Origin of the sequence: Gordonia sp. McavH-238-E (assembly GCF_022348225.1) — a bacterium.
GTDB classification, from domain to species: Bacteria; Actinomycetota; Actinomycetes; order Mycobacteriales; family Mycobacteriaceae; genus Gordonia; species Gordonia terrae.
This window is the reverse complement of the sequence record NZ_JAKRFE010000004.1, coordinates 228,752-285,420: the sequence shown is the minus strand read 5'-3', so window position 1 is coordinate 285,420 and position 56,669 is coordinate 228,752. Positions and strand designations below refer to the sequence as shown.

General features: G+C 68.1%; 54 protein-coding genes and 1 tRNA gene (2 of these 55 running past the window's edge). 24 read left to right on the top strand and 31 right to left on the bottom strand.

Annotated features, from left to right (window positions below):
* Positions 1-145 carry the end of a hypothetical protein gene (locus MHN80_RS07660; protein ID WP_239400669.1) on the top strand. The gene continues 752 nt to the left of window position 1, outside the view, so 145 of the gene's 897 nt are visible here — the last part of the coding sequence; the start codon falls outside the window, past its left edge; its stop codon occupies positions 143-145.
* Between the two features lie 162 nt (positions 146-307).
* Positions 308-1,153: a hypothetical protein gene (locus MHN80_RS07655; protein WP_239400807.1), complete on the top strand. Its 846-nt coding sequence runs from the start codon at positions 308-310 to the stop codon at positions 1,151-1,153.
* Between the two features lie 6 nt (positions 1,154-1,159).
* Here MHN80_RS07655 and MHN80_RS07650 read toward each other — a convergent pair whose 3' ends face one another.
* The 5 genes from MHN80_RS07650 to MHN80_RS07630 form a co-directional block, all read right to left on the bottom strand.
* Entirely contained in the window at positions 1,160-2,494 is a 1,335-nt protein-coding gene (locus MHN80_RS07650; protein ID WP_239400667.1) for a YibE/F family protein, read from the bottom strand.
* A gap of 83 nt (positions 2,495-2,577) precedes the next feature.
* Entirely contained in the window at positions 2,578-3,507 is a 930-nt protein-coding gene (locus tag MHN80_RS07645; protein WP_239400665.1) for a MetQ/NlpA family ABC transporter substrate-binding protein, read from the bottom strand.
* Between the two features lie 99 nt (positions 3,508-3,606).
* Positions 3,607-4,314, bottom strand: a complete 708-nt coding sequence (locus tag MHN80_RS07640; RefSeq protein ID WP_239400663.1) for a methionine ABC transporter permease — start codon at positions 4,312-4,314, stop codon at positions 3,607-3,609.
* A complete protein-coding gene (locus MHN80_RS07635) occupies positions 4,311-5,369 on the bottom strand; it encodes a methionine ABC transporter ATP-binding protein (RefSeq protein ID WP_239400661.1) in 1,059 nt (352 codons plus the stop codon). The genes MHN80_RS07640 and MHN80_RS07635 overlap by 4 nt, the downstream gene beginning before the upstream one ends.
* Positions 5,366-6,820: an LLM class flavin-dependent oxidoreductase gene (locus MHN80_RS07630; protein WP_308219764.1), complete on the bottom strand. Its 1,455-nt coding sequence runs from the start codon at positions 6,818-6,820 to the stop codon at positions 5,366-5,368. Before MHN80_RS07630 ends, MHN80_RS07635 begins: the two co-directional genes overlap by 4 nt.
* Positions 6,821-6,889: 69 nt before the next feature.
* Here MHN80_RS07630 and MHN80_RS07625 point away from each other — a divergent pair, with 69 nt between their 5' ends.
* The gene (locus MHN80_RS07625; RefSeq protein WP_239400659.1) at positions 6,890-7,393 is read left to right on the top strand and encodes a DinB family protein; all 504 of its coding nucleotides are present in this window, start codon (positions 6,890-6,892) and stop codon (positions 7,391-7,393) included.
* 86 nt (positions 7,394-7,479) lie between these two features.
* Here the strand turns inward: MHN80_RS07625 and MHN80_RS07620 are convergent, their stop codons facing one another.
* On the bottom strand, positions 7,480-7,893 hold the full coding sequence (locus tag MHN80_RS07620; RefSeq protein ID WP_004020276.1) for a DUF6764 family protein: 414 nt from the start codon (positions 7,891-7,893) through the stop codon (positions 7,480-7,482).
* Positions 7,894-8,020: 127 nt separating this feature from the next.
* On the opposite strand from MHN80_RS07620, the gene MHN80_RS07615 reads away from it, so the two are divergent.
* The 3 genes from MHN80_RS07615 (at position 8,021) to MHN80_RS07605 (ending at position 10,286) form a co-directional block, all read left to right on the top strand.
* A complete protein-coding gene (locus tag MHN80_RS07615; RefSeq protein ID WP_101819183.1) occupies positions 8,021-8,950 on the top strand; it encodes an LLM class F420-dependent oxidoreductase in 930 nt (309 codons plus the stop codon).
* Between the two features lie 88 nt (positions 8,951-9,038).
* Positions 9,039-9,428 carry a hypothetical protein gene (locus MHN80_RS07610; protein ID WP_033203633.1) on the top strand — a complete coding sequence of 130 codons (390 nt, stop codon included), beginning with the start codon at positions 9,039-9,041 and terminating at the stop codon, positions 9,426-9,428.
* 21 nt (positions 9,429-9,449) lie between these two features.
* A complete protein-coding gene (locus MHN80_RS07605) occupies positions 9,450-10,286 on the top strand; it encodes an alpha/beta hydrolase (RefSeq protein ID WP_239400657.1) in 837 nt (278 codons plus the stop codon).
* Between the two features lie 16 nt (positions 10,287-10,302).
* On the opposite strand, the gene MHN80_RS07600 is transcribed toward MHN80_RS07605, so the two are convergent.
* The 4 genes from MHN80_RS07600 to MHN80_RS07585 form a co-directional block, all read right to left on the bottom strand.
* A complete protein-coding gene (locus tag MHN80_RS07600; protein WP_101819181.1) occupies positions 10,303-10,749 on the bottom strand; it encodes a hypothetical protein in 447 nt (148 codons plus the stop codon).
* 110 nt (positions 10,750-10,859) lie between these two features.
* Positions 10,860-12,347, bottom strand: coding sequence for an alpha/beta hydrolase family protein (locus tag MHN80_RS07595; protein ID WP_239400655.1), 1,488 nt, complete (start codon positions 12,345-12,347; stop codon positions 10,860-10,862).
* A 75-nt stretch (positions 12,348-12,422) separates the two neighbouring features.
* Positions 12,423-13,223: an alpha/beta fold hydrolase gene (locus MHN80_RS07590; RefSeq protein WP_004020285.1), complete on the bottom strand. Its 801-nt coding sequence runs from the start codon at positions 13,221-13,223 to the stop codon at positions 12,423-12,425.
* An 89-nt stretch (positions 13,224-13,312) separates the two neighbouring features.
* Positions 13,313-14,737, bottom strand: a complete 1,425-nt coding sequence (locus MHN80_RS07585; RefSeq protein ID WP_239400653.1) for an aldehyde dehydrogenase family protein — start codon at positions 14,735-14,737, stop codon at positions 13,313-13,315.
* 184 nt (positions 14,738-14,921) lie between these two features.
* On the opposite strand from MHN80_RS07585, the gene MHN80_RS07580 reads away from it, so the two are divergent.
* The gene (locus MHN80_RS07580; protein WP_239400651.1) at positions 14,922-15,242 is read left to right on the top strand and encodes a putative quinol monooxygenase; all 321 of its coding nucleotides are present in this window, start codon (positions 14,922-14,924) and stop codon (positions 15,240-15,242) included.
* 6 nt (positions 15,243-15,248) lie between these two features.
* Here the strand turns inward: MHN80_RS07580 and MHN80_RS07575 are convergent, their stop codons facing one another.
* The 3 genes from MHN80_RS07575 to MHN80_RS07565 all read right to left on the bottom strand — a co-directional run bounded on the left by MHN80_RS07575 (position 15,249) and on the right by MHN80_RS07565 (position 19,390).
* On the bottom strand, positions 15,249-17,606 hold the full coding sequence (locus MHN80_RS07575) for an MMPL family transporter (protein WP_239400649.1): 2,358 nt from the start codon (positions 17,604-17,606) through the stop codon (positions 15,249-15,251).
* Position 17,607: 1 nt separating this feature from the next.
* Complete coding sequence (locus MHN80_RS07570) at positions 17,608-18,276, bottom strand: TetR/AcrR family transcriptional regulator (protein WP_239400647.1); 669 nt, start codon at positions 18,274-18,276, stop codon at positions 17,608-17,610.
* A 100-nt stretch (positions 18,277-18,376) separates the two neighbouring features.
* A complete protein-coding gene (locus MHN80_RS07565) occupies positions 18,377-19,390 on the bottom strand; it encodes a LacI family DNA-binding transcriptional regulator (RefSeq protein ID WP_239400645.1) in 1,014 nt (337 codons plus the stop codon).
* 119 nt (positions 19,391-19,509) lie between these two features.
* On the opposite strand from MHN80_RS07565, the gene MHN80_RS07560 reads away from it, so the two are divergent.
* Positions 19,510-20,982, top strand: a complete 1,473-nt coding sequence (locus tag MHN80_RS07560) for an MFS transporter (RefSeq protein WP_239400643.1) — start codon at positions 19,510-19,512, stop codon at positions 20,980-20,982.
* Between the two features lie 56 nt (positions 20,983-21,038).
* On the opposite strand, the gene MHN80_RS07555 is transcribed toward MHN80_RS07560, so the two are convergent.
* The 6 genes from MHN80_RS07555 to MHN80_RS07530 form a co-directional block, all read right to left on the bottom strand.
* Positions 21,039-22,274 (bottom strand): alpha-hydroxy acid oxidase, encoded by a 1,236-nt coding sequence (locus MHN80_RS07555; protein ID WP_275447509.1) that lies wholly within the window; start codon positions 22,272-22,274, stop codon positions 21,039-21,041.
* A 20-nt stretch (positions 22,275-22,294) separates the two neighbouring features.
* Complete coding sequence (locus MHN80_RS07550) at positions 22,295-23,782, bottom strand: rhamnulokinase family protein (protein ID WP_239400641.1); 1,488 nt, start codon at positions 23,780-23,782, stop codon at positions 22,295-22,297.
* On the bottom strand, positions 23,779-25,815 hold the full coding sequence (locus MHN80_RS07545) for a bifunctional aldolase/short-chain dehydrogenase (RefSeq protein ID WP_239400639.1): 2,037 nt from the start codon (positions 25,813-25,815) through the stop codon (positions 23,779-23,781). Before MHN80_RS07545 ends, MHN80_RS07550 begins: the two co-directional genes overlap by 4 nt.
* A gap of 69 nt (positions 25,816-25,884) precedes the next feature.
* Positions 25,885-27,045: an L-rhamnose isomerase gene (gene rhaI / locus MHN80_RS07540; protein ID WP_239400637.1), complete on the bottom strand. Its 1,161-nt coding sequence runs from the start codon at positions 27,043-27,045 to the stop codon at positions 25,885-25,887.
* Positions 27,046-27,157: 112 nt separating this feature from the next.
* Positions 27,158-28,531: an MFS transporter gene (locus MHN80_RS07535; RefSeq protein ID WP_101819172.1), complete on the bottom strand. Its 1,374-nt coding sequence runs from the start codon at positions 28,529-28,531 to the stop codon at positions 27,158-27,160.
* Positions 28,532-28,645: 114 nt separating this feature from the next.
* Positions 28,646-29,008, bottom strand: a complete 363-nt coding sequence (locus tag MHN80_RS07530) for an L-rhamnose mutarotase (protein ID WP_239400635.1) — start codon at positions 29,006-29,008, stop codon at positions 28,646-28,648.
* A 246-nt stretch (positions 29,009-29,254) separates the two neighbouring features.
* On the opposite strand from MHN80_RS07530, the gene MHN80_RS07525 reads away from it, so the two are divergent.
* Positions 29,255-30,112, top strand: a complete 858-nt coding sequence (locus tag MHN80_RS07525; protein ID WP_239400633.1) for an SDR family oxidoreductase — start codon at positions 29,255-29,257, stop codon at positions 30,110-30,112.
* Here MHN80_RS07525 and MHN80_RS07520 read toward each other — a convergent pair.
* The 4 genes from MHN80_RS07520 to MHN80_RS07505 all read right to left on the bottom strand — a co-directional run bounded on the left by MHN80_RS07520 (position 30,109) and on the right by MHN80_RS07505 (position 32,201).
* Positions 30,109-30,327, bottom strand: coding sequence for a hypothetical protein (locus MHN80_RS07520; protein ID WP_064569269.1), 219 nt, complete (start codon positions 30,325-30,327; stop codon positions 30,109-30,111). The genes MHN80_RS07525 and MHN80_RS07520 overlap by 4 nt on opposite strands.
* Before the next feature lie 107 nt (positions 30,328-30,434).
* Positions 30,435-30,998, bottom strand: coding sequence for an SMI1/KNR4 family protein (locus MHN80_RS07515; RefSeq protein ID WP_239400631.1), 564 nt, complete (start codon positions 30,996-30,998; stop codon positions 30,435-30,437).
* A 5-nt stretch (positions 30,999-31,003) separates the two neighbouring features.
* Positions 31,004-31,897 carry a DNA/RNA non-specific endonuclease gene (locus MHN80_RS07510; RefSeq protein ID WP_239400630.1) on the bottom strand — a complete coding sequence of 298 codons (894 nt, stop codon included), beginning with the start codon at positions 31,895-31,897 and terminating at the stop codon, positions 31,004-31,006.
* A gap of 230 nt (positions 31,898-32,127) precedes the next feature.
* Positions 32,128-32,201 (bottom strand) — tRNA-Leu (locus MHN80_RS07505).
* 193 nt (positions 32,202-32,394) lie between these two features.
* On the opposite strand from MHN80_RS07505, the gene MHN80_RS07500 reads away from it, so the two are divergent.
* From MHN80_RS07500 to MHN80_RS07480, 5 genes are all read left to right on the top strand, one after another.
* Complete coding sequence (locus tag MHN80_RS07500) at positions 32,395-33,633, top strand: oxygenase MpaB family protein (RefSeq protein ID WP_239400629.1); 1,239 nt, start codon at positions 32,395-32,397, stop codon at positions 33,631-33,633.
* 53 nt (positions 33,634-33,686) lie between these two features.
* On the top strand, positions 33,687-35,960 hold the full coding sequence (locus MHN80_RS07495; protein ID WP_239400627.1) for an MMPL family transporter: 2,274 nt from the start codon (positions 33,687-33,689) through the stop codon (positions 35,958-35,960).
* 55 nt (positions 35,961-36,015) lie between these two features.
* The gene (locus MHN80_RS07490) at positions 36,016-36,702 is read left to right on the top strand and encodes a TetR/AcrR family transcriptional regulator (RefSeq protein ID WP_239400625.1); all 687 of its coding nucleotides are present in this window, start codon (positions 36,016-36,018) and stop codon (positions 36,700-36,702) included.
* 144 nt (positions 36,703-36,846) lie between these two features.
* Positions 36,847-37,713 (top strand): Bax inhibitor-1/YccA family protein, encoded by an 867-nt coding sequence (locus tag MHN80_RS07485; RefSeq protein ID WP_004020932.1) that lies wholly within the window; start codon positions 36,847-36,849, stop codon positions 37,711-37,713.
* A 132-nt stretch (positions 37,714-37,845) separates the two neighbouring features.
* Complete coding sequence (locus tag MHN80_RS07480; RefSeq protein ID WP_033203765.1) at positions 37,846-38,406, top strand: DUF6790 family protein; 561 nt, start codon at positions 37,846-37,848, stop codon at positions 38,404-38,406.
* Positions 38,407-38,446: 40 nt separating this feature from the next.
* Here the strand turns inward: MHN80_RS07480 and MHN80_RS07475 are convergent, their stop codons facing one another.
* Positions 38,447-39,670, bottom strand: coding sequence for an acetyl-CoA C-acetyltransferase (locus MHN80_RS07475; protein ID WP_064569274.1), 1,224 nt, complete (start codon positions 39,668-39,670; stop codon positions 38,447-38,449).
* A gap of 65 nt (positions 39,671-39,735) precedes the next feature.
* Complete coding sequence (locus MHN80_RS07470) at positions 39,736-40,647, bottom strand: SGNH/GDSL hydrolase family protein (RefSeq protein WP_004020935.1); 912 nt, start codon at positions 40,645-40,647, stop codon at positions 39,736-39,738.
* A 122-nt stretch (positions 40,648-40,769) separates the two neighbouring features.
* On the opposite strand from MHN80_RS07470, the gene MHN80_RS07465 reads away from it, so the two are divergent.
* The 4 genes from MHN80_RS07465 to MHN80_RS07450 are packed head-to-tail and all read left to right on the top strand — an operon-like array spanning position 40,770 to position 47,822.
* A complete protein-coding gene (locus tag MHN80_RS07465; RefSeq protein WP_004020936.1) occupies positions 40,770-42,164 on the top strand; it encodes a cystathionine beta-synthase in 1,395 nt (464 codons plus the stop codon).
* Positions 42,165-42,174: 10 nt separating this feature from the next.
* Entirely contained in the window at positions 42,175-43,347 is a 1,173-nt protein-coding gene (locus MHN80_RS07460; RefSeq protein ID WP_239400623.1) for a cystathionine gamma-synthase, read from the top strand.
* Positions 43,348-43,369: 22 nt separating this feature from the next.
* Complete coding sequence (gene ilvA, locus MHN80_RS07455; protein ID WP_101819165.1) at positions 43,370-44,569, top strand: threonine ammonia-lyase; 1,200 nt, start codon at positions 43,370-43,372, stop codon at positions 44,567-44,569.
* Between the two features lie 28 nt (positions 44,570-44,597).
* A complete protein-coding gene (locus MHN80_RS07450) occupies positions 44,598-47,822 on the top strand; it encodes a BTAD domain-containing putative transcriptional regulator (RefSeq protein WP_239400621.1) in 3,225 nt (1,074 codons plus the stop codon).
* Here MHN80_RS07450 and MHN80_RS07445 read toward each other — a convergent pair.
* Together MHN80_RS07445 and MHN80_RS07440 are read right to left on the bottom strand one after the other, a co-directional pair.
* On the bottom strand, positions 47,804-48,637 hold the full coding sequence (locus tag MHN80_RS07445; protein WP_239400619.1) for an ABC transporter permease: 834 nt from the start codon (positions 48,635-48,637) through the stop codon (positions 47,804-47,806). The two genes, MHN80_RS07450 and MHN80_RS07445, sit on opposite strands and share 19 nt — an antisense overlap.
* Positions 48,634-49,704, bottom strand: coding sequence for an ATP-binding cassette domain-containing protein (locus MHN80_RS07440; RefSeq protein ID WP_239400617.1), 1,071 nt, complete (start codon positions 49,702-49,704; stop codon positions 48,634-48,636). Before MHN80_RS07440 ends, MHN80_RS07445 begins: the two co-directional genes overlap by 4 nt.
* Positions 49,705-49,934: 230 nt before the next feature.
* Between MHN80_RS07440 and MHN80_RS07435 the strand changes: the two genes are divergently transcribed.
* The gene (locus MHN80_RS07435) at positions 49,935-50,759 is read left to right on the top strand and encodes a hypothetical protein (protein WP_239400615.1); all 825 of its coding nucleotides are present in this window, start codon (positions 49,935-49,937) and stop codon (positions 50,757-50,759) included.
* 16 nt (positions 50,760-50,775) lie between these two features.
* On the opposite strand, the gene MHN80_RS07430 is transcribed toward MHN80_RS07435, so the two are convergent.
* Positions 50,776-51,294 (bottom strand): SRPBCC family protein, encoded by a 519-nt coding sequence (locus MHN80_RS07430; RefSeq protein WP_239400613.1) that lies wholly within the window; start codon positions 51,292-51,294, stop codon positions 50,776-50,778.
* Positions 51,295-51,498: 204 nt separating this feature from the next.
* Between MHN80_RS07430 and MHN80_RS07425 the strand changes: the two genes are divergently transcribed.
* Entirely contained in the window at positions 51,499-52,269 is a 771-nt protein-coding gene (locus MHN80_RS07425) for a DUF4352 domain-containing protein (protein ID WP_239400611.1), read from the top strand.
* 153 nt (positions 52,270-52,422) lie between these two features.
* Positions 52,423-52,968 (top strand): Ltp family lipoprotein, encoded by a 546-nt coding sequence (locus tag MHN80_RS07420; protein WP_239400609.1) that lies wholly within the window; start codon positions 52,423-52,425, stop codon positions 52,966-52,968.
* Between the two features lie 116 nt (positions 52,969-53,084).
* On the opposite strand, the gene greA is transcribed toward MHN80_RS07420, so the two are convergent.
* From greA to MHN80_RS07405, 3 genes are all read right to left on the bottom strand, one after another.
* Positions 53,085-53,576, bottom strand: coding sequence for a transcription elongation factor GreA (gene greA / locus MHN80_RS07415; protein WP_004020945.1), 492 nt, complete (start codon positions 53,574-53,576; stop codon positions 53,085-53,087).
* A 129-nt stretch (positions 53,577-53,705) separates the two neighbouring features.
* Complete coding sequence (locus MHN80_RS07410) at positions 53,706-54,482, bottom strand: queuosine precursor transporter (protein ID WP_004020946.1); 777 nt, start codon at positions 54,480-54,482, stop codon at positions 53,706-53,708.
* Complete coding sequence (locus MHN80_RS07405; RefSeq protein ID WP_239400607.1) at positions 54,479-54,976, bottom strand: DUF4307 domain-containing protein; 498 nt, start codon at positions 54,974-54,976, stop codon at positions 54,479-54,481. Before MHN80_RS07405 ends, MHN80_RS07410 begins: the two co-directional genes overlap by 4 nt.
* 48 nt (positions 54,977-55,024) lie before the next feature.
* On the opposite strand from MHN80_RS07405, the gene mca reads away from it, so the two are divergent.
* The 3 genes in view from mca to MHN80_RS07390 are tightly spaced (at most 22 nt apart) and all read left to right on the top strand, a layout consistent with a single transcriptional unit that may run on beyond the window.
* Complete coding sequence (mca, locus tag MHN80_RS07400; protein WP_004019380.1) at positions 55,025-55,921, top strand: mycothiol conjugate amidase Mca; 897 nt, start codon at positions 55,025-55,027, stop codon at positions 55,919-55,921.
* Positions 55,921-56,247: a hypothetical protein gene (locus MHN80_RS07395; protein ID WP_004019379.1), complete on the top strand. Its 327-nt coding sequence runs from the start codon at positions 55,921-55,923 to the stop codon at positions 56,245-56,247. The genes mca and MHN80_RS07395 overlap by 1 nt, the downstream gene beginning before the upstream one ends.
* A 22-nt stretch (positions 56,248-56,269) precedes the next feature.
* Positions 56,270-56,669 carry the 5' portion of a TspO/MBR family protein gene (locus tag MHN80_RS07390; protein WP_239400605.1) on the top strand. 104 nt of this gene lie beyond the right edge of the window, so 400 of the gene's 504 nt are visible here — the first part of the coding sequence; the start codon lies at positions 56,270-56,272; its stop codon lies off the right edge, out of view.

The window sequence follows — 56,669 nt, the reverse complement described above, 5'->3', positions numbered from 1 at the left end:
CACCTTCCGCGACGGTCAACGGGCTGCGGTGGCGATGAGCGCGGTCGGGGGCTCGATGTCGGGTGGTGTCGCGGCATTGAACTCGGTGGCGAACTGGCTCAACAGCAACCTGGCCCGTCTACCGCGTGGTCGCTGTTCCGCCTGATCACTTCTCGGGCAGGTGTGACACCGGTCCCAGCTAGGTCCCGATTGGGTATACAGCCTGGTTCGAGAACTCGAACCGCCATAGTCTCATGTGTCTGGAGTGACTCAGGAGACAATTGTGAAAGTTGTGACAAGGATCGGCGTGGTGTTCTGCGCGGTCGTGATGTCGGTGGTGATCGGCGCGGGCTCGGCGACGGCGATACCGCTCCCCGTGCTGCCGCCGCTGCCGGAGCCCTTCGCGACGTGGTTCAAACCACCCGAGCAGCTCGACAAGAAACTGGCGAAAAGCTATGCCGCACTGACGAAGTCGATGCGGAAGTCGTTGCCCGGCCAGCTCGGGATCGCGATCGTGCCGGTCGGCGGAGACGAGGTCATCTCACTCGGATCGCTCAAGTCCGGGCGTGCGTGGTCGACGATGAAGGTCCCGGTGTCACTTGCCGCGCAACGCGAGCGTGGGCCGGCGGTCGCCGCGATGGAGGACAAGGCGATCACGTTCTCCGACAACGACGCGGCCGGTGAACTGTGGGGAGTCCTCGGCGGTGGGCACGCCTCCGTCGATGCCGTCAGCGCGGTCTTGCGTGAGGGGCACGATGTCCGGACGCACGTGTCCTCCGAGGTCGACAACCCGCCGTCGTACCCCGGGTACACCGCGTGGGCGTTGCGCGATCAGGCGATCTTCGGCGCCCATCTGCCGTGTCTCCCCGACAGCGAGCACATCGTCCGGCTGATGAGTGCCGTTGCCCCGAACCAGCAGTGGGGAATCGCGAAGGTGGGGCGCAGTCAGGGTGCGGTGACCGCGGTCAAGGGCGGTTGGGGGCCGGCGACGTCGAAATCCTCGGCGCATCTCGTCCGGCAACTGGGCATCATCAGCACCACCGGTGGTCAGGTCGCGGTGTCGATGGCCGCCATACCGCGTAGCGGATCGTTCACCGACGGCACCAAGATGTTGACGCGACTGGGCAACTGGCTCGGCAAGAACCTGGCCGACCTGCCGAAGGGACGGTGCTGAGCGCCGTCAGGCCGCGGCGTGCGCGGCGACCGTCTTTCCGGCGCCGGCCGGGGTGGTGAGCGCGGCGGCTATCGCTGTCGTGAGCGGAACCGACAGCGCGATCGCGATACCGCCGACGAACGAGCGGGCCAGCTCAACCGCCACGACATCGGTCGTGAGCAGTCCGCCCAGCGGTTGCTGGGCCACCGAGAAAAGCAGCATCAGCGGCAGAGCGCTGCCCGCGTAGGCGAAGACGAGTGTGTAGACGGTGCTCGCGATGTGGTCGCGGCCGACACGCATCGCGGCGCGGAACGTGGCCAGCCGTGAGGGTTCGCCGGCCGCGGCCAGTTCGAAGGCCGCCGAGGCCTGGGTGATCGTGACGTCGTTGAGAACGCCGAGGGTGCCGATGATGAAGCCGGCGAGCAGAAGTCCGCTGACCGAGATGTTGCCTTGATACACCTGCAGATTGGTGGTCTGATCACCCGACAACCCGGTGAGGTTCATGGTTCGGATGGCCAGCCAACTCAGGAAACCCGCCATGAGTAGCGAGGTCAGCGTACCGAGCAGAGCCGAACTGGTCCGCAGACTGACCCCGTGCGCGAGGTAGAGGACGACGAACAGGATCGCCGCCGACGAGACCACCGCCACCGCGACCGGGGACGCGCCGTCGAGGATGGCGGGCAGGGTGAACACGGTGAGAATCCCGAAGGCGATCGCCAGCCCGATGATCGAGCGGAAGCCGCGCCAGGCGGCGACCAGCACGATCGCGGCGATGAACAGCACCGCCCAGAAGATGATCGCCGGCCCACGCTGGAAGTCGAAGAAGGTGTAGCGGTTGCCGTCGGGGCCGGGCACGGTCGAGAGGCGGATGCCGTCCCCGACGTTCAACGTCGGCTGGCCTGCCTGCGGGTCGTCGAGGGTGCCGGCCGCCGGCGCCACGGTGTCGGGCCCCGACCCGGCCTGCGCCCGGTTGGTGGGGATCTCCAGAACGGTGTACTGGCCGGCCACGTCGCCGGAGGAGAACCGGACCGCGTTGAGGATGCACGGTCCGCCGGGGATCGGGTTCACCGGGATGTCCGCGGTCTCGAGCACCGATCCCGCCACCGAGTTGAGGCAGTTCGCATGGAACTGGTCCACGATCTCGCCGTCGACCGTGGTGATCGGCCCGCCGTCGGCGGAACGGAACTGGGTGGGGATCGGGTGCTCGGAATCCGACGGCCACAGGACGACCATCCCGACGGCGACCGCGACCGCGGTGACGGCGAGCGTGCCGATGACGAACCACCGGGCGAACGGCGAGAGCGTGTGGCTGATGTCGGACAGCGAGTGCGCGTGACCGTGCCCGTGATGTGTGCGGCTCACGCGGTGAGCCTATGCGCACCGCACCCGGGACGCGATGGGCGACCCGGGTGCGTTGACGAGGCGTGCGCCGGCGCTCCCGCTGCTCACAGCGGCAGCAGGATGCCCTTCACCCGCGGATCGGTACGCAGGAACTCCTGCACCGCGGGGTCCTTGAACGCGGCAACCAGGTTCGTGATGTTCTCGGTGTCCTTCCACTGCGTCCCGATGGTCAGCTGCCCGGCGAATTCGTCGGGAGCGGGCGGGGCGTAGATCTGCTTGGCGATGTCGATGTTCGCGGCGAGGTAGTACTCGGTGTAGCCGACGGTCGCGTCCAGGTCGGCGAGCGAGCGCGACTGGGCGGCGAAATCGAGCAGCACGAACTGCAGATTGCGCGGGTTGGTGGCGATGTCCTTCTGCGTCGCCTTCCACTTGTCCACGCCCGGCTTGAGCGTGATGAGTCCGGCGCGTTCGAGCAGCCAAAGTCCCTGCGCCTCGTTCGCGGGATCGGAATACAGGGAGACGCGCGCGTTCTGCGGCAGGTCGGCGACGTCGCGATACTTGTCCGACCAGATGCCGAAGCCCCAGCGGAAGACCGGGGTCGCGGCTTCCTCCTGGAAGTCCGGGTTCGCCTCGAGGACCTGCGACAACCACAGCTTGTGCTGATAGACGGTGCCGGCGACCTCACCGTCGCTGACCGCGCGGTTGAGCGTCGTGGAGTCGGACAGGCCCTTGAACGCGACCTTGATGTCGTACCGGGGTGCGACCTCGTCGGCGATGAACTCGACGAGTGCCTGCTCGGAGGCATTGCCCTCGGCGGTCACGACGGTCAACGTCGCACCGGCGGTCTCGTTGGGTGACGTCGAGTCGGAGCCGAGGAATCGCCAGCCGATCACCGCGGCGATGACGGCGACCACGACCAGCGCACCGACGATCAGCGGCCAGCGTCGCCGGTCCGAGATCTCGATGCCGGAATCTCCCGGTGGCGAGGGGGAATCGGGTGAGGTCTCGGTGGTCGAACCGGTGTCCTGTGTCATGAGTGGCCTTTCGGGGGTGGGTTGGTGGCTGCCGGGGACAGGGCGGCAGTGGGTCGGCGACTCCCCGAACAGGGAGCAGCAGACTTCGGCTTGTGAGGTTCAGTGATTGACCCGGCGGGACGTGACCGGGTTGAGACTGCGGGCGAGGGCGTCGCCGGCGACCTGGATGATCGCCACCGTCACGATGAGCACGATGATGGTCGCGACCATGACTCCCTGGTCGAATCGCTGATATCCGTAGGTGACCGCGACGTAGCCGAGTCCGCCGGCTCCGATGGTGCCGGCGATGGTGGAGTACTCGATCATCGCGATCGTGTTGATCGTCAGACCGCCGACGATGCTCGGCAGTGCCTCGGGGACCTGTGCCTTCCAGATGATCTGCGCGTTGGAACCCCCGGAGGCGCGTGCGACGTCGATGGTCGACGCCGGGACCGACCGCAGGGAGTTCTCCACGATCCGTGTGAAGAAGGCGATTCCGGCGATCGACATCGGGACCACCGCCGCGGCTATGCCGATGTTGGTGCCGGTGATCAGGCGGGTGAACGGGATGATCGCCGTCATCAACACCAGGAAGGGCAGCGAACGACCGATACTGATCACCCACGACAGCGGAGTGTGCAGCGATCGACTCGCGAAAAGACCACCGGGAGCGAGGTTGTGGATGAGCGCGCCCAGCGGGACACCCACCACCAGGACGACGACCATCACGATGCTCACCATCAGGACCGTGTCGATCGCCGCCGGGATGAGCAGGTCGGGGATCTCGTCGAGCGGCACCGTGATGTTCGCCGAGTACGTGGTCCTCATGCGGCCACCCCCGGGCTCTTGGAGGCGGAGCCATTGGTTGTGGTGGTGGCGGAGTCACCCGATGCCGGGGTGTCGGTGAGAAGGCGTGCGGCCAGCCCGAGTTCGCCTGCGGCCCCGATGAATGCCGACGCGTGCCCGGTCGGCACCGACACGGTGAGGTCGCCGAAGACGGTCCCGTCGATGGTCTGGACGTTGGCGCCGAGCACCGAGATGGGGAGATCGAGCCGTTTGCCCAGACGCGTCAGCCAGTCCGCGGGGACGGTCGAGGAGTTGTAGACGACGGAGACCGGAGTCTCGGCGGACGCCGCTTCGGCGCTCGGACCACGCGGTCGAAGTGCGCGCCCCAGAACCGAATCCGGGTCGAGGACGAGCCGATCCAGGCGGCCGTGTTCGACGATGCGGCCATGGTCGAGTCGGCCGACCGTGTCGGCGACCCGCACGATGGTGTCCATCTCGTGGGTGATGAACACCACCGCGAGACCCAGTTCGTCCCGCACGTCGGTGAGGAGTCGGAGAAATGTGTCCGTGGCAGCTGGGTCCAGGCCCGACGTCGCCTCGTCGGACAGGAGGACCGACGGTTTGAGCGCCAGGGCCCGTGCGATCCCGACGCGCTGTCGCTGACCCCCGGACAGCTGATGCGGGTACCGGTCGGCCTTGTCGGCGAGACCGACCAGGTCGAGCAGTTCACCGACGCGCGACGCGGTCGATCGCTGTGTGGCACCGAGATATTCGAGTGGGAGAGCGACATTCTGCGCCGCGGTGCGGCGGGACAGCAGACTTGCCGACTGGAACACGGTCCCGATCCGGCGCCGGGCATCGCGCAGGCCCGAGGTGCCCAGCGCGGTGAGATCCTCGCCGTTCACGACGACCTTCCCGGAGGTCGGACGTTCCAACAGGTTCAGACAGCGGGCGAGCGTGCTCTTGCCGGCACCCGACGGCCCGACGACGGCGAAGATCTCACCGGCATCGACGGTGAAATCGACGTCGTCGAGGACCGTCGTCGGATTCGGTGACCCGACCCCGAAGACCTTGGTCAGGCCCGCCACCTCGATCACCGGAGATCGCCTTTCGCGCCGGCGAGCTGTGTGGTCTTCCTGATCGAATCGTCGATGGTCGAGTTGGCCCCACCGACCCGATACGTCGACCCCCGGTGGTTCTCGGGCAACTGGTCACCGCGGCCGAAGAGCTTGTGGCGCAGGGTACCCGGGACGTAGGCGCGGTCGTAGAGTCCGCGCCGCTCCAGGGCGGGCACCACGTGGGTGATGATGTCCTCGAAAGATCCGGGTGTCACCGCGTACGCGACGTTGAAACCGTCGACGTCGGTCTCGGTCACCCAGTCCTGCAGGGCTTCTGCCACCTCGTCGCCGGAGCCGATCAGGACCGGGCCCATTCCGCCGATGCCGCCCCACGCGGCGATGTCCCGCACACGCCATTCCTCGCCGGTGTCGCCGGCCTGCTGGAATGCCGCCACCGCGGACTGGATCGCGTTGCTGTGCACGTTGCCGATCGGTTCGTCGATCTCGTAGCTCGCGAGGTCGATGCCCATCCAGCCCGACATGAAGACCAGCGCGCCTTCGCTGCTGGCATAGGACTGGTACTCCGCGGCCTTCGCGCGGGCAGCCTCCGGAGTCGAATCGGTGATGATCGTCAGCAGCGTGTAGATCTTCGCGTCGTACGGGTCGCGCCCGGCGAGGACGAGCTCATCGCGCACCTTGCTCACGACATCGCGCAGGATGGCCTTGGTCGGTGCGGCGACGAAGATGGCCTCCGCGTTCTCCGCGGCGAAGCGGCGTCCCCGGGGCGAGGCGCCGGCCTGATAGATGACCGGCGATCCCTGCGGCGACGGCTCGGCCAGGTGGATTCCCGGCACGGTGAAGTGAGTGCCGTGATGGCCGATGTGATGGACCCGGGCCGGGTCGGCGAAGATGCCCGCCTCGCGATCACGGAGGACCGCGTCGCGTTCCCAGGAACCCTCCCACAGCTTGTACAGCACGGTCAGGTACTCGTCGGCCTGGTTGTAGCGCTCGTCGTGCTCGAGCTGGTCGTCGGCGCCCATGTTGCGGGCCGCGGCCGGGAGGTAGCCCGTGACCACGTTCCAGCCGATGCGGCCGCGGGTGAGGTGGTCGAGTGTCGACAGTCGCCGCGCAAACGGGTAGGGATGCTCGAAGCCCGTACCGGTGGTGACGCCGAAGCCGAGGTGCTCGGTGGCGTGCGCCATCGCGGAGACGAGTAGCAGGGGGTCGTTCACGGGGATCTGTGCACCCTGGCGGATGGCGGCTTCGTCGTTGCCGGCGAACACGTCATAGGTACCGAGGACGTCGGCGATGAACAGGCCGTCGAATCCGCCGGTCTCCAGTAATCGTGCGAGGTCGACCCAGTAGTCGATGGTGTTGTAGTTCCACGACCGGTCGTCGGGGTGACGCCACAGTCCGGGCGATTGGTGCGCAACGCAATTCATGTCGAAGGCGTTGAAGCGGATCTTCCGCGGGGTGTTCGGTTCTGACACCGGAGGAATGATGCTGTCGGATCGGTGGAGTCGCCATCGTTGTGCCCACGGCGAACCTAAACTTGCACCATGCGATCTTCAGAGGTGTTGCTCGACGGTCTGGGGCGAGTGGCCGAGAACGTTCACGCTGTACTCGACGGGGCCACGCCGGAGCTCTTGAACACCGCGCCCGCGCCCGGTACCAACACCATCGCATGGCTCGTCTGGCATCTGACGCGCGTGCAGGATTCCCACATCGCCGATGTCGCCGGCACCGAGGAGGTCTGGGCGGCCGGTGGATGGGCCGACCGCTTCGATCTCCCGTTCTCCCCGGGCGAGATCGGGTACGGGCAATCGGCCGACGAGGCCGCACGCGCGATCGTGGACGACGCCGGACTGCTTCGGGACTACTACGACGCCACTCACGCCGTCAGCGCCGACTACATCGGCGGGCTGACGGATTCAGATCTCGACCGCATCGTCGACCACAACTGGGATCCGCCGGTCACGCTGGGCGTGCGGCTGATCAGCGTGATCGACGACGACACCCAGCACATCGGCCAGGCGGCGTACGTGCGGGGTCTGTTGTCCTGACGCGTTGGTCCCCACCGGGATGTCGTAGCGAAAGAGGCTGTATTGGTGCGCATTTCGCCACCGGATCCCGGTGGGGTGCGGGGCGGTCAGGACAGGCAACCCTTGAAGGTCTGGAAGTCGCCCGCGAAAGCCGGTCCCTTGCAGGTCGGCCCGTTCTTGCCGTCGACGACGACCTCACCGCCGGGCCCCGCGATGCCGATGGCCAGACCGGGGCGTACTCCGTCCATGGTGACCGTCGCGCCGGGGCCGAGTGCGATCGCCGCGGGCCCGGCGAAGTTGTCGGCGGTCGAGGTGGCGACACCGCCGTTGTCGGTGATGGCCAGTGCCAGTCCGGAGGGTCCGGATTCCGCACTGCAGGAGGCCTGGGATGAGGACTGGCCGGGGAGTGCCGGGCACACTGCGGGGGCGGCGCCGGCGGACGGTGCGGCGGCGAGGGATACCGCGGTCGCACCTGCGGCCGCGACGACGAATCCAAGGGCTGTGCGCGTGACCGTCTTCATGGTGAACTCCTTTGTCGAGGAACGGTGTCGTGCGTGGAGCGATTCGGAATGGCCGTCGGGCCGGATGGGGTCCGATCGCACGCCGCCTCGCCGTCGGTGGGGTGCCCAGCGGGCGTAGGTTGAAAACGTGCAGCTGCGAATTTTCACCGAGCCCCAGCAGGGTGCGACCTACGATGACCTGCTCGCCGTCGCCAAGGCGACCGAGGAACTGGGCTACGACGCCTTCTTCCGTTCCGATCACTTCACCGGCATGGGTGGCGACGGTCTGCCCGGACCCACCGATGCGTGGATCACGCTGGCCGGCCTGGCCCGCGAGACCTCGCGCATCCGGTTGGGGACCCTGGTGTCGTCGGCGACTTTCCGCCTTCCCGGGCCGTTCTCGATCGCAGTCGCCCAGGTCGACCAGATGAGCGGTGGCCGTGTCGAATTGGGTATCGGTACGGGCTGGCACGAGCGCGAGCACGAGGCGTACGGGATTCCCTTCCCGCCGCTGAAGGAGCGCTTCGAACGCCTCGAGGAGAACCTCGAGATCATCACCGGGCTGTGGCAGACCCCGCTCGGTGATGAATTCGACCACGAGGGCAAGCACTTTCGCCTCTCGAAGTCGCCGGCCCTGCCCAAACCCGTGCAGAGCCCGCGCCCGCCGATCATCATCGGCGGCAGTGGCAAGAAGCGGACGCCCGCGCTCGCGGCGCGTTTCGCCGACGAGTTCAACGTCGTCTTCCAACCGCTCGACGTCGCCGGCGATCTCATCGGACGCGTTCGCACGGCGTGCGTCGACGCCGGTCGCGATCCGGAGTCCCTCACCTACTCGGCCGCGCTCGTATTGTGTTGCGGCCGCGACGAAGCGGAGTTCCGGCGCCGGGCCGAGGCCATCGGCCGAGAGCCGGCGGAGTTGCGTGAGAACGGCGCGGCGGGAACGCCCGACGAGGTGGCCGCGAAGATCGCGACCTACGGTGAGCTGGGCGTCACGCGCATGTATCTGCAGACCCTGGACCTGTCGGATCTCGACCACCTCGAACTCGTCGCCTCGAAGGTCGCCCCGCAGCTGGCGTGAGCGGTGCGGGGCGCCTGCGCTCCCCGAGCCTCGAATGGTTCGCCCGACCCCGCACCCGGCCCGGCCGGAATGGGTCATAATCCACCTCATGGCCGACAGGGGCGAGCACACATCATCGAGACCGCCGGAACGTCAGCGCATCAAGAAGCTGGCACAAGCCGCACTGAACGCCGACGTGACCGTCGAACAACTCGAGGGCATCCTCGCCGACATGGGGGAGACCCTCGACGGGCTCGGGCCCACGATGGACGGGCTGAACTCGACCATCGCGAAGCTCGACTCGACGCTCGTGCGCCTGTCGGGGACCCTGGACCAGGTCGACGCCACCGTCGACCGCATGTCCGACGTCGTGGGACGGCTCGAGCGGGTCGTCGGACGGGTCGAGACGCTCGTCGGCATCGGCGAGGCCGCGCTCCGGCCGCTGGGCGCCCTGGAGTCGGCGGGCAGGTCCGTGGTCGCGCGACTGGGCTGGCACTGAACACCGAAACGAGATCAGGGAATGACACCGGAAGAGCACAGTTTTCGCGGTCGGCACGGGCACACCATCGTCTATGACGTCTACCGTCCCCGGGAGAGTCCGCGCGGCGTCGTCGTGGTGGTGCACGGCCTCGCCGAGCACGGACGCCGGTACCTGCATGTGGCCGATCGTCTCGTCGCCGAGGGCTACCTCGTGGCGATCCCCGACCATGTCGGTCATGGCCGATCGGGCGGCAAGCGCCTCCGGTTGCGCCGGTTCGCCGACTTCACCGACGACCTCGACACCGTCCTCGCCCACGTCGCCGACGGGAGCGTCCCGACGTTCCTCATCGGGCACAGCATGGGCGGGTGCATCGCCCTCGATTACGCGCTCGACCACCAGGACAGGCTCGACGGGCTGATCCTCTCGGGGGCGGCCGTGCTGCCCGGTGACGACCTGCCCGACCTGGCCGTCCGATTCGCGCCGCTGATCGGCCGGATCGCACCGGGGCTGCCCACCACCGAGCTGAGTTCGTCGAGCATCTCCCGGGACCCGGCCGTCGTCGCCGCCTACGACGCCGACCCGCTGGTGACGCGCGGCAAGATCCCGGCCGGACTCGGCGGTGCGATGATCGGCACCATGCGGTCGTTCCCCGAACGCCTGCCGTCGCTGCAGTTGCCCATCCTGGTGATGCACGGCAGCGAGGACGCGCTCACCGACCCGCGCGGCAGCGAGCTCGTGGAGAGGCTGGCCGGGTCCGCGGACAAGACGCTCGTCATCTACGACGACCTGTTCCACGAGATCTTCAACGAGCCCGAGCAAGGGGTGGTGCTCGACGCCGTCACGACCTGGCTGCGCGGACACACCGGGCATCGGTGAGATCCCCGGTCGGCTCTCAGGCCAACCGCACCAGCACCCCGGCCACCAGTACCAGTACGCCGCCTATCTCGCCCACGATGAGCGCGAGCATGAACAGGTACGTGCCGGGAGTCGGGTCGACGAACTGATTCGTGGTGTCCCGCAGGGCCCCGTGGATGCAGTACGCGGCGATCGCGGCGACGAAGAAGACGATCGGGACCGCAGCTGCGATCACGTTGACGGTCGTCGGGAAGGCGCTCAGTTCGACCAGCGCCGCCAGCACGAGAGTGGCGAACGAGTACATCAGCGCCGCCCGGTGGGCGATGTCCACGTAGATGTGAGCCGTCCGGTCCGGCGAGGTGCGGATGCCGTGGTATTTCCAGACGCCCAGGGCGAGTCCCCAGACGAGGATCACTCCGGAGGCGACGACCACGAGGGTCGTGTCGAGGCCGACGAGATCGGCGAGATCAGGGTCGGCGGTCATGGCTGAACGCTAGCAGCAGGCGCGGCCGGCGGATTCGTTCGCTCACGTACTCCGTTCCCGCTCACACAATTCTGGTGAGCGGGAACGGAAACCGTGAGCGGGCGGGCCGTTCAGCGGGACGGGACCGGGGTGCTGCTCGAGGTCGCGGGCGTGGACGAGGCCGGACCCTTCGGGGCGAGCCGGGGCGCGCTCGGCGCGCTCGACTCCGCGCTGGTGGCCGACTCCGGGACGGAGGCATCCACCGATTCCGACCCCGACACCGCGGACGGTGCGAGTCCGGCCGAGGGGGATTCGGATGCCGACGACTCGGATGCCGACGACTCGGATGTCGAGGACGCCGACTCCGAAGCGGATTCGCTCGCCGACGAGCCGCGCGCCGACAGGCCCGAGAGGTCGAGGGCCGGCGATTCCTCGGCCGCCTTCTTGGCCGCGAGGGTCACCTTCGCGGGGCCCTCGGGATCAGGGTTGCCCGAGGCGGAGACGACGGTGGTCTTCGCGGTCACCGGCGGGTTGTTGCGCAGCGTGGTCAGCACGTGCTCCTTGCCGTCGCCGAGGGCGCGTCCCCAGTTCTCCCAGGTGTGGCCGCCGTAGTTCGGGAGGGAGATCACCGATACGCCGGCCTGCTTCGCCTGCAGCTGCATGAGCACGGTCGACACCGCCGACAGGATCTCGAGTGCCATCGCACTGAGCTGATCCTGCGGCGACAGCTTGGCCATCTCCGACGGGGTCAGGAAGCCGTTACCCGAGGAGATGATGAGAACCTGGCCGTTGTCCGCCAGCTGCGTGAGGTTCTTCGACGGGTCGTTGTCGGTCCAGCGGGTGCTTCCCGGCGCACCCCACATGTTCACGACACCGTTGACGTAGTTCGACACCATCGTCTGAGTGGCCATGACGCCGAGGGCGCCGACCGGGTTGTCGGTCTGGTAGTAACCGGACATCGCCTGGACCACCTTGAACTGCTCCGGGTGGCGCTCGGCGAGGGTGACCGCCGGACCGCCGGACATCGACAGTCCGATGATCGCGTTGTTGTTGCGCGCCACGCCGAATTCGCTCTCGAGATAGCCCGGCAGCTCCGAGGTCAGGAACGTCTCCTGCTTGATGACCGTGTTCTTGTCACCGGCGCCGCCATCCCAGTCGGTGTAGAACGACGACGCGCCGCCGACCGGCATGACCAGGGTGGTGTCGGCCTTGGCGTCGTAGACCTTGGCGGCCTGGACGTCGGTGGTCCACGCCGAGCGGGCCTCGCTGGCCCGCATGCCGTCGAGCAGGTAGACGCCGCTGTCGCTGCCGCTGGACGCGCGGATCTGGACGATCACCTCGCGTTGCTGCGACTCCGACCACACCTTGCAGTTCTGGACGTAGTTGCCCGAAGAGTCCCAGGTACAGCCCTTGCGCAGGACCTCGGGGTGTCCGCGCAGAGCATTCGCGGTGTTCGACGTGTTGAGCAGGGTGCTCGCCCCGAACAGGCCGAGCGTGAGGATCGCGACCACCGAGATCCCGGTGAGGATGCGGCGTCGGGGTGAGAATCTGCGTGGCGACTCGGGCGTCTGGCCCGCGGGGGTGGAGGGGACGGGCGGTTCGCTGTGCGAGTGCGACATGGAGCTCCTGACATACGCGGCCACCCGATCACACGGTGCCGATGTCAGGGATGTCGTTCGGAGAGGGGACCGGCGTTACCGCCCGAGCGCATTTTTTCGGATGACCTCGGCGGTCTCCTCGGGACGTTCCCACCAGAACATGTGCCCGACGCCGGTCCATCGTTCCAGGGTCGCCTGCGGGATCAGGTCGGCGAGGCGCTCACCCTCGGCGACCGCGATCACCTCGTCGACGTCTCCGTGGATGACCGCGGTGGGCATGGTGAGTGTCCCTATCCGGTCGCGGGTGTCGTGTCCCGCGCAGGCACCCGCCTGCCACGCGACGACCGCCGAGGGCACGCGCCGCTGCGTCGACATCGACACGAAGTGGTCGAACGCGCCGGCGCCGGCGGTGTACGCGGCTGACAGGTTGACCTCGAATGCCGTGCGCGCGACGCGCGCCGCGTCGCGGGAGGAGATCGCCTCGACGAGGCGGACCGCGCCGGGTGCACCGATCGCCCCGGGGCCGCCCGCGGTCGTGCACCCGAGGACGAGACTGCGCACGCGGTCCGGTGCGGCGAGAGCGAGTTCCTGCGCGATCATGCCGCCCATGGAGGTGCCCAGAACATGGGCGGCGTCCCAGCCGAGGCCGTCCAGGATGCCGCGGGCGTCGGCGGCCAGGTCGGCGATGGTGAACGGACCGTCGGCGCGACTGCTCGTCCCGATGCCGCGGTGGTCGTAGACGGCCACCGAGAAATACGGCGTCAGCGCGTCGAGGAGTTCGTCGGTCCACATCCCGCGGTGTGCGGACATGCCGCCGATGAGCAGGAGCGGTTCGCCCTCGCCGACGACCTCGGCGTCGAGGACCGGGCCGGCGTCGGACGCGACGGGGATCTGCATGCGCCAGATCCTAACGGCGACCCGGTCGGAAGAAGTGAGGGATGCGTATCGGAGTCCGATACGCATCCCTCACCCGGAAACCCGGTCGGTCAGGCGCCGAAGCCGAGCAGCGACTTCACCTCGAGGAACTCGTCGAAGGCGTAGTCGCTCCACTCACGGCCGTTGCCACTCTTCTTGTAACCGCCGAACGGTGCGCTCGGGTCGAGCTGCGCGCCGTTGAGCGAGATCGAGCCGGCGCGGATCTGCGAACCGATGCGGCGCACCTCGTCGACGTCCTGGCCCGACACGTAGCCGGCGAGGCCGTACTCGGTGTCGTTGGCGACCTTGATCGCTTCGTCGATCGAGTCGTAGCCGATCACGACGAGGACCGGGCCGAACACCTCGGTGCGGGCGATCTCCATGTCGTTGGTGACGTTGGTGAACACGGTCGGCTTCACGTAGTAACCGGTCTCGAGGCCCTCGGGACGGCCGGCGCCGCCGACGGCCGCGGTGGCACCGTCGGCGAGGGCGCGCTCGATGAGGCCCTGGATCTTGTCGAACTGCGCCTCGGAAACCACCGGACCCAGCTTCACGTCGGTGGTCGGGTCGCCGACGGTGAGCTCGACGGCGACGCCCTTGGCGATCTCGGCGACCTCGTCGACGCGACCCGCCGGGACCAGCATCCGGCTCGGGGCGTTGCAGGACTGGCCCGAGTTCATCATCATCGTCGCGATGCCGCCCGCGACGTTCTTCGCGAAGTCCTCGTCGTCGAGGATGATGTTCGGGCTCTTGCCGCCCAGTTCCTGGGCGACGCGCTTGACGGTGGGCGCCGCGCTCTTGGCGACCTCGATGCCGGCCCGGGTGGAACCGGTGAACGAGATCATGTCGATGCCCTCATGGCTCGACAGCGCGGCACCGACGCCGGGGCCGTCACCGTTGACGAGGTTGAAGACACCGGCGGGAACGCCCGCGGCGTCGAAGATCTCGGCGACGATCGCGGCCGAGAACGGTGCGACCTCCGACGGCTTGAGGACCATGGTGCAGCCGGTGGCCAGAGCCGGGGCGACCTTGCACATCACCTGGTTGAGCGGCCAGTTCCACGGAGTGATGAAGCCGCACACGCCGATCGGCTCCTTGGCGATGCGCGAGCTGCCCCGGTCCTCGACGAACGTGAAGTCGGGGAGTTGCGCGGCGGCGGTCATCAGGTGGCCGAGTCCGATGGGTACCTGGGCGGCGTTGGTGAGACCGACGGGCGAACCCATCTCCTCGGTGACCGCGGCGGCGAGATCGCCCATGCGGTTCTGGTACTCGGCGATGATCCGGTTGAGGACCTCGAGGCGTTCTTCGACGGTGGTCTGACCCCAGGTGACGAATGCGCGACGAGCGGCGTCGACCGCTGCGTCGACGTCGGCGGCACTGCCGATCGCGACCTGACCGGCCGACTTCTCGGTGGCCGGGTTGATGACGTCGATGAGGTTGAGCTCGGCGGGCTCGACCCACTGGCCGTCGATGTAGAACTTCGTGATGTCCGGCATGGTGCCTCCATTGCAGCCTGAAGTGAGGACAATTGTTGTCTGTTTCACACTCTATGCCCTGCCGCGATCGGGGTCTCGTGAATCCCCGCCTTCCGGGTGGAACACTTCGTGACACATTCTGGGACAGCCGTCCCGGTCGCATTCTGCGACGCTTCGTCCTCACGCGGAGTACTAGGGTCGAGTCATGATCCTCATCGTCGTGAAGTTCCCGATCAAGCCCGAGTACGCCGACGAGTGGCCCGAGCTGTCACGTGAGTTCACCGAGGCGACGCGCGCCGAACCCGGCAACAAGTGGTTCGACTGGTCGCGGTCGCTGGACGACCCGAACACCTACGTGTTGGTCGAGGCCTTCGACGACGACGCCGCCGAGGCGCACGTCACCGCTCCGCACTTCAAGCAGGCCCAGCAGGAACTCCCCAAGTACCTGCAGCGCACCCCCGACGTCATCAACACGACGATCGACGGGGACAGCTGGTCCGAACTCGGGGAGTTCCGGGTCGACTGATTTGCCTCAGCGGCCGGCGCGGACCTCGGCGTCCGCGTCGGCTCCCGCGGCCGAGCCGGCGGGGGCGTTGCCGAGTCCCAGCTTCTCGCCCTCGATGTCGACCTCGGGCAGGATGCGATCCAGCCAGCGCGGCAGCCACCAGGCCTTGTCACCCAGGACGGTGAGCACCGCGGGCATCAGCGTCATCCGGACGACGAAGGCGTCGAAGAACACCGCGGCCGCGAGCGCGAAGCCCATCACCATGATGAACGCCATGTCCTGCAGCATGAACGCGGCGAACACCGAGATCATGATGGCCGCGGCCGCCGCCACCACGCGGGCGCTGTGCCGGTACCCCTCGACCACCGCCGTCTTGGCGTCGGCGCCGTGCACGTACGCCTCCCGCATCCGGGTCACCAGGAACACCTGGTAGTCCATCGCCAGCCCGAACACGATGCCCACCAACATGATCGGCAGGAACGACACCAGCGGTTGCGGGTTGTCGACGATTCCCAGGTCACCGTCGGTGAACAGGGCCACCGTCACACCGAAGGTCGCGGCGACGCTCAGCAGGAAGCCGAGGGCCGCGGTCAGCGGGACGAGGATCGAACGGAACACGATGATCAGCAGGATGAACGCGAGACCCACCACGACCAGGAGGTAGGGGATCAGTGAACTCGACAGGCGGTCGGAGATGTCGAGTTCGATCGCGGTCTGGCCGGTCACACCGTACGAGATGCCCGTCGCGCCCTGCACCTGGGACTCCATCTCGCGGAGCGCTTCGACCAGTGCGGGAGTCGCCTCGTCCGACGGCGCGGTCGACGGGATGATCGTGATCTTCGCGGTGTCCTGGGCCTCGTTGAGACCACCCGCGCCGATCTGGGCCACCGCGACGTCGTCGATACGACCGAGGTCGTCGACGAGGGTGTCGAAGGCGCGCAGACGCTCGCCGGTGTCCTCGATGGCCCGACCGTCCGCGACGACGACAAGCGGTCCGTTGAAGCCGGGGCCGTAGCCCTCGGCGACCATGTCGTAGGCGCGGCGCTGTGTTTCAGACGGATCCGCGGTCCCGTCGTTGGGCAGCGCGAGCTTGAGCCCGGCCATCGGGATCGCGAGGACGATCATGATGCCCACGATCGCGACCGTCACGGTGCGCGGCCGGGCCACGACGCGCTGGACCCAACGTTGGCCGTTGTGGACGCGGTCGGCGTCATGCGGTCCGACATCGGGTGCGTTGAGGCGCGGCACCCGTCCGGCGAAGGCCTTGCCGCCGAAGAGGCCGAGGATCGCCGGCAGGAGTGTGAGGGCGACCAGCACGGCTGCGACGACGGTGCCCGCGGCGGCGATACCCATCGCGGTCAGGAACGGGATGTTCACGATCGCGAGTGCGGCCAGCGCGATGACCACGGTGCTGCCGGCGAAGACGACCGCGGAACCGGCAGTGCCGACCGCTCTGCCCGCCGCGTCGGCGCGGCTCGTCGATCGATGGATCTCGTGGCGATAGCGGGAGACGATGAACAGTGCGTAGTCGATGCCGACCGCGAGGCCGATCATCGTCGCGAGGATGGGGGTCTCGTTGCTGAGATCGAAGAAGTGGGTGCCCATCTGGACGCCGAGCATCCCGATCGCGACGCCGACGATCGCGGTGATGATCGGCATGCCCCACGCGACGAGGGAGGCGAACGTGAGGATGAGGATCAGCGCGCCCACGCCGATGCCGATCAGCTCAGAGGTGATCCCGAGCTCGAATTGCTGGGTGGCCGAGCCCTTCATCTCGACGGTGAGCCCCGCAGCGCGCGCGTCGTCGGCGATCTTGTCCATCTGTTCGCGCATCGTCTCGGTGACGTCCGACGACGCCTCGACATTCAAGGAGGCGCCGAGCTGCGCGACGGTGCCCGCCGCGTTGATCGGTGACGTGGCCTGCGCGTCGGCGGCCGCCTCCTCGGCGTTCTTGCCGAAGGTCTTCTCCTGGAAGGCCGCCGACAGTTCGCGGAGCTGACCCGGTGACTGCTCGGTGCCGTAGGAGACGAACGGATTGGTGATCGAGTCGGGGTTCTTGACGTCCTCGACCGACTTCAGTCCGGCGACCATCGAGTCGATGGCCTCCTGGTATCGGGGCTCGGTCAGCGTCGAACCCTCTGGTGCGCGAACGACATACGTGACGCCGATGTCTGAGCCGAAGGTCGCCTCGCCGGGGAAGCGCTCGACCATCAGGTCCTGCGCCTTCTCCGACGGGATGCCCGGGATCGAGAACGACTCCGAGGTCGGTTTGGCCAGAAGGCTCGCGCCGATGCCCAGTCCGATGAGGACCAGAACCCAGATCGCGATGGTCTTGAGGCGGTTCTCGAACGCCCATCGCCCTAGTCGGTACAGGTGTGTTGCCACGTCAAAGCTCCTCGGGGGATGGGACGGCGAGATCGTTCATGGGTGGGATCGGTTGCGACAGGCCGGATGCCAGCTGATCGAAGGCGGACTCCAGGACCGAGGCCAGGTCAGCCGGCTCGTCTGCGGTGTCGTCGTGATGCGTCACCCAGAATTCGAGGGCGACACGGATGGTGGTGATCGCGTTGTGCAGGACGAGCCGCGGGTACAGGGTGTGTGCAGGCTGGCCGCGCTGTGCGCACAACTCGGCGAGTCGGGCCTCGACGGTGTCGCCCAACTCCATGTCCCGGGACCTGGCCGTCAACCCGGGATCGGTGTCGAGAAGGCGTAGCAGCGCGACGATCTCGACGGGGTCGCCGACATCAGGCGAGGTGGCGGCATCGATGAGAGCCGTGCGGACCGAGCAATAGAAACTCTCGTCCGTCGGCCGGGCCTCGATTCGTTCCACGATCGTGTCGAACAGCGACGACACGAAATACAGCAGCGCGTCCTCTTTGCCACTGAAGTAATTGTGGAACGTCCGGACCGAGACGTTGGCCTCGGCCGCGACGGCGTCGATCGTCACATGGTCGATGCCGGCCCGGGTGGACAACCGGAGCACGGCGCGGGCGAGCGCCGAGCGGGTGGCCGCTTTCTTCGCTTCGCGGAGGCCGGTGGAGTGCACGACTTCCACCGTACGGAACTTGCAGAAGTCTGCAATGTTGCAGAGTCATGCACTATTTAGGAGAGTCCTCACACCGCGTACCCGGCGATGACGCGCATCACACCGACGATCACCCCAGGGTCGACGCCCGGGCGACGAGTTCGGGCTGGAACACCAGGTTCGCCGGCTCGTGGCGTTCCGCGGGATCGTTTGCCGCGCTGATCAGCAGGTCGACCGCGGTGACGCCGATCCGGGTGGTCGGCTGGCGGATCGACGACAACGGCACAACCGCCGACCTGGCGAAGTCGATGTCGTCGTAGCCGATGATCGCGATGTCGTCCGGAACCGCGACGGCGCCACCCAGCATCGTGAAGGCCTGGAGCACGCCGATGGCGAGGAGGTCGTTGGCGCAGAAGACGGCGTCCGGGCGCTCGCCGGGCGTCCTGCCCAGCAGTGCCGTGCCCGCCTCACGCCCGGCGAGCACGCTGAGAGTGGACGTGTGCACGACCTCCAGCGACGCACCGTCGACGCCGTCGACCGCGGCCTGGGCGCCGCGCCGGCGGTCGGCGACCTGCCGTAATCCCGGTGGGCCGCCGACGAAGGCGATCCGGCGTCGCCCTGTCTCACACAGGTGCGACACCGCGAGCAGACCGCCCGCGATGTCGTCCACGGCAACCGAATCGAACGGGGATCCCCCGGCATCCCGGTCGACCAGGATCACCGGGGTGCCGCGACGGCGCAGCGAGTCGAATCGCCGAAGGTCGTCGCCGATCGGCGAGACGAGAAGGCCGAAGACCCGCTGTTCGTCGAAGGTGTCGAGGTAGGCCTGTTCGCGCGATTCGTCGTCGTCAGACGTGCCGAGCAGCACCGTCAGGTCCTGGTCGGCGGCCCGCTGCTCGGCGGCGCGGGCGATGTCGGTGAAGAAGGGGTTGCCCACGTCGAGGACCACCATGCCGACACAGCGTGAGCGCCCGGCCCGCAGTTGCCGCGCGGCGTCGTTGCGAACGAAGCCCAGCTGATCGATCGCCGCCTGCACCCGCGCGACCGTCGAGGGGGAGACCTTGCCGGGCGCGTTGAGGACGTTCGAGACCGTTCCCACCGACACCGAGGCCGCTGCCGCGACGTCCCGCATGCTCACACCCATGTGTTCATCTCACCAGACGCCGTACCGCAACACGCGTCACGCAGAGTCGGGAGGGTCGCCCATCTCCCGGGCTGATTGACTACGAACAGCGCGGTACCCCCCGAATGAAAGGCGGCTCGATGTCGACTCCGGCCAGCCCGTTCTCCGCGGACTATCAACCAGACCCGCGACGCTGGAAGGCGCTCGCCGTGTGCCTGGTCGTCGGCTTCATGACGCTCCTCGACGTCTCGATCGTCAATGTCGCGCTGCCGTCGATCGAATCCGGTCTCGGGGCCGACTCGGCCGATCTCTCGTGGGTCGTCTCCGGCTACGCACTCGCCTTCGGACTCGTGCTGGTGCCGGCCGGTCGCGTCGGTGACGCCCGCGGCCGCAAGGTGACCTTCCTCGTCGGCTTGTCCCTGTTCGTACTCTCCTCCGCGGCATGTGGTTTCGCGCAGGGGCCCACGCAGCTCGTCGTGTTCCGGCTGATCCAGGGAGTCGCCGGCGGCATTCTCGCGCCGCAGGTCTCCGGCCTCATCCAGCTGCTGTTCCGCGGGGCCGAGCGCGGCAAGGCCTTCGGCATGTTCGCCGCGACCATCGGCATCTCGACCGCGGTCGGGCCGCTCCTCGGCGGCGTCCTCATCCAACTGGGTGGGTCTGCCGAGGGCTGGCGCTGGATCTTCTTCGTCAACGTGCCGATCGGCATCGCCGCCTTCGTCGCCGCCATCCGGCTCATCCCGGCCCGGCCGTCGGAGACCAAGCAGCCGCTGCGAGGGAGTTTCGACCCGCTGGGTGTGCTGCTGCTGGGTGCCGGTGTGTTCGCATTGATGTTGCCGATGGTGCAGGAGCAGGAGTGGCCCGGCGCGCAGAAGTGGCTGCTGCTCATCGTGGCCGCGGTGCTGCTGGGTGCCTTCGTGCTGTGGGAACGCCGCCAGGGTCGCGTGGGACATCAGCAACTCGTCGACCTCTCGCTCTTCTCGATGCGGTCGTACTCGCTCGGGTGCATCATCGCCATGGTCTACTTCGCCGGATTCACCACGGTCTTCTTCATCTACACCCTGTTCGTCCAGCAGGGTCTGGGCTACTCGGCGCTGCAGGCGGGGCTGGCGGTCACGCCGTTCGCCCTGGGGTCCGCGGTGTCGGCAGCCGTCGGCGGCAACATCGTCAACCGGGTGGGTCGGTCGCTGGTGCTTCTCGGCCTGGGGCTCGTCGTCCTCGGGATGATCACGACGATCCTCGCCGTCCAGTTCGTGCCGGGCCACAACGTCGGGTACGCCGCGGCGTTGCCGCTCCTCGTCGCCGGTGTCGGCTCGGGTCTGGTGATCTCGCCGAACCTCACGCTGAGTCTCGACCAGGTCCCGGTCACCAAGGCCGGCATCGCCGGCGGCGTCCTGCAGACCGGCCAGCGCATCGGGGCCGCAGCCGGTATCGCGCTCGTCGGTGCGGTGTTCTTCGCCCAGGTCGCCAACAGCGGCGGCGATTGGGCCCGTGCCTTCCAGATCGGGCTCGCCACCGCCGCCGGCCTGGTCCTCATCGCGCTGGTGGTGGGATTGGTGGACCACTTCGCGCATCGCCGGGAACAGTCTCCGGACGTCGGGGCGCGATCCGCCTGAACAGACGCGGAAGGACCCGATCGCACGAATCGGGCCCTTCCGCGACAGCGTGCGCGTCAGGAACGTGCCCGGGGCACCAGACGCTCGAGCTGGGTCACATGCGCGGGGGTCAGCTCCTCCAGGGATGCGACCCCGAGCAGGCGCATGGTGCGCGCGATCTGCTCGCCCAGGATCTCGATCATCCGGTCGACTCCGGCCTCGCCCCCGGCCATGAGGCCGTACAGGTAAGCGCGTCCGACGAGCGTGAACCGGGCGCCGAGTGCGACCGATGCCACGATGTCGGCGCCGCTCATGATGCCGGTGTCCAGCATGACCTCGGTGTCCGCCCCGACCTCCCGGGCGACGTCCGGCAGGAGGTGGAACGGGATGGGTGCCCGATCCAGCTGTCGGCCACCGTGATTCGACAGGACGATGCCATCGGCGCCGAGTCCGGTGACGGCCTTGGCGTCGTCGACGGTCTGGATGCCCTTGACCACCAGCTTGCCCGGCCACTGCGACTTGATCCAGGCCAGGTCGTCGAAGGTGACGGTCGGGTCGAACATGGTGTCCAGCAGCTCGGCCACGGTGCCCGACCATCGGTCGAGGGACGCGAAGGCGAGGGGTTCGGTGGTCAGGAAGTCGATCCACCACTGCGGCCGCGGGATCGCGTTGACCACCGTCTTGGCGGTGAGGGCGGGCGGGATCGACATGCCGTTGCGCTTGTCACGCAGGCGTGCCCCGGCGACCGGGACGTCGACCGTCACGAGAAGCGTGTCGTAACCGGCCTTCGCGGCGCGGTCGACCAGGGCCATCGACCGCTCGCGGTCCTTCCACATGTACAGCTGGAACCAATTGCGCCCGTGCGGGTTCGCGTCCTTGACGTCTTCGATCGACGCGGTGCCCATCGTCGACAGCGAGAACGGGATGCCTGCGCGTCCGGCGGCACGCGCACCCGCGTACTCGCCCTCGGTTTGCATCATCCGGGTGAACCCGGTCGGCGCGATGCCGAACGGCAGTTCCGAGCGTCCGCCCAGGATGGTCGACGAGGTGTCGACCTTCGAGACGTCGCGCAGGATCGCCGGATGGAACTCGATGTCGGAGAACGCCTGACGAGCACGTTCGATGGACAGCTCCGCCTCGGCGGACCCGTCGGTGTAGTCGAAAGCCGCCTTGGGGGTGCGCCGCTTGGCGATCTTGCGGAGATCCTCGATGGTGAGCGCGGCGTCGAGGCGGCGCCTCTTGGCATCGAACTGCGGCTTCTTGAACTGCATCAGCGGCGCGAGGTCGCGCGGCTTGGGTACTCGGCGCTTCATAGCGGAACCGGTGTCCATGGTCATGCCTTTCCGGCCCCGACCGCGGCGCGCGTACGCGTGCCGCGACTGCGTCGGGGTGCATAGTGTTGCGGCGGGAACCTGTCGGCGACGATAGTCCGCATCGCCTCGAGATCGCCATCGATCAATTCATGGGCGCGTGCCGTGAGGAGGACGTTGCCGAGTGCGGTCGCCTCCACGGGCCCGGCCTGGACGGGCAGGCCCAGGCGGTCGGCGGTGAGTTGGCACAGCAACCGGTTCTGCGACCCGCCGCCGACGAGGTGCACGGTCTCCACCGGGATCCCCGACAGCGCGGCGGCCTTCTCGACGCCGTCGGCGAATGCGGATGCGAGACTCTCGACGATCGCGCGCACCATCTCGGCGCGGGTCATCGGCGGTCGCATGCCGCGCTCGTCGTACCACCCGCGGATGCGTGCCGGCATGTCACCCGGCGGGAGGAAGCGCGCGTCGTCGGTGTCGAAGACATCGACGGTCGGCGTCACCTCCGCGGCCTGGGCCAGCAGCTCGCCGAGGTCGGCCCGGTAGCCCTCGCGCTGGTACTGACGCACCGTCTCGCTGAGCAGCCAGAGACCCATCACGTTGTGCAGGTAACGGATTCGGCCGTCGGCGCCGACCTCGTTGGTGAAGTTGGCCTTCCACCCCTCGCGGGACAGGACCGGTTCGGTCAGTTCCACACCGACGAGACCCCAGGTGCCGCAGGAGATGTAGGCCGCCCGCGACGGGTCCATCGGGATCGCCGCCACGGCCGAGGCCGTGTCGTGCGAGGCGACGGCGGTGACCCGGGTGGATGACGACAGACCGAGCCGCTCGGCGACCTCGGCGAGGAGTGGTCCCTGGTCGGAGCCGGTCTCGACGATCTCGGGGAAGAGTCCGCCGGGCAGCCCGAGGCGTTCCATCATCGCGGTGTCCCACTGGCCGTTGACGGCGAGCAGGCCGGTGGTCGAGGCGTTGGTCCGCTCGGTGCCCCGCCTGCCGGTCAGCCAGTAGGTGATCAGGTCGGGGATCAGCAGGGCGCTGTCGGCCTGGTCGAGCAGACCGTCGGCCTTCTCCGCGGCCAGCTGGTACACCGTGGTGAACGGCAGGAACTGCAGGCCGTTGCGCAGGTACAGGTCCACCGGCCCGAGTTCGGCGTGCACGGCGTCGACGCCCGCCGCCGTGCGGTCGTCCCGGTAGTGGTGCGGCAGACCCAGCATCCGACCGTCGCGGAGCAACGCGTAGTCCACCGCCCACGAGTCGACGCCGATGCCGACGAGGTCGTCGGACTGCCGGGCGGCCTCGGCCAGGCCCGCCGAGGCTGCCCGGAACAGGCCGGGTACGTCCCAGTGCAGCGCCGACCGTCGACCGTTCCACACGTGCACGGGATCGTTGGCGAACCGGGCGACCTGCTCGAGCTCGAGTCGTCCCCGCGACACGTCGGCGAGCATCACCCGGCCGCTGGTCGCGCCCAGGTCGATCGCGGCGACCTGGGCGGACCGAGTGGAGCGACTCATCGCAGGAACGCGGCGGCGACGCCGGCATCCACCGGCACGTGCAGACCGGTGGTGTGCGAGAAGTCCGAGGTGCACAGGGCGAACGCGGCGTTGGCGATGTTCTCCGGCAGCACCTCGCGCTTGAGCAGGGTGCGCTGGGCGTAGAACTTGCCCAGGTCCTTCTCCTCGACGCCGTAGACCGCGGCGCGCTTGGCGCCCCAGCCGCCGGCGAAGATCCCCGAACCGCGCACCACGCCATCGGGATTGATGCCGTTGACCTTGACCCCGTGCTCGCCGAGTTCGGCCGCGAGCAACCGGACCTGATGGGCCTGGTCGGCCTTGGTGGCGGAGTAGGCGATGTTGTTGGGGCCGGCGAAGACCGAGTTCTTCGACGAGATGTAGAGGATGTCGCCGCCCAGCTTCTGGTCGATCAGGGCCCGCGCCGCTGCCTTGCTGACGAGGAACGAGCCGCGGGCCATCACGTTGTGCTGCAGGTCCCAGTCGGCAGCGGTGGTGTCCAGCAACGACTTCGACAGCGACAGGCCGGCGTTGTTGACGACGAGGTCGATGCCGCCGAAGGCGAGCACGGTCGCATCGATCGCCGCCTGCACGGCTGCCTCGTCGGTGACGTCGGCGGCCACGCCGATGGCGACGTCGGTCGAACCGATCTCCTCGGCGGCGGCGCGTGCCTTCTCGGCGTCGAGGTCGGCGATCACGACGCACGCACCTTCGGCGGCGAGGCGGGCCGCGATGGCCTTGCCGATGCCCGACGCCGCGCCGGTGACGAGTGCGATGCGGGTGGCGAGGGGCTTGGGCTTCGGCATCCGCGCGAGCTTGGCCTCCTCGAGCAGCCAGTACTCGATCCGGAACTTCTCCGACTCGTCGATCGGTGCGTAGGTGGAGATGGCCTCGGCACCCCGCATCACGTTGATCGCGTTCAGGTAGAACTCGCCGGCGACGCGTGCGGTCTGCTTGTCCTTGCCGAAGCTGAACATGCCGACGCCCGGGACGAGCACGATGGCCGGGTCCGCGCCGCGCATCGCCGGGCTGTCCGCGGTCGCGTGGCGGTCGTAGTAGGCGCGGTAGTCCTCGCGGTAGGCCTCGTGCAGGGCGGACAGGCGTTCCTTGCACTCGTCGACCGATGCCGACGCCGGGAGATCGAGGACGAGCGGCTTGACTTTGGTGCGCAGGAAGTGGTCCGGGCAGCTGGTTCCGAGAGCGGCCAGTCGCGGATGCTCCTGCGCGGCAAGGAAGTCGAGGACCGGGTCGACGTCGGTGAAGTGGCCGACCTGCGGCTTGTCCATCGAGGCGAGGCCGCGGATGAACGGTGCGAGGGCCGCGGCCTTGGCACGACGTTCGGCGGCCGGGAGTGCACCGTACCCGTCCAGCGGTGCGCCGAACGGCTGCGGGCGGCCGTTGGCGGCGATGTACTTCTCGGCGGTGTCGATGATCTCGAGCGAGTGGGCTTCGGCCTCGTCGGACGTGTCACCCCAGGCGGTTATCCCGTGTCCGCCCAGGATGCAGCCGATCGCCTGCGGGTTGTTCTTCTTGATATCGGAGATGTCCAGACCGAGCTGGAAGCCCGGGCGGCGCCAGGGCACCCACACGACGCGGTCGCCGAAGATCTTCTGGGTCAGCACCTCTCCGTCGGCGGAGGTCGCGATCGCGATGCCCGAGTCGGGGTGGAGATGATCGACGTGCGCGGCGTCGACGAGGCCGTGCATGGCGGTGTCGATGGACGGCGCCGCCCCGCCCTTGCCGTGCAGGCAGTAGTCGAAGGCGGCGACCATCTCGTCTTCGCGGTCGAGGCCGGGGTAGACATCGACGAGCGCGCGCATGCGGTCGAGACGAAGAACGGCGAGGCCCTTCTCGGTCAGGGTGCCCAGGTCGCCGCCGGAACCCTTGACCCACAGCAGTTCGACGTCCTCGCCGGTGACGGGGTCGGTGTCGGTGCCCTTCGCGGAGGTGTTGCCGCCGGCGTAGTTGGTGTTCTTCGGATCGGAGCCGAGCCGGTTGGAGCGCGCGATGAGCGCGGCGACTGCGGGATTGGTCATGGCGAGAGATCTCCTGAAGATCGGGAAAGCGGGCAGTTCGAGAAAGCAGGGAGCAGGTGTGGGGAGCGCTCAGGCGCCCCAGGACGACTGGGTGCCACCGACGCGCTCGGCGACGATGCGCTCGCGGTGGCCGGAGTCGGCGTAGGCGGCCATCGGGTCGGCGGGGAGTCCGCGCCGGGTACGACGCTCGGCCAACATCGGACGCACGTCGGTGTAGAAGGCGTCCATCAGAATTCCGTTCGCGCCCAACACGTCTCCGGATTCCTGCGCCGCGGTCAACGCGTCGGTGTCGACGAGCAGCGCGCGGGCGGTCATCTCCTCGACGTTGAGGACCGAACGGATCTGTCCGGGGATCTTCTCCTCGACGTTGTGGCACTGGTCGAGCATCAGGGCGACCGGGGACCCGGCGTCGAGGCCTCCGCCGCGGATGACCTCGAAGAGGATGCGGAACAGCTGGAACGGGTCGGCCGCACCGACGATCAGGTCGTCGTCGGCGTAGAAGCGTGAGTTGAAGTCGAACGACCCGAGCTTTCCGAGGCGCAGCAGCTGCGCGACGATGAACTCGATGTTGGTGCCCGGCGCGTGATGGCCGGTGTCGAGGCAGACCATCGCCCGCTCGCCGAGCGCGGTCACGTGGGCGTAGGAGGTGCCCCAGTCGGGGACGTCGGTGACGTATGTCGCCGGCTCGAAGAACTTGTACTCCAACACGAGTCGCTGATCGTCGCCGATGTGCTGGTAGATGGTCGCCAGCGATTCGGCGAGACGATCCTGGCGTCCGCGGATGTCTCCCTGACCCGGGTAGTTGGTGCCGTCGGCGAGCCAGATCTTGAGGTCCCGCGAGCCGGTCGCGTTCATCACGTCGATGCACGCGATGTGGTGGTCGATGGCCTTCTGGCGCACGGTCTTGTCGGTGTGGGTCAGGCTGCCGAACTTGTAGTCGTCGTCCTGGAAGGTGTTGGAGTTGACCGTCCCGAGGTCGACGCCGAGATCCTGCGCATATGCGGCGAGCGCGCGGTAGTCGTCGACGGTGTCCCACGGGATGTGCAGGGCGACCGTCGGGGCGAGTCCGGTCAGCTGGTTGACGGTGGCCGCGTCGGCGATCTTCTCGTGGATGGTGCGGGGGGTGCCCGGGGTGCCGAACACCTTGAACCGGGTGCCGGAGTTGCCGAACGCCCAGGAGGGGAGCTCGATCTCGAGATTGTCGAGGATCGTCTCGTCAAAGGTGGTCATCAGTGTTCTTTCGGTTGGGATTCCCCGCCGCCGGCGTCGGGGAACAGCCGGCGGCGGGGACGTCGATGGACTGATACGTTTCAATCGAGCGGTACGGCCCGGTCGAGACGACTCAGACGGCGGTCTTGCTGGTGGACTCTGCGGTGGGTGCGTCGCCCACGACCGGGCTGTTCGTCGATACCGGGTGCTCGATGAGTTCCGGCGACAGCGGGGCGCCGTAGCGCTCGACCTCGATCTCCTGCAGGGTCTTGCCCTGGGTGTCCGGAGCCGCGATGGCGCCGATGATCAGAGCGATCGTGAGCAGTGCGACAAGCAGGATGCCGACCGTCGTGAGCCCGGTGGCCGCGAGCATCGTGGGGAAGAAGTAGCTCAGGAGACCCGTTGCGGTGCGGACGGCGAAGAACATGACGCCCTGGGCGCTTGCACGGTAGGGCGTCGCGAACATCTCGCTGGCCCAGAGGCTGTAGAACGCCTGCGCGCCGATACCCGAGGAGATGCCCCACAGGACCGCGAAGACGAGCATCGTGGCGACACCGCTGTCGGTGAACGCGACCAGCACTATCCAGGCGACGATGCCCAAGGCGGCGCCGAAGACGTACAGCGCGCGCTGCGAGACCCGATCTGCGTATCGCATGAAGCCGAAGTAGGTCGCGAGGACGGTGCAGCCCCAGACGAGCACCTGCAGCAGATTCTGCTGGACGGCGCTCTCGACGCCCGCCGTCTCGTAGACGCGGGGCATGAAGATGCCGGCCTGGCCGGCGACGGTGTTCCAGAACAGGTAGATGCCACCGAGCAGGAGCAGGGCCGTGATGTTGACCTTCTTGGAGAACAGGCCCTTGATGCCGCGGGCGCCGACCGATGCGGTGAGCTCGCGCGTCTCGTTGACCGCCTCGTCGGACCAGATCTTCGACTCCGCGAGTCCCTGGCGAATCCACCAGACGACCGCCGCGACGACGAAGAGATGCAGGAAGATGATCCGCGAACCGAGGAGGCCCATCGGAGCGAGTGCCGCGGCGAGCGCGAAGCCGATCAGGGGTCCGACGGACCAGGCGAGCTGCGCGGTGCCGACATGCTTGGCGCGTTCGACCGACGGTGCCTCTTCGGCGATGTATGTCCACGAGGCCGGTACGCCCGCGCCGACCGCGAGGCCGGTGATGATGAAGGCGGCGAGCAGCATGGTGAAGTTGAACGCGAAGGCCGCGATCAGTACGCCGACCATGTAGACGAGCAAGTCGTAGGTGTAGATCGCCTTGCGGCCGTAGCGGTCACACAGCGGGCCGCCGATCGCGGCGCCGACTGCGGCACCGAACGCGTTGGCGCTCAGCGCGGCCAGGAGGCCGACCGCGAAGTTGCTGATGCCGAACTCGTCCTGCCAGAAGGTGAGGCTGGTGGCGATCGCGATGATCGAGCCGGCCTCGATGTAGTTCGACATGGCGACCGAGATGGTCGCCCGCCAGCCGGTGGTGGAGCGCGCTCCTACTTTCATGGTGATTCCTTGCGTCGGAGATCAGTACAGAGGGTCGGGATCGGAGAGGTCAAACCGGAGTTCGTTGATGTCGGTGCGCCCGTCGGTACGTGTCGTGTGCTGCGTGGTGCGAGGTCAGTCGAGGTGGAAGTACTCGAGGAGTTCGGTGCGGGTCGTGTCGGGGTTCGCGCCCCCGGCGCCGCCGCCCCCATTGCCGCTGCCCACCGCGGGGAGGAAGTACTCGGACATGTGCGCCTGCCAGCGGGTGTTGACGTCGGTCGCCTCCATGGCGGCGCTGGTCGTCGCGAAGTCGTCGGTCTCCAGGTAGCCGACGACCATGCCGTCGTCCTTCCGGAGGAACAGGGAGTAGTTGCGCCAGCCGGTCTCGCGCAGGGCGTCGAGCATCTCCGGCCAGACCTCGGTGTGTGCCTCGAGGTAATCCTCGACGCGTTCCGGGCGGAGGTGGAGCACGAAGCAGACGCGCTGGGGGTCGGACATGGCGGCTCCTGACAGACGACGGACGGGGAAACGCAGATCGTCGGGAGTGGACCGTCTCGGCGAATTAAAACGTTTCAATTTGTGATTGCAGCAACATTAAGAGGGAGCTGTGAGGATGTCAAGGCCCGGTCCGGGCAAAGCGGCGCCGCTCGGGTCGAGATCGGTCATGCTCGTCTGAGCCCGCCCGCGGTGACCGTCGTCATCGCCGGCCGCGGGACACGGACTGCAATCGACAGGGGGGTTGACGTGCTCGGATGTCGGCGGACGAGGGGTGGACCGGACCTCGCGGGCAAGGTGGCGATCGTGACCGGGGGCGGCTCCGGCATCGGGGCTGCGCTCACCCGTGCGCTGGCCGCCGAGGGGGCGCAGGTCATATGCGCCGACATCGACCTCGCCGCGGCCGAACAGGTGGCGTCGTCGCTGTCCGGCGGGCCGGGCGCGGTTCGGGCCGTGCACCTCGACGTGACGGACCGCGCGGCGGTCCAGCGCGTGGTCGACGACGTCGTCGCGGAGGCGGGACGACTCGACCTCATGTTCAACAACGCCGGGATCACGTGGGGTGGCCCCACCGAGATGCTGACGCCGGACCAGTGGGACGCCATCATCGATGTCAACATCCGCGGCGTCGTCCACGGGGTGGCGGCCGCCTATCCGGTGATGATCGGTCAGCGGTCGGGGCACATCGTCAACACGGCATCCATGGCCGGCCTCGTTGCGGCCGGCCTGATCACCAGTTACGTCATGACCAAGCACGCGGTCGTCGGGATGTCGCTGGCGCTGCGCACCGAGGCGGCCGGGTATGGCGTCAAGGTGACAGCCGTCTGCCCGTCCGCAGTCGAGACACCGATCCTGGACAAGGGCTCGGTCGGCGGATTCGTCGGCCGCTCTTTCTATCTGGCGAGTCAGGGTTCCGCGACGGCCTACGACGCGGATCGGCTGGCGCAGGACACCCTGGCCGCGATCGCCGCGAACCGATCGCTACTCGTCGTACCGCGACGTTCCAGGATCTCGTGGCGCATGCAGAGATTGGCGCCCGGACTCACCAATCGCCTTGCCGCGCACTTCATCGCACGGCAACGTGCGGAGTTGCGCCCGGAGGGCTAACCGCCTGCAGTACTGCTCAGAATCGCGACGATGACACCGGCCACGGTCAGTACGCCGACCACCCACGCCATCGCGACGGCAACGCGTCGTCGACCGAAGCGGGCGGCGTTGATGCCGATGCCGATGCAGACCAGGATCGCGATCGAGTACACGGAGATACCGAGGGTGAGAAGGGCGACCGAGGAGTCGGCGAGGAAGACAACCCGAGTGGACATGCCACCGAGTACAGCACGCCCCTGCCGGGATCGTGGAAACCCGTCCACGCAGTCGCGTGGACGGGCCTCGTGTAGTCGCTCCGGCATGGCGCCTCTCCGGCGCCGCGCTAGGAACCGACGGCCACCTGCTCGAACGTGAGCCGTTCCGGCGCTTCGCGCCCGGCGAAGACCTGCCGGTTCGGGAAGCCCCCCGTCCAGAAGTCGTACAGGTACGAGACCAGCCCGCCGGAGTGGTGGTCGCACACCATCACTCCGTCGGTGATGAGCACCGGCCACTCGTCGGGGTCGTCGCCCGTCCGGTGCCAATAACCCGAGTCGCCGTCGGTGGAACGCCCCCATCCGAAGAAGGCGCCGCCGGCCAGATCGACGGCCGTGTCGGTGCCGTCGTCATGAGCCCAGGTCACGATGCTCAGATCCTCGAGGAGTGGCTCGAGTTCGGCCACCGCGCGGCGGCCCGCCTCATCGATCGGCGCGTCGGGCCAGGGGAGTCCGGTCCATACGAGGAAGTCGTCGCAGAAGACGCCAGGCCCGTAGGTGTCGGCCAGTGCCTTGTAATCGGTCGGCAGCCGGAATCCGAGTCGCTGTTCGATGATCGCCCAGTCGACCGTCGCCGGTCGCGCCGCCGGTGGTGGGATCAGCGCGATCAGATCATCGATGGTGTGCTTCGGCATGATCGTCACCTCACGTTCGGGATGATCTCGAAATGAGCGATGCCGCCCCGGACGCCGAACGCTCCGACGGCGATGTCGGTCGGCGGACTGTGGTATCCGTTCCCGTAGATCGGGGTCACACTGTAGTGGACGGCTTCGCCCTTCGCGACGACACGAGCGATGCGGTTCTCGAGGATGCGCATGCGGGTGCTGGCCGCGTTGCTCAACGCCACGATGTTGCGGGCGTCGCCGCCGAGTCCACCGAGGCGGTTCGCGAGCAGGTGTCCGCGTTCCAGTCCCGGCCGGTAACCCGGGGGAGTGATGGACCGCGTACTCGGAGTGCCGGTTCGCAGCATGTTGGGAGTGATGGCGGCGTTCATACCGGTCGCAGCACGGCCCTGCATGCGTGTCAGGTTGACTTCGCCGCCGTCGCGGAATCGGGTGGTCCGCGTGAGGGTCGTCCGGTCGGTGCGGTCGCTCGAGATCTTCTCGTTGTACGGGTAGCGCTGTGGCGCTGGGTAACCCGGCGTCGGATTGGTGACCGACGGAGCCGGGGTGCCCGGCCGCTGCGGGGGCGGGGGAGTGCTCGGCCGGTGTGGACCGCCGGAGCCGGGGCCCATTCCCTGCAGGTGTACGCGGCACCCGTTGGCCCAGGCGACGAGGGCCGCACGTTCGGTGTTCAGTCGATTGGCCTCGGCCTGGTAGGCGGTGGCCTGTAGTTGCTGCTCCGGAATCCGGAACTGTCTCGGCTTGGAGTTGTGCGCCGCGATGCGAGCGTTCAGTGACCGGGCCTCGGCATTTCCCTGCGCGATGTCGCGGTCACTGCACCCGGTCGGTACGGCATTCGCCGCATGGACCGGCGTGACAAGTGCGACGACGAGAAAGAGGGCGATCATCGCCCCACGCATCAATATCTTCATCTGTTCCCCCGACGGGTCGTCCTGAGTGGTCTCGATGGGCCGCAACGGACTCGGAAGGTCCCGAGAGTCGTTCGGTACCACCGGCAGTCATGTAACCGTGGGGATCGGAGCGGTGTCCACGCACGTATTCGGCTGAACGGCCATGCGTTTGATCGACGCGGATCGGGTCGACGAACGTGGACGGGCGCCGGAAACGGCGACTCGAGACAGCGAAAACGCCCGGCCGTGAGTGCCCCCAGTCGGACTCGAACCGACACTGTGCCGATTTTAAGTCGGCTGCCTCTGCCAATTGGGCTATGGGGGCGCAGGGTCCGCGCGACGACGGTGCCCCTGGTGAGCATAGTCAGCCGGCGCCGTGGCGGCTGCCCTGTGGTCCGGCGTCGCCACCGCCAGACCTCAACTCGACCGCCAGACTTCGATCGACGTCTGCCGGTCGAGTCGAAGTCTGGGAGTCGAAGCATCCTTGACCGGCCTCGAAGCCGGGGCCATCATGGGGCATGGACGCGGCAGCAGTGACCGGGGCACGTAATTGGGAAGCCGTCCGAGAACGGCATCCCGCCATCGTCGAGCGTCTCGAGGCGGGTCTGATACAGGGCGACCCGCTTGCCGACGCGGTGATCGCCGAGGCCAGGGAGCGGGGCATCTCGTTCTCCACCCTGGTCACGCTGCTGGAAGAGCGCGACGCCGACACGGCGTCCGATCCCGACCATCTCGAGATGCCGAGCTCGATGGTGCATCTGCTGCAGGTCGCGAGCACCCCACCGCCGTGGTTCGATGCCGCCTGGGCCGAGGCCGGCGCCCGCGCGTGGTGGCGCTTCGGGACCCTGCAGTCGTCGACGTTGTACCAGTCGCTGATCTACGGGTTCAAGGCCCAGGGTTTCGTCCGTCCGCTCGTCGCCACGGGCCGACTGGGATCGGGGACTCGAGATCGGGTCGAGTCGACGGCGCGCTGGGTCGCCGAGGCGACGGCTCCCGGTTCGATGCTCCCGGGTCGTCCCGGTTGGGTTGCGACACTGCGTATTCGGCTCCTCCACGCCTACATCCGCGACGTTCTGCGGCGCCCACCCGGGGGAGGATTGTCAGAAGAGGACGGCCGGGGCTGGGACGAAGACGAGTGGGGCGCGCCGATCAACCAGACGTACTCGGTGATGACCATCTCGTGCGGCTTCCTGGCCCTACCCCTCGTCGTCGCACGGGATTTCGGCATCCACTACAGCAGCGCCGAGCGGGAGGCGATCACTCATCTCTGGCGCTGGATCGGCTGGGTCATCGGCGTCGATGACGACCTGCTGCCGCCGACGCATGACGCGGCCACTGAGTTGTTCGCTGTGGCAGGAGAATTCGAGCTGCGGCCCGACGATTCGTCGAAGGTCCTGATCAAAGCGCTGCTCCGCGAGGGCTACGACCTCCCGCGCGTCGTGCACGGTGCCGCCCCCATACCGGTCCCCGGGCTCCTGGTCTCCGCGGTGGATGCACTCACCAGGCCCCTGCTGATGTCGTCGTTCTCGGCCATCAGCACCCGGTGGGTCGAGCGGCCGGTCGCCCGGCGGATGGGTCTGCGCCGGACGCCGCTGCATCATCTCGTCGATGTCGCGCGTCCCGCCGTCCGGCTACGCGAGATCGTGCGGGCGACCGGACTGCTCGGATCGGAGTCGACGGTGATCGAACGCGAACTGCGCACCGTCCGACGCGGACTGGGAATGCCGCAACCAGCCGAAGCGACCTTGACCGCCTAAATTACTGCTGATAACTTAACGCCGTAAAGTCGACCGACGCGACAGGGGTCCGCATGCTGGTCAGAGCGACACGGCTGGTCATATCCATGCCCAAACGAGTGCTGCTGGGTGCGCTCATCCTGCTGGTGGTGTGCGGGGCGTACGGCGCCACCGCGGCCGAACACCTGCTCGCGGGCGGTTACAGCGACCCGAATTCGGGGTCGGCCCGAGCCGAGAAGGTCCTCGACGAGACGTTCAACCGGGGCGGGGTCCAGGTCGTCCTCAAGCTCGACGGGCCGGATGGCGTCGACATCTCGCGCGACCCGACGGCCCGAGCGGTCGGCGACGACATCGTCGCCGTCCTGAACCGCAACCAGTACGTGCAGGACCAGATCCTGTCGGTGTGGGCCAATCCGGCGCTCGACTCCGCGCTGGTCAGTCGCGACCGGACGTCGACATTGATCATCGCGTCGCTCGACGGGGGCGAGGACTCGGCACCGGCCCACGCCGAGGAGATCGAAGACGCCTTGGCCGGTGTCCGGGACGGGATCACCGTGCAGGTCGGTGGCCAGGGACTCGTCTTCGCGCAGGTCAACGAACAGACCGCCGCGGACCTGCTCATCGCCGAGGCGATCGCGATCCCGATCACGTTCATCGTGTTGATCTTCATCTTCGGCGGGGTGCTCGCCGCGGCTGTCCCCGTCGGCATCGGCATCGTGTCGATCATCCTGACCTTCGCGCTCCTCCGGGTGATCGGATCGGTCACCGACGTTTCCGTGTTCGCCCTGAACCTCACCACCGCACTGGGTCTCGCGCTCGCGATCGACTACACGCTGCTGATCCTCACGCGATACCGGGAAGAGGTCGAGCACGGCCTGAGCCGGCCCGACGCGATCGTCCGGACCCTGGCCACGGCCGGGCGGACCGTCGCCTTCTCCGCGGTGACCGTCGCCCTGTCGCTGAGCGCGCTCGTGCTGTTCCCGCAGTACTTCCTGCGGTCCTTCGCGTTCGCGGGCCTCGGCGTCGTGGTCGTGGCCGCGGTGTCGGCGCTCGTACTGACGCCGGCCGTGCTCATGCTCCTCGGTGATCGCATCGACGCCCTCGACGCCCGGAAGCCACTCCGACGCCTGCTGCGACTGCCGCCGGCTCGGCCCGTCGAACCCGAGGACACCTGGTGGTACCGGCTCGTGCAGTGGGTGCTGCGCCACGCACTGCCGGTCGCCGCGGTCGTGACGGTCTTCCTGCTGGTTCTCGGCGCGCCGTTCCTGTCGATGAAGCTGGGGTTCCCCGACGACCGGGTGTTGCCCGAGTCGGCGAGTGCGCACGCGATCCAGCAGGAGATCCGCGACGACTTCGAGGACGATCTGTCCGCAGCGGTCACCGTCGTCGTGCGCGGGCCCGTGGACGACGCGACCCTGGCCGCCTACACCCGCGCCCTGTCGACGGTCGGCGACGTGAACTCCGCAGGGTCGTCGGCCGGCACCTTCGTCCGGGGTGCGCAGGCCGCCCCCGGCAGTCCGGACGACAGCCGCGGCGACGTCCATGTCCTGCAGGTCTCGACCGACCGCGACCCGATGAGCGAGTCGGGGATCGCCCAGCTCGACGAGCTGCGGGCGGTGCCACAGCCGACGGGGACGGAGACCTTGTTCAGCGGGCTCGCCGCCGCCACCGACGACACCGTCGGGTCGATCTACGCGCATCTGCCGTGGGTGCTCGGCCTGATCGCGATCGCGACGTTCGTGCTGCTGTTTCTCTTCACCGGAAGCGTCGTTCTTCCCCTGAAGGCGCTCGTCCTCAACGTCCTGTCGCTGTCGGCGACGTTCGGCGCGATGGTCTGGTTCTTCCAGGAGGGGCACCTCGGCGGACTGGGGACCACCGCCACCGGCACCCTCAGTGCGACCATGCCGGTGCTGCTGTTCTGCGTCGCGTTCGGCTTGTCGATGGACTACGAGGTGTTCCTCCTGGGACGGATTCGCGAGGAGTGGTTGCGATCGGACCGGACCCGCGCGGCCAGCGACCACGCGGTGGCCCTGGGCTTGGCCCGCACCGGGCGGGTCATCACGGCTGCGGCACTGCTGATGAGCATCGTCTTCGCCGCCATCGCGGCGTCGGAGGTGTCGTTCATGCGGATGTTCGGGGTCGGCCTCACCTTGGCCGTCCTGATGGACGCGACGATCATCCGGATGTTCCTCGTCCCCGCGTTCATGCGTCTGGCCGGGCGGGCGAACTGGTGGGCGCCTGGTCCGCTGAGACGGCTGCACGATCGGATCGGATTGACCGAGGAAGCCCCGGAGGTCGGGCATCCCGCCGAGAAACCGGCGCCCGACACCGCGCCGACGAGGGCCTGACACCGAATACCCCACAGAGGCGGATGAACGGCGGCAGGACAGGTTCAGGAGTGCAGTGACGACACGCAGACGAGCGAGATCACCACGCGGTTCGGGGGAGATCCTCGCCGAGGAGATCATCGAGGCCGCCGGTGAGTTGCTGGTGGAGAACGGCGACGACACCGCGATGTCGATCCGCGCGGTCGCCAACCGTGTGGGGGTCACGCCGCCGTCGATCTATCTGCACTTCGCCGACAAGGAGGCGCTTCTCGACGCGGTGTGCGCCCGGTATTTCGAGCGCCTCGACGACGAGATGGCCGCCGCGTCGGAGGGCATCGACGACGCCTTCGAACGAGCGCTGAACCAGGGGATGGCGTACGTACGATTCGCCGTCGCCACGCCGGTTCTCTATCGCGTGGCGTTCGGCAAACCCACTCCCGAAGGGCATCCGTCGAAGGTCGACGAGGTGCTCGCCGCCAGTGCCTACTCCCGGTTCGTCGCCACGGTGACCGAGCTGGCCGACCTCGACGTGTTCGACCCCGCGGAGATCGCGGACATCGTCCTCGAGTTCTGGGCCGCGGCCCACGGGATCGCCTCGCTGATGCTCGCGAAACCGGGCCTCGCATGGGGCGACGACTTCGCGCGGGCGGAGTCCATGCTGACCGCGATGTTCCTCGGCCGGGCCGCACTCGGGACCGGGGAGGGCTTGGATCAGGCCGCTGTCCGCAGCCGGTTGCGGACGCTGCGCGAAGGCGTGGAGTGACTCCACGACGGGTCTTCGACGACAGAAGAGTCAAGAGTCGGTAAAGTCGACGTCGACTCGGTCGTTCCGCGTTCTCGTCAGGGAACTCACAGGAAAGGCCCGACGTTGAGACGGTATACATCCGTACCGATTAAGGAGCGCTTCGTGCGAGAAAGCAGCAATCCGGTGATGCGCGGCGTGGTCCGCGACAATCAGTCCGGGTACGCGGGTTTCGGGGCCGGCATGGCCGGCGCCGGCGCCGCGGTCAATCAATACGGTCAGGCCACTGACCCCTACACCCAGCCGGCACCGCCGGCCACCCGTCAGCTCACGATCGACGACGTCGTCACGAAGACCGCCATCACCCTCGGGGTGCTGACGGTGGCTGCCGTGGCCACCTACTTCGCGATCAGCAGCCGCGCGACCGAGGCCGCCCAGGCAGCTCTCGCCACGCCGCTCATGCTGGTCGGTGCCATCGCCGGTCTCGTCCTCGTCCTGGTGGCGAGCTTCGGGCGCAAGCAGGACAACCCGGCCATCGTGCTGGCCTATGCCGCGTTCGAGGGCCTGTTCGTCGGCGCCATCTCGTTCGTCTTCGCGAACTGGGCCGTCGCCGGTGACACCTCGGCCGGAGCCCTGATCGGACAGGCTGTCCTCGGCACCTTCGGCGTGTTCTTCGGCATGCTGTTCGTGTACAAGGTCGGCGCGATCCGCGTGACGCCGCGCTTCACCCGCATGTTGTTCGCCGGCATGATCGGTGTCCTGGTCCTGATGCTCGGCAACCTGGTCATCGGCCTGTTCACCGGCGAGGCCGGGGTGCTCCGCGACGGCGGCCCGATCGCGATCATCTTCTCGCTGGTCTGCATCGCTCTCGCCGCGTTCAGCTTCCTGCTGGACTTCGACGCCGCCGATCGTCTGATCCGCGCCGGCGCACCCGACCGCGCCGCCTGGGGCGTCGCTCTCGGCCTGACCGTCACCCTGGTCTGGCTCTACGTCGAGATCCTGCGCCTGCTGACCTACTTCAACTCCGACTAGTCGTCCGACGCCCGCGGCCCCGCACCTCTGAGGTGCGGGGCCGCCGGCGTGTCCGGGCCGGATGGCGACAAACTGTGCCGCCCGATCGCGTTTGCGGGGGCCAACCCGCCGCAGCGGTTCTACCGTGCGGACATGGTGTTCTTTCTGATTCAGCTGGCGCTGATGATCATCGGCGCCGTGGTGCACATACTGGTGGACCGATCGGTGCGGCGACGCACTCTCGGCCGCGCAGCCGAACTCGTGCTGCTCTGGATTCTCGTACCCGGAGGTGCGTTCGGCATCCTCGCCGGCATCGGGCACGTCGGACCGAACGCGCCCGAGATCGCCGAAGGCATCGGACCGGATTTCATTCCGTCGATGTTCCAGTGGGAACTCGGGTGGAACGACATCGCCGTGGGCGTCCTCGGCGTGCTCTGCTTCCGCGTGGCCAACCGTGGCGGATGGCTCGACGCCGCTGTCTGGGCGCTGGCGATCAGCTACGGCGGAGACCTCGCCGGGCACATCTCGCAGTACTACATCCACGACAACACCGCGACGAACAACGTCTGGGCGATTCCCGCCGAGATCTACATCGTCGGCGCGGTCGTCATCGCATGGTTCGTCTACCGACGAACAACCCCCCGCAGCGTCGCGGTCCGAGGACCTGACGCGGCGAGGGGTGTCGACGAGACGGAGACGACCTCGATCAGCTGAGGCGCTCCAGCACTGCTCAGCTGAGGCGCTCCAGCACTGCTCAGCTGAGGCGCTCCAGCACCATGGCCATACCCTGACCGCCGCCCACGCACATCGATTCGATGCCGAAGGTCTTGTCGTGGGTACGAAGGTTGTTGAGCAGAGTGGTCGTGATGCGGGCGCCGGTCATTCCGAACGGGTGCCCGAGCGCGATCGCACCGCCGGAGACGTTCAGCTTGTCGTGGTCGATGCCGAGTTCGGCGGCCGACCCGAGGACCTGAACGGCGAACGCCTCGTTGATCTCGACGAGGTCGATGTCCGACAGCGACATCCCGGAGACCTTGAGCACCTTGCGGATCGCCTCGATCGGGCCGAGGCCCATGATTTCCGGTGACAGGCCGGTCGCCGCGGTGGCGACCACGCGGGCGAGCGGCGTCAGGCCCAGTTCCTTCGCCTTGGTGTCGCTCATGATGACCAGCGCCGCGGCGCCGTCGTTGAGCGGGCACGCATTGCCCGCGGTGATGGTGCCGTCGGGGCGGAAGACCGGCTTGAGCTGTGAGATCTTCTCGTAGGTCGTGCCGGCGCGGGGGCCGTCGTCGGTGGTGACGAGGGAGCCGTCGGGAAGCGTGACCGGGTCGATCTCGCGCTCGAAGAAGCCGGACTTGATGGCGTCCTCGGCGCGGTTCTGGCTCAGCACGCCCCAGCGGTCCTGGTCTTCGCGCGAGATGCCGGTGAACGACGCGACGTTCTCCGCGGTCTGGCCCATCGCGATGTACACGTCGGGGATGAGCTCGTCCTTGCGGGGATCGTGCCAGATCCCGGCATCGCCGGCAGCGGCCTTCTCGGTCCGGGCCATGGCATCGTCGAAGAGCGGGTTCTTCGAGTTCGGCGCGCCGTCGGCGCCACCGGAGATCCCGAAGCTCGACACGCTCTCGACGCCGCCGGAGATGAGGACGTCGGCCTCGCCGGCCTTGATCGCGTGCAGTGCCATCCGGGTGGTCTGCAACGACGACGAGCAGTAGCGGTTCACCGTGACACCGGGGATGTGGTCGTGACCGAGCTCGACCGCGATGACCCGGGCGATGTTGTAGCCGCCCTGTCCGCCGGGCTGACCGATGCCCCAGTGGATGTCCTCGATCAGGGCGGGGTCGAGCTCGGGCACCTTGGCGAGAGCGGCTTCGACCATCTGGCGCGACAGTTCGTCGGGCCGGACGTCTTTGAGGGATCCCTTGGCGGCGCGGCCGATCGGGGAACGGGCATGGGCGACGATGACAGCTTCAGGCATACCTCAAAACTACCGCACCAAGCATCTGCTTGGTCGCATGGTCGACGTGCGCAGAAAGGCGCTGGTCAGGAGCTTGTGAACAGCTTCCTGACACGTGTGACGAGTCGTGTTTCTTCGACCGCCTCGGACACCTTGGGCGGTTCAGGCAGCGGCGTCGGTCCCCATTCGCCGATCGCGGCGAGGACCTCGGGCACGAGGATGTCGGCGGCCAGCTCGTACCCCGCGGCCGACGGATGGAAGCGGTCGGGCGACAGCATGTGTTCGGGGCGCGCGAGGAACTCCTCGGTCAGCAGGTCGGCGAGTGGCACGGGACGGCCCCCGGCGGCACGGACCGCCGACCGCTGCGCCGCGGCCAGCGTGAGTCCCCAGCGTCGCAACACCATTCGCAGCGGCTGGGGGATCGCGGTGACCACCCCGAAGTCCGGGCAGGTACCCACGACCACCTTCGCGCCCTCGTCGACGAGTGCGTGGACCGCCTCACCGAGCCTGCGTGCCGACGGAAGCGGACTGTTGCGGGCGGTGACATCGTTGGCGCCGACGAGGATGACGGCGACGTCGGGTCGCTCGTGGTGGACGAACATGGCCTCGATCTGGGCGGCGAGCCCTTTCGACGTCGCTCCCACGATGGCCTTGTTGGCGTAGCGGACCACCTGATCGGTCTCCGCGGCGACCCGGCGGGCGATCTGTACCCCCGGCGTCTCCTCGGCCGTCTCGGCACCCAGCCCGGCGGCTGTCGAATCGCCGAACACCACGAGGTACAGGTCGTAGACGGTGTCGCGGGTGAAGCGCTCGCTGGTGCCGTCCGGCCGGTACACGCCGTCACCGTCCGGGGCGTTGTCGGTGCGGTGCGGGATCACCACTCGGGCCTCGGCCGCCTGACTGTTCAGCAGGTTGTAGGCCGCCCATCCGGCACCCGCAGCGCCGGCGGTCGCAGCAGCCGTGGCTCCCACGTCCCGGATGATTCTCTCGGCGGTCATCTTGCGGCTCGAACCGGACACGGGTGCCAGTTTAGAGGCTCGGGCGCGGCCCCCCGGTCTGCTCGTCGGCCGGGTGTCGGGGTCCGCGGCGACTCCGGGACCGACTCTGGGACCATGGACACATGCGCATCGCCAATCACGTCGTCGACCTGGTGGGCAACACCCCGCTGGTCAAACTGAACTCGGTGACCTCACCCGGATCGGGCCTGGTCGCCGCCAAGGTCGAGTACCTCAATCCCGGTGGTAGCAGCAAGGACCGTATCGCCGTGCGGATGATCGACGCCGCCGAGGCGTCGGGTGAGCTGAAGCCGGGTGGGACGATCGTGGAACCGACGTCGGGCAACACCGGCGTCGGTCTGGCACTCGTCGCCCAGCAGCGCGGGTACAAGTGCGTGTTCGTCTGCCCGGACAAGGTGGGCGAGGACAAGCGCAACGTCTTGCGTGCCTACGGCGCCGAGGTCGTGGTCTGCCCGACCGCGGTCGAGCCGTCCCACCCGGACAGCTACTACAGCGTCTCCGACCGCCTGGTCACCGAGATCGACGGCGCGTGGAAGCCCAATCAGTACGCCAACCCGGCCGGTCCGCAGAGTCACTACGAGACCACCGGTCCCGAGATCTGGGCCGACACCGACGGCAAGGTCACGCACTTCGTGGCGGGCGTCGGCACGGGCGGCACGATCACCGGCACCGGCCGGTACCTCAAGGAGATCTCCGATGGCGCGGTGAAGGTCGTCGGCGTCGATCCCGAGGGGTCGGTGTACTCCGGCGGGACCGGTCGGCCGTACCTGGTCGAGGGCGTCGGTGAGGACTTCTGGCCCTCGGCCTACGACCCGGCCATCCCCGACGAGATCATCGCCGTCTCCGACGCCGACTCGTTCGACATGACGCGGCGACTGGCACGCGAAGAGGGACTGCTGGTCGGCGGTTCGTGCGGGATGGCGGTGGTCGCGGCCCTTCGGGTCGCCGAGCGTGAGGGTCCCGACGCCGTGGTCGTCGTCCTGCTTCCCGACGGCGGTCGCGGCTACATGGCGAAGATCTTCAACGACCAGTGGATGAGCAGCTACGGGTTCCTGCGCACCCCGCTCGACTCCAACACCAAGGAATCGCTCGTCGGGGATGTGTTGCGCGGCAAGACGGGCGCGTTGCCCGACCTCGTGCACACCCACCCGCAGGAGACGCTGCGCGATGCGATCGAGATCCTCCGCGAGTACGGCGTGTCCCAGATGCCGGTCGTCGGTGCCGAGCCGCCCGTGATGGCCGGCGAGGTCGCGGGCGCGGTCACCGAACGTGATCTGCTCAGCGCGGTCTTCGAAGGTCGCGCCAGCCTCGCCGACCCCGTGTCGGCACACATGGGGGAGCCGTTCCCGCTCATCGGTTCCGGCGAACCGGTGTCGGCGGCCACCAAGGCGCTCGGCGACTGCGACGCGCTCATGGTCGTCGAAGACGGCAAGCCCATCGGCGTGATCACGCGCCACGACCTGCTCGCCTTCGTGTCGAGCCACCCGATCGTCGGATAGGAGCACCACCGTGAGTGAACGACGCAGCGCAGCGGACTCGGTTCGCTGGCAAGGCTTCTCGACCCGCGCCATCCACGCCGGTTACGACCCGGATCCCCAGACGGGCGCGGTGAACGTCCCGATCTACGCGAGTTCGACGTTCGCCCAGGACGGTGTCGGCGGATTGCGCGACGGGTTCGAGTACGCACGCACCGGCAACCCGACCCGACGCGCCCTCGAGGCCAACCTCGCCGCTCTCGAGAGCGGCACCTACGGACGGGCTTTCGCCTCCGGTATGGCGGCCACCGACTGCCTGCTGCGGTCGACGCTGCGGCCGGGCGATCATCTGGTGATCCCGAACGACGCCTACGGCGGGACGTTCCGGCTGATCGACAAGGTCTTCAGCCAGTGGGGCATCACCTACTCGGTGGCCCCGGTGTCCGACGTCGCCGCGGTGCGCGACGCCATCCGGCCGGAGACCAAGCTGGTCTGGACCGAGACGCCGACCAACCCGCTGCTCAACGTCGGCGACATCGAGACTCTCGCCGCCGTCGCGCACGAGGCCGGCGCGAAGCTCGTCGTCGACAACACCTTCGCCTCGCCGTACCTGCAGCAGCCACTCGTGCTGGGCGCCGACGTCGTCTTGCATTCCACGACCAAGTACCTGGGCGGGCACTCGGATGTCGTCGGTGGCGCACTGGTCACCGACAGCGAGGAGCTCGACGAGGCGTTCGCGTTCCTGCAGAACGGTGCCGGTGCGGTTCCCGGACCGTTCGACGGATTCCTGACGCTGCGCGGCATCAAGACCCTCGGGGTGCGGATGGATCGGCACTGCGACAACGCGGAGAGGGTGGTCGAGTTCCTGAACGGCCACGCCAAGATCGACGCCGTCCTGTACCCGGGTCTGGAGAACCATCCGGGACACGAGGTCGCGGGTAAGCAGATGAAGCGCTACGGCGGCATGGTCTCGGTGCTGGTCAAGGGCGGCCTCGACGACGCCAAGGATTTCTGCGCGCGCACCGAGGTGTTCACGCTCGCCGAATCGCTCGGCGGCATCGAGTCGCTGATCGAACACCCCGGCGCGATGACGCACGCCTCGACCGCCGGATCGCTGCTCGAGGTGCCGGCCAACCTCGTCCGCCTCTCGGTGGGCATCGAGGACATCGACGACATCCTCGGCGATCTGGAGAACGCGCTGCGCTGACCCGGGGCGGATACTGGTGCCCATGTTGCTGACTGCCGCCGACGTCGACCGGGCCGTTGCGGAACTGTCGGGGGTGATCCGGCGGACGCCGACGATCGCCTCGCGGGTGGTGTCCGAGCGCAGTGGGGCCCAGGTGTGGCTCAAGTGCGAGAATCTGCAGCGCACCGGGTCTTTCAAGCCGCGCGGCGCGTACCTGCGCATCTCCCGGTTGTCGGCGGCGGAACGCGCGCGCGGGGTGGTCGCGGCCAGTGCGGGCAATCACGCGCAGGGAGTCGCCTGGGCGGCATCGGATCTCGGCATCGCGTCGCGGGTCTACATGCCCACCGGTGCCGCGCTGCCGAAGATCGCCGCCACCAAAGCCTATGGCGCCGAGGTGGTGCTGGCGGGATCGACGGTCGACGAGTCGCTCGTCGAGGCACAGCGACATGCCGAGGCCACGGGCGCGGCCCTGATCCATCCGTTCGACCATCTCGACATCGTGGCCGGACAGTCGACGGTGGGGGTGGAGATCCTGGAGCAGATCCCGGATGTCGCCACGATCGTGGTGCCGCTCGGCGGCGGTGGACTGCTGGCCGGCGTCGCCGCCGCGGTGCGTCTGCGACGTCCCGAGGTCGAGGTGATCGGCGTGCAGGCCGCTCAGGCAGCCGCTTGGCCGACATCGCTCGCCGAGGAACGGCCGATGCCGGTCGCGGCGATGAACACGATGGCCGACGGCATCGCCGTCGCGACCCCGGGGGCGGTCCCGTTCGCGCATGTCACCGAGTTCGTGGACCGGGTCGTCACGGTCAGCGAGGAGGAGTTGAGCACCGCGCTGCTGCTGATGCTCGAGCGGGCCAAGCTGGTGGTCGAGCCCGCCGGGGCCGCGGCGGTGGCGGCGGCCGTGAGCGGACGGCTCGCCCTGTCGGGGACCGTGTGCGTCGTGCTGTCCGGCGGCAACATCGATCCGCTGCTGCTGCGCCATGTCACGACGCACGGCCTGACCGCCGCCGGACGTTTTCTCACCGTGACGGCGACCGTCTCCGACCGGCCGGGTGGTCTCGTCACTCTCCTCGAACTGCTCCGCGATCTGGGGGCGAGCGTGCTCGACGTCGTGCACTCGCGCGTCGCCGACGACCTCTATCTCGGGGAGGTGCAGGTGACGGTGAGCGTCGAGACCCGCGGACACGATCATCAGCACGACGTCCGGCGGGCCCTCGCCGACGCCGGGTTCCTGCGCGACTGAGCACGGACGGCGGCGCTAACCTGTCCTGGTGTCTGCCGACGGACCCGCCCTGATCGGTCTGCTGGGCCCGATCGCGGTCGGATCGTGCCCGGTGGGGGCCGAGCGGCCCGACCGGCTCGTCGGAGTGCCGGGGCTGCGTGCCCGACGCCTGCTCGTGGCGCTCGCCCTCGCCGAGGGGCGCCTGCGTTCGGCGGACCGCCTGATCGACGACGTGTGGGCCGACGATCCGCCCCGTTCGCCGCACAGCGCGCTGCACACCCAGGTGTCCCGGCTGCGCAAGCTCCTGCCCGAGGGGGTTCTGGAGGGCACCGAGAACGGTTATCGGCTGCGCAACACCCGCACCGACCTCGACGTGGTCGACAAGCTTCTCACCGAGGGCGACCGGGAGGCCCACGACCGGGCGCGGCAGTGGTGGCGCGGCGTGCCCGGAGACGACCTCGGGGACGGCTCCCCGGTGACGGCGATGCTGTCCACCCGGATTCGACGCACCGAAGACGCGCTCGACGCCGCGCAGCTGACGGCCGCGCTCGCCGAGGGCGATTTCGCGACCGCCCGATTCATCGCCGAACAACGCTGCGCGCGAGACCCGTTCGACGAGGCGGCACACTCCGCGTTGATGCGGGCCCTGGCCGGCGAAGGCCGCGCCACCGACGCGCTCGCCGTGTTCGACCGGCTCAGACGCCGACTGTCGGCCGAGCTGGGGATGGACCCGGGCGCCGAGGTGGCCCGGGTCCACGCCGACGTCCTGGCCGCGACACCACGACCGGCGAGCAGCGCGCCGCGACCCACGCGTGCCGTCGGATTGCGTTCGCCCACCACCGAACTCATCGGCCGCGGTGCCGACCTCGACACCGTTGCGGACATGCTCGACACCGGGCGCGTGGTGACCGTGCTCGGTCCGGGCGGCGTCGGCAAGACGAGGGTCGCGACCGAGATGGGCCATCGACTGCATGCCACGGGAGTCCCGGTCTATTTCGTGTCCCTCGCCTCGGTGCGATCCGACGACGACGTGATCCCGGCGATCGCCGCCACGCTCGGGGTCGGCGAATCGGACCTCTCCGCCACCGGCCGCCCGCGCATGACCCCGGGAGACCTGACCGCACGTCTCGAGGACGTGCTGCGGGAGCGGCCATCGGTGGTGGTCCTCGACAACTGCGAACAGATCGTCGACGCGTGCGCCCGGATCGTCGCCGAACTCACCGCCGCGGTACCCGGCCTCCGGGTCCTGTCCACCAGTCGCACTCCGCTGGCCATCGCCGGTGAGCAGGTGCACCAGCTGCCTGTGCTGGCGGCGGTGGACGCGGATTCACCTGCGGTGCAACTGTTCCGGGCCCGCGCGCGGGCCGTGCGTCCCGACGCGGATCTACCCCCGGAGCGCGTCGTCGAGCTGTGCCGCCATCTCGACGGACTCCCGCTGGCCATCGAGTTGGCAGCGGCCCGCATCCGGACGATGACGGTCGACGAGATCGCCGACCGCCTGGGAGAGAAGTTCGCGCTCCTGCGGTCCGCCGACCGCACCACGCCGGACCGCCACCGCACCCTCTACGCGGTGATCGAGTGGAGCTGGGAACTGCTCGACGACGCCGGCCGGGCAGCGCTGGTACGACTGTGCCGCTTTCCCGGGGGTTTCGATCGATCGGCTGCCCGCGCGGTGACCGGGGCCGCCGGGGCGATTCTCGACGACACCCTCGAGAGCCTGACCAACCAGTCGCTGCTGTCGGTGGTGGAGACCGACGGTTCGGCGCGCTTCCGCATGCTGGAGATGGTTCGGGAGTTCGGCGAGACGCGGATGGACGCGGACCTGGCCACGCGCGTCGAGTCACTGATGAGACGCTGGGCCATCGAATTCGTCTCCGAGATGCGCAACCTGGCAGAGAACGGCGACCACACCGCGGGCGCCGGCGGACTGGCGCGCGAAGCCGACAACTTGACGTGGATTCTCCGGTCGGCCTGCGAGTCCGCGGCCACGTCGCCGACCGACGCTGTCGTCGCGGTGCTCACCACGCTGTACCCGGCGCTGGCTTACCACTGGACGGTTCGCGGTCTGCACGGGGAGACCCGAGCGTGGGGCGCCCGCGTGCTGATGGCTCTACCGCGCCCACCCGAGGCACCCGACGACGCCGTGCGCGAGAACTGGCAGGTGACCGCGATCGTCGGTGCGGTGCACGGGACGATGACCGGCGAACTCCGGGTGATCGCCACTGCGAGGTTCATCCTGCGGGGATTGCATCGCCCCGGTCTCACCTACGATCGTGCCAGCGAGTTCGTGTCCGCTGTCGGCCTGGCGTCCAACGCGATCCGGGGTTACCGCATGGTCTGTCGGGCCGCCGAGACCGCGTCCGACGACGAGGTGCGGGCGCTGGCGCTGACGATGCGGTCCCATCTGCGGGAGAACCGCGGACTGCTGGGTCCCGCGCTCCGGGACTCGATCGCGTCGGGCGATTGGCTCACCCGCAGTCGCTATGCGTCCTGGTTCCAGGGGATGTGGCAGTCGAGCACCGGCAGCCTGTACGCCCAGCAGGGCCGGTACGCCGCGGCGGCGTCGAGGTACCGGGACGGTATCGACCTGTTGGGTCGCCTGCACGCCGTCGAGGACGTCCGCCAGCTCCAGACCTTCCTGGCGCTCACCCTGCTCTCCGACGGCCGGGTCGCCGACGCCCGGCGCGAACTCGCGGTCATCGTCGACGACTGGGATCTCGACGTCGAGGATCCCCAGGGGAATCCGGAGGTGACCGGACCGGCGTTGCTCGGTGTCGCCGAACTCGCTCTCGTCGACGGTCTGCCCGAGAACGAGGTCGCGGCGATGTACGCGCGGGCCGCACGGATCATGCTGCGGGATCATCCCTTCGGTGTCGCCGACCCCGCGGTGCTGATGGTGGTCAGCGGGTGTGTGGCCGGGCTGGTGCGGTGCGGGGACATCGAGGCGGCGCGGGAACTGGTCCCGCAGATGGTGAAGGGGCTCGACGACATGATGTTCGGGCCCGGGTGGCAGGACCTCCCGCAGGCCGGCACCGTGGCCGCGGCGTTCACCGTGCTGTACGGCGCGGACCGCGCGTCGGACCCCCTCAGTCGACGCCTCGTCGAGCTGACGCTGAGTCTGCCCGGGCGCCAGGACTATCCGTCGCTGCGGTGGGCTCGGCAGTGGTCCGAAGAGCGTATTCGCGAGCACGGCGGTGCGGCCCGGCGGGTGCCGCGCCGCATCGCCGTGGACGAACTCGCCGACGTGATCCGAGATCAGGCGTTGCGCATGTAGGCCCGCACCGCGAGCGGGGCGAACACGGCAGTGATCACTGCGGCGCCGATCAGGGCCCACACGACGTGGATTCCGGCGTGGCCGGAGTTCGTCAGTTCGCGGACCGCCGTGACGAGGTGACTGACCGGGTTGACGTTCACGAAACCCTGCAGCCAACCGGGCATGGTGTCGACCGGGACGAAGGCATTTGACATGAAGGTCAACGGGAACATGATCATCATCGAGATGCCCTGCACGGCCGACGCTTTGCTCATGAGACAACCCATGAGTGCGAAGATCCACGAGACCGCGAAGCTGCACACGATGATGAGTGCCGCCGAGGCGATCACGCCGAGAACGTCGGGGCGCCAGCCCATCAGCACACCCATCACGACGGTCAGGACGGTCGCGATGGAGTAGCGGATGACGTCGGCGAGCAGAGCGCCGGCGAGCGGGCTGATCCGGGCGATCGGTAGCGAACGGAACCGGTCGAAGACGCCCTTGTCCATGTCCTCCCGCAGTTGGGTGCCGGTGACAATCGAGGTCATGATGACCGTCTGCACGAGGATGCCCGGGATGATCACCGGGAGATAGGCTTCCACATTCCCGCTGATCGCGCCGCCGAAGATGTAGGTGAACATCAGTGTGAAGATGATCGGTTGGAACGTGACGTCGAAGAGCTGTTCGGGGTTGTGCCGGATCTTGAGCACACCCCGGTAGGCCATGCTGAAGGACTGCCGGAACGACTCGGCCAGGCTGATGGAGGTCTTCACCTGCGCGCGTGCGGCGCGGGTCGTGACGGAGGTCGACGGGGGACTATCGAGGGTGGTGGTCATGAACGGGCCTCCTGGGTGGGGTCGGACGAATGTGTGTCGGACGACGGGCGCCCGGATGTGTCGGTGTCGGCGTCCGGCTCCGCCGGCCTGCCGGTGATGGTGAGGAACACCTCGTCCAGGCTCGGCTTCTGCACGGTGATCTCCTCGACGCCGATCCCGTTCTCGCGCAGGGCGATCAGCACATCGGGTACGAGCTCGGCCGAACTCAGCGGTACGGTCGTACGCGCGGCTTCGGGGCTCAGGGTGGCCTTCTGCCCGAGGATCGTCTCGGCGATCTCACACACGCGGGGTGCGTCCGCGCGATCGGCTGCGACGAGCTGGAGCGTGCTGGCGCCGATCGAGTGCTTGAGTTCGTCGGCCGTACCGTCGGCGATGACGCGGCCGTGGTCGATGACCGCGATGCGGTCGGCCAGCTGATCGGCCTCGTCGAGATACTGGGTGGTGAGCAGGACCGTCGATCCGCCGGCGACGAGCCGGCGGATGGTGTCCCACATCTGGGCGCGGGTTCGCGGGTCGAGGCCGGTCGTCGGCTCGTCGAGGAACAGCAGCGGCGGGGTGTCGATGAGGCTGGCCGCGAGATCGAGGCGCCGGCGCATTCCGCCGGAGAAGTTCTTCAGCGGTCGGGCCGCGGCGTCGGTGAGGGCGAATTCCTCAAGCAGCTCGTCGGCACGCGAGCGAGCCGCGGTCCGCGAGAAGCCGAGCAGGCGGGCGAACAGCACCAGGTTCTGGGTGGCGGTGAGGTCCTCGTCGACGGAGGCGTACTGCCCCGTGACGCCGACGAGTGAACGTACCGCGACCGCATCGTCGACGACGTCGTAGCCGAAGACGCGTGCGTCGCCGGCGTCGGGACGTAGCAGGGTGGCCAGCATGCTGACGGTGGTCGTCTTCCCCGCGCCGTTGGGCCCGAGGACGCCGTACACCGATCCGGTCGGGACGGTCAGATCGACACCGTTGACCGCACGGGTGGAACCGAAGTGCTTGACGAGGCCGCGCGCCTCGATCGCGAGGCCGGTGTGGGGGGACGAAGCCGGCCCGACGTCGGGCCGGGGAGTGGTTGTCGTTGTCATGGCGACAACTGTGGCGCCGTCGCCTGTCGTCGGGCTTGCGTCGGCTTACGTGGTGCTGTCGCGCGGCGCAGTGTTCCGCGGAACACTCGGGGCCCCGAACGTCGCCGGCAGCGGGCGACCGGCGTGTATTCGACGCAGCCGACACGTATACGACGGAGTGCTGTGGATGAGCGTCTGTGCTGTGGATTCATGGTGCGGCCGCAAGGACCGGACGGTTTACGTTGCCCGCCATGGGACGACGCACACATTCCTCCGAGGCGGCCTGGACACCACAGATCGCCCATCACGTCCGTCACGAGCTCATGGACCTCGTCCACGATCGGCGGCGGAAGGCGTACGAGCGAGGGGTTGGATTGGAGGTCGAAGCGGGACTGTTGGCAGAAGAGCTGAACGACGCGGATGACGGCGCGGTGCTGCTCGATTCCGAGGATTACGCCGACCGGGAGGTCGAACTCGACAAGGTGGAGGGACTGATGGCCGTGGCGAGATGGTGGTCGTGGCAACTCACTGAGGCCGTGTTGGAGCTCGCCGACACTCCCGTTCGTTGGATCACGGCGTCCGCACTCGGATTGGTCACCGATGCCGGCGAAGCAGAAGCCATCGCCGTGGGTGGTGAACTGGATACCCGCGTCCTCGCGACCCTGGGTCGCGCGGGTGTCGTGTTGTTCGAGAGATCCATCGGCCGCCATCGTTCGTCGGACAGGTTGCCGAATGCCGGCCACGGCGACGTCGGGATCGACGGATTGTGCTGGTGGCGTGCGACACTCGGCGAGGAGGATGCGCCTCCTGTCGTTGACATGGTCGTCGTGCACGTCTTGACCCGCGACCGGCAGGTCCGTCGCACCGCTGGAAGCGACGATTGGCGACCGGCGGTCGTCGAGGTGGATTCGTTCACCGTGGCGGTCGAGCCCGAGTGGATCGTGAGCGAACAGGCTTGTCAATCGGTCCGAGTGCTGACCCGTCTCGCCGTGGAGCTGGGTCGGGGAATCCTGACCGTGTCGTCGAAAGAGATGACCGACCGGTCATCCGTGGCAACCGCAGTGGTGTCCCAGTGATGCCGGTCAGCGACTCTCACGTGGCAGGTTCGAGATTCGCGAAATGCTTGAGGGTGTCGGCCTCGATGGTCTTGTAGACCGTCGACGACGCCGGACCGGAGAAGGCGGTGACCACGCGCGAGGACGTGGGGAGTTCCAGTGCGAAGGTCCACTTGAGTCGGCATCCCACGTCGGCGGGCAGGATCTCGGTCGCCTCGCCGAAGCGCCGAATGCCCGGGACGTTCGCCCGCAGAACCCGAAAACCGTTGCGGTAGTGACCGGTCTCGGGATCTTCGGTCCAGTCGAAGAAGTCTTCCTCGAGGGTGACGTAACCGGGACCGAGGACCGCCCGGCGCTGGGTACCCACACCGTACGGCGGCGGTGACACGAATTCGATCTTCTTGATGGCGCGGCACCAGTCCAGCGTGTTCTGACGGGTGAACTCGGCCCACGCGCGTTCCGGCGTGACCGGCAGGCGCACGTCGATGACGTGCCGGACCGGCGCATCGTCGAAGAAGTCGAGATCAAAGGACTCCAGCTCATGGGAACGTGCCATGGGTCACATTGAAGCACGTGGCCCTGACCGATGCCTCGGTCGTTCGGTTGCGACGAGCCCGCCGGGTCGGTCGAGCGTACCGACTGCAAAGATTCGTCTGTTCGGATGACACTGTGCGGCAACGGTTTTGTCGGACCCCGGTGCGACAGTGCGTGCAGATGCGGGACCGCTTCCCAGGTGCCGCACAGCAGAGAAGGACGATCGATGACCGACCCCCAGAATCCGAACCCCGCTCCCGGACCCGACCCGGGCCAGCAGCCGTCTTACGGCCAGCCGTACCAAGGGCAGCAGTACGGACAGCCGCCACAGCCCGGGGCGCCGCAATACGGCACTCCCCAGTACGGTGCTCCCCAGTACGGCGCTCCACCGCAGCCGTATCCGAACCCACCTGCGAAGAAGAAGAAAAAGTGGCCCTGGATCCTGGGTTCCATCGTGGTGCTGTTGATCATCATTCTCGCGGCGACCTCCGGCGGAGGGTCGGATGACACGGACAGCACCGCTGGTTCGGGTGCTTCCACTGCGACCGAGGCGGGTGAGCAGCGTGATTCGGGAGACGCGAACGGCGAGGACGCGGCGCCGGGCCTGAACACACCGGTACGCGACGGCAAGTTCGAGTTCGTGGTGACCGGCGTCGAACCCGGCTTGACGTCGGTGGGTGACAATCCGTACCTCACCGAGGAAGCCCAGGGGCAGTTCGTGATCGTCACCATGACTGTGAAGAACACGTCCGACCAGCCGCAGAGCTTCTCACCGACGGGACAGAAACTGCTCGACGCCGAGGATCGCAGCTTCGAGCCGGACACCTCGGCCCAGATCGCGCTCGGCGGGTCGGACATCCCCGTGTGGGACAACATCAATCCCGGAAATGCCGTGACCGTCAAGCTGGTCTACGATATGCCGGCAGGGGCGACACCGGCCTCCATCGAGCTCCATGACTCGATGTTCTCCGGTGGCGTGACGGTGGCTCTGTCCTAGTTGCGGTCGACTACCGCGGGTCATCAGGCCTGCCGAGAAACTCATCCGAACGGATGACACTGTGTGGCAACGGTTTTGTCAGACCTCGATGTCAGTCTGTCTTCAGATGCGGTACCGCTTCCCAGGACCCGCACATCACGAAGGATCAGGACGATGACCGAAGCCGATAATGCCCGACCCCACCGTTCCTCCGGCGCAGCGCCGGTCGGAGCACGACCGCAAGTCCCAGACCGTATGTGGCCGTTGTTCATCGCCGGCCTGGTCGCGGTGTGCGGAATTGCGTTGGCGCTCTTCCCGATCGTTGTGCACAACGACACCGACACCGCGACTTTCGGTGATACGGCGGCGCAGGTGTACGGCGAACCCTCGACACCCGCGACGACGACAGATGCAGAATCGCTCGCGACGTGGGAGCAGTCGAGCGCAGTGGCGAAAGCCAAGGACTACCTGTCGCTCATGGCGTTCTCGAAGTCGGGTCTGATCGATCAGCTGGAGTACGAGGGGTTCTCGACGACCGATGCGACCTGCGCGGTGACCGAGATCGAAGCCACGGGCGCCGTCGACTGGAACGCGCAGGCGGTGAAAAAGGCCCGCGACTATCGGTCGATGATGGCGTTCTCGCGGCAGGGCCTGATCGAGCAGCTCGAGTACGACGGCTTCACGCCGGCGCAGGCGGTCTACGGGGTCGACAACGCCTAGGGCTCACCGATGCCTGTCGGACGGCCGCGTCGCCGGCAAGTACAGCCCAGAGCACTGAGCCCGAAAACACGAAGCCCGGGACGACCATGTCGTCCCGGGCTCTGGTCCAGTGTCGATCAGCCGTGGTAGGGCTCCGCGCTGACCAGGGTCACCTTGATGGTGGCACCGCTGGGCACGGAGTACTCGCGGGTCTCGCCGACCTTGGCGTCGATGAGGGCGGCACCGAGCGGCGAGCTGGGGGAGTAGGTCTCCAGTCCGCCCTGGCCGCTCTCCTCGCGGGTGGCGATGAGGAAGGTCTCGGTGTCTTTCTCGTCACCGTCGTAGTAGACGGTCACGACGGAACCGGGCAGCGCGACGCCGGACTGGGTCGGCGCCTCGCCGACCTTCGCGTTGTTCAGCAGTTCCTGCAGCTGGCGGATGCGCGCTTCCTGCTGGCCCTGCTCTTCGCGAGCGGCGTGGTAGCCGCCGTTCTCCTTGAGGTCGCCCTCTTCGCGACGCTCGTTGATCTCGGCAGCGATGACCGGACGGTTGGCGATCAACGAGTCGAGCTCGCTCTTGAGGCGGTCGTGCGACTCTTGGGTCAGCCAGGTCACCTGGGTGTCGGTCATCGGTCACTCCTTTGTGTTGTCCGCGGCCCCGGGCGACCGTTTACACCAGGGGCATATGGACTGCTATAAATGCAGCAACACGACCCCTCGCGGAGCCGTGTATCCGATCAGAGTACCAGGTGCTGAGACCTATGGCACATCGGTTGTGCCGCGCGAGGCCGCCCGGAGCGCGTCTTGATAGGTCGGCTCCGCCCGCTTCAGCCATCCCACAACGAAATACGTCAGCGGCATGATGACGATTTCGACGAGCGTCTTCCACACGAAACCGACGATCGTGTAGTTGATGAAGTCTCCCCAGGTCGAGATGCCCAGCGCGGTGGCCGCGATCGAGCAGAACACGAGGGTGTCGGCGAATTCGCCGACAATCGTCGAACCCAGCAGGCGCGCCCACAGATGACGTTCGCCGGCCCGTTCCTTCATTTTGACGAGAACGAAGGAATTGAGGAATTCGCCTACGACATATCCGGCCAATCCGGCGAGCAGGAATTGTGGGACGACTCCGGCGACCGTCTCGAAAGACTCCTGCCCCTCGTAGAAATCGGCGGCCGGCAGATGAATGGTGAGCCAGAAACACAACGACGCGAGGATGAGCACCGCGAAACCGGCGAGAATGGTCCGGCGCATCGCCCGGAACCCGTAGACCTCACTGATCACGTCGCCCAGGACGTAGGCCAACGGGAACAGGAAGAAGGCGCCGTCGGTCACCAGTCCGTTCATCTGGATCGGGCCCAGATCGATGTGGAGCCAGTCGTCGAACAGCACCACGCCCTTGGTCCCGGTGACGTTGCTGATCAGCATGACGCCGACGAAGAGCGCGACCAGGAGCGGGAAGTAGCGGCTGCCGATCGAGGCGAAGGCGGCGCGCGGCGCCTGCGATTCGTCGCGTCCGGCCAGGGGAGCGGTCACTGATCCGACGGTTTCAGGTAGGCGGGCACGTCGAGCGTGCAGCCGAACACCTCACCGATGACCGGCGGCCTCGACGTCGTGATCTCGGTGCGGACGCCGATGCGTTCCGCGGGGTCGGCGGGGATGAGGATCTCGCGCCGGCCGGTCTCGCCTCCGTCGCGGGAACGTCCGCGCACCACACAGGCCGCGGGCCGGCTCGGATCGGAACGTTCGACGGTGAACTGCACGGCGACGGTCGAGTCGTCGAGGATCTCGTAGCCGGTGGCCTCGCCCGTCACGTCGGCCGAGGAGAACTTGCTGTAACCGATGACCGCGAGTGCGACACCCGCGACGACGACGAGAACCGACAGGGCGACGAACCAGCGCCGACGACCCCGGGCGGTCTCCGAGTGCTCCGGGTAGGTGGCGCGCGGTCCGCTGTGCGGTCGTGTCGTGTCAGGCGTCGTGCGTGGTGCGTCACCGGCGTCTGCGGCGCCCCCGTCCGAACTGTTCACGCGTCAATACCTACCATGGGAGGAGTAGCGATCCGAAGGTGAGGAACTGTGACCGAATCCCACGTCGGCGACCCCAAGTCGGGGGTGTTCCGTCTGATGGCGGTGCATGCGCACCCAGACGACGAGTCGAGCAAGGGTGCGGCGACGACCGCGAAATATGCGGCCGAAGGCAACGAAGTGCTCGTGGTCACACTCACCGGCGGTGAGCGTGGCGACATCCTGAATCCGGCGATGGACCGGCCGGGCATCAAGGAGCGGATGACCGAGGTCCGCCGCGAGGAGATGGCGAAGGCCGCCGAGTCGCTCGGCGTCCGGCAGACGTGGCTCGGCTTCGTCGACTCCGGGCTGCCCGAGGGCGACCCGCTGCCGCCGCTGCCGGAGGGGTCGTTCGCGACGGTGCCCCTCGAGGAGGCCACCGAGGCGTTGGTGCGCGTGGTTCGCGAGTTCCGCCCGCACGTGATCATCACCTACGACGAGCACGGCGGCTATCCGCATCCCGACCACATCCGATGCCACGAGGTGTCGGTCGCCGCCTACGAACAGTCCGGCGATCCCGACGCGTTCCCCGGGACCGGCGAGGCGTGGACGGTGTCGAAGCTCTACTACACCCACGGTTTCATCCGCGACCGGATGGTGCTCTTCTCCGACGAGTTCGCGCGACACGGCCAGGAGAGTCCGTTCGCCGAGTGGCTCAGCAAGTGGGACCCGAGTCGCGGCGACCTGATGGGCCGCGTCACCACCCAGGTCGAGTGCTCGAAGTACTTCCCGCAGCGTGACGACGCCCTGCGTGCGCACGCCACGCAGATCGACCCGAACGGGGTGTTCTTCGCGGTGCCGCTGGAATGGCAGCAGCGTCTGTGGCCGACCGAGGAGTTCGAGCTCGCCCGGACCCGGGTCAAGACCGCCTTGCCCGAGACCGACCTGTTCGCCGGGATCGAGGCGTGATGAACAGCACCGTCGTGAACACCGTGATGATCCTCGCGGAGGAGCCGCAGGGGCCGGAGTTCGGCAAGGCCTCACCGCTGGGCCTGCTCGTGATCCTGCTGCTGCTCGTCGGCACGGCGTTCCTCATCTGGTCGATGAGCCGACAGCTGAAGAAGCTGCCCGCCTCCTTCGACACCGAGCACCCCGAACCCGACCAGGCCTTCGACGAGGGCACTGACTCGCCCGGTCCGGCCGAGTCGGGCACCGCGACTCCGGATGTACCCGGCTCCCCGGATGCCACGACGGCCGCCGGCACCACCGACGACCGACGGCCCGCCGACACCTGAGTCGAGGCGTACAAGTGGAGTCATGCGCATCTCCACCCTGATCGGGGCGTCACTTGCGACCGCAGCCGCAGCGGCCATCGGCAGCGTGGTGACCAAACCGGCGGTCGAGACCTGGTACCACAAGCTGGCGAAGCCGTCGTTCGTGCCGCCCGACTGGGCCTTCCCGGTCGCGTGGACCGCGCTTTACGCCGACATCGCCGTGACGTCCGCCGTCACGCTGGATCAACTGGACGAGAACGGCGATCACAGACAGCGGCAGAGGTATCTCGCAGCGCTCGGGGTCAACCTCGTGCTCAACGGCGGCTGGAGCTGGATCTACTTCGGCCGGGGTGCTCTCGGAACCGCGTCGGTCGCGGCGGCGGCGCTCACCGTGAGCAGTGCCGATCTCGTGCGGCGTACCGCACAGACCAACCCGGCGGCAG

Bases quoted from the DNA above. Each gene is read 5' to 3' on its own strand.
- MHN80_RS07590 (WP_004020285.1), bottom strand. From the start codon at position 13,223: ATGCAGATCCCCGTCGCGTCCGACGCCGGCCCGGTCCTCGACGCCGAG.
- MHN80_RS07600 (WP_101819181.1), bottom strand. From the start codon at position 10,749: ATGACCGCCGACCCTGATCTCGCCGATCTCGTCGGCCTCGACACGACC.
- MHN80_RS07440 (WP_239400617.1), bottom strand. From the start codon at position 49,704: ATGACAACGACAACCACTCCCCGGCCCGACGTCGGGCCGGCTTCGTCC.
- MHN80_RS07445 (WP_239400619.1), bottom strand. From the start codon at position 48,637: ATGACCACCACCCTCGATAGTCCCCCGTCGACCTCCGTCACGACCCGC.
- MHN80_RS07585 (WP_239400653.1), bottom strand. From the start codon at position 14,737: ATGCCGGACATCACGAAGTTCTACATCGACGGCCAGTGGGTCGAGCCC.
- MHN80_RS07580 (WP_239400651.1), top strand. From the start codon at position 14,922: ATGATCCTCATCGTCGTGAAGTTCCCGATCAAGCCCGAGTACGCCGAC.
- MHN80_RS07480 (WP_033203765.1), top strand. From the start codon at position 37,846: ATGGTGTTCTTTCTGATTCAGCTGGCGCTGATGATCATCGGCGCCGTG.
- MHN80_RS07555 (WP_275447509.1), bottom strand. From the start codon at position 22,274: ATGAAGCGCCGAGTACCCAAGCCGCGCGACCTCGCGCCGCTGATGCAG.
- MHN80_RS07620 (WP_004020276.1), bottom strand. From the start codon at position 7,893: ATGAAGACGGTCACGCGCACAGCCCTTGGATTCGTCGTCGCGGCCGCA.
- MHN80_RS07560 (WP_239400643.1), top strand. From the start codon at position 19,510: ATGTCGACTCCGGCCAGCCCGTTCTCCGCGGACTATCAACCAGACCCG.
- MHN80_RS07610 (WP_033203633.1), top strand. From the start codon at position 9,039: ATGGCCGACAGGGGCGAGCACACATCATCGAGACCGCCGGAACGTCAG.
- MHN80_RS07530 (WP_239400635.1), bottom strand. From the start codon at position 29,008: ATGTCCGACCCCCAGCGCGTCTGCTTCGTGCTCCACCTCCGCCCGGAA.
- MHN80_RS07475 (WP_064569274.1), bottom strand. From the start codon at position 39,670: ATGCCTGAAGCTGTCATCGTCGCCCATGCCCGTTCCCCGATCGGCCGC.
- MHN80_RS07605 (WP_239400657.1), top strand. From the start codon at position 9,450: ATGACACCGGAAGAGCACAGTTTTCGCGGTCGGCACGGGCACACCATC.
- MHN80_RS07510 (WP_239400630.1), bottom strand. From the start codon at position 31,897: ATGAAGATATTGATGCGTGGGGCGATGATCGCCCTCTTTCTCGTCGTC.
- MHN80_RS07470 (WP_004020935.1), bottom strand. From the start codon at position 40,647: ATGACCGCCGAGAGAATCATCCGGGACGTGGGAGCCACGGCTGCTGCG.
- MHN80_RS07425 (WP_239400611.1), top strand. From the start codon at position 51,499: ATGACCGACCCCCAGAATCCGAACCCCGCTCCCGGACCCGACCCGGGC.
- rhaI (WP_239400637.1), bottom strand. From the start codon at position 27,045: ATGACCACCTTTGACGAGACGATCCTCGACAATCTCGAGATCGAGCTC.
- MHN80_RS07625 (WP_239400659.1), top strand. From the start codon at position 6,890: ATGCGATCTTCAGAGGTGTTGCTCGACGGTCTGGGGCGAGTGGCCGAG.
- MHN80_RS07535 (WP_101819172.1), bottom strand. From the start codon at position 28,531: ATGAAAGTAGGAGCGCGCTCCACCACCGGCTGGCGGGCGACCATCTCG.
- MHN80_RS07395 (WP_004019379.1), top strand. From the start codon at position 55,921: ATGAACAGCACCGTCGTGAACACCGTGATGATCCTCGCGGAGGAGCCG.
- MHN80_RS07545 (WP_239400639.1), bottom strand. From the start codon at position 25,815: ATGACCAATCCCGCAGTCGCCGCGCTCATCGCGCGCTCCAACCGGCTC.
- MHN80_RS07465 (WP_004020936.1), top strand. From the start codon at position 40,770: ATGCGCATCGCCAATCACGTCGTCGACCTGGTGGGCAACACCCCGCTG.
- MHN80_RS07645 (WP_239400665.1), bottom strand. From the start codon at position 3,507: ATGACACAGGACACCGGTTCGACCACCGAGACCTCACCCGATTCCCCC.
- MHN80_RS07655 (WP_239400807.1), top strand. From the start codon at position 308: ATGTCGGTGGTGATCGGCGCGGGCTCGGCGACGGCGATACCGCTCCCC.
- greA (WP_004020945.1), bottom strand. From the start codon at position 53,576: ATGACCGACACCCAGGTGACCTGGCTGACCCAAGAGTCGCACGACCGC.
- MHN80_RS07520 (WP_064569269.1), bottom strand. From the start codon at position 30,327: ATGTCCACTCGGGTTGTCTTCCTCGCCGACTCCTCGGTCGCCCTTCTC.
- MHN80_RS07495 (WP_239400627.1), top strand. From the start codon at position 33,687: ATGCTGGTCAGAGCGACACGGCTGGTCATATCCATGCCCAAACGAGTG.
- MHN80_RS07500 (WP_239400629.1), top strand. From the start codon at position 32,395: ATGGACGCGGCAGCAGTGACCGGGGCACGTAATTGGGAAGCCGTCCGA.
- MHN80_RS07420 (WP_239400609.1), top strand. From the start codon at position 52,423: ATGACCGAAGCCGATAATGCCCGACCCCACCGTTCCTCCGGCGCAGCG.
- MHN80_RS07640 (WP_239400663.1), bottom strand. From the start codon at position 4,314: ATGAGGACCACGTACTCGGCGAACATCACGGTGCCGCTCGACGAGATC.
- MHN80_RS07565 (WP_239400645.1), bottom strand. From the start codon at position 19,390: ATGGGTGTGAGCATGCGGGACGTCGCGGCAGCGGCCTCGGTGTCGGTG.
- MHN80_RS07430 (WP_239400613.1), bottom strand. From the start codon at position 51,294: ATGGCACGTTCCCATGAGCTGGAGTCCTTTGATCTCGACTTCTTCGAC.
- MHN80_RS07515 (WP_239400631.1), bottom strand. From the start codon at position 30,998: ATGCCGAAGCACACCATCGATGATCTGATCGCGCTGATCCCACCACCG.
- MHN80_RS07550 (WP_239400641.1), bottom strand. From the start codon at position 23,782: ATGAGTCGCTCCACTCGGTCCGCCCAGGTCGCCGCGATCGACCTGGGC.
- ilvA (WP_101819165.1), top strand. From the start codon at position 43,370: ATGTTGCTGACTGCCGCCGACGTCGACCGGGCCGTTGCGGAACTGTCG.
- MHN80_RS07595 (WP_239400655.1), bottom strand. From the start codon at position 12,347: ATGTCGCACTCGCACAGCGAACCGCCCGTCCCCTCCACCCCCGCGGGC.
- MHN80_RS07435 (WP_239400615.1), top strand. From the start codon at position 49,935: ATGGGACGACGCACACATTCCTCCGAGGCGGCCTGGACACCACAGATC.